57 protein-coding genes, 1 tRNA gene and 1 pseudogene (2 of these 59 cut by a window edge) are annotated in these 56,183 nt (G+C 65.3%); 31 read left to right on the plus strand and 28 right to left on the minus strand.

All coding sequences use genetic code 11. The features are described 5' to 3' along the window. The 6 genes from ACYVJS_RS14965 to ACYVJS_RS14990 form a co-directional block, all read left to right on the plus strand. Positions 1-10, plus strand: the 3' portion of a protein-coding gene (locus ACYVJS_RS14965) for a hypothetical protein (protein WP_460740656.1). The gene continues 209 nt to the left of window position 1, outside the view; 10 of the gene's 219 nt are visible here — the last part of the coding sequence; the start codon falls outside the window, past its left edge; it ends in the stop codon at positions 8-10. Further along, positions 10-1,986 carry an AAA family ATPase gene (locus ACYVJS_RS14970; protein WP_460740657.1) on the plus strand — a complete coding sequence of 659 codons (1,977 nt, stop codon included), beginning with the start codon at positions 10-12 and terminating at the stop codon, positions 1,984-1,986. Before ACYVJS_RS14965 ends, ACYVJS_RS14970 begins: the two co-directional genes overlap by 1 nt. A 5-nt stretch (positions 1,987-1,991) precedes the next feature. Beyond that, on the plus strand, positions 1,992-2,372 hold the full coding sequence (locus ACYVJS_RS14975; protein WP_460740658.1) for a hypothetical protein: 381 nt from the start codon (positions 1,992-1,994) through the stop codon (positions 2,370-2,372). 17 nt (positions 2,373-2,389) lie between these two features. Further along, positions 2,390-3,523 (plus strand): sigma-70 family RNA polymerase sigma factor, encoded by a 1,134-nt coding sequence (locus ACYVJS_RS14980; RefSeq protein ID WP_460740659.1) that lies wholly within the window; start codon positions 2,390-2,392, stop codon positions 3,521-3,523. Positions 3,524-4,231: 708 nt separating this feature from the next. Beyond that, on the plus strand, positions 4,232-5,221 hold the full coding sequence (locus tag ACYVJS_RS14985; protein WP_460740660.1) for a hypothetical protein: 990 nt from the start codon (positions 4,232-4,234) through the stop codon (positions 5,219-5,221). After that, positions 5,214-5,633: a hypothetical protein gene (locus ACYVJS_RS14990; protein WP_460740661.1), complete on the plus strand. Its 420-nt coding sequence runs from the start codon at positions 5,214-5,216 to the stop codon at positions 5,631-5,633. The genes ACYVJS_RS14985 and ACYVJS_RS14990 overlap by 8 nt, the downstream gene beginning before the upstream one ends. A 138-nt stretch (positions 5,634-5,771) precedes the next feature. Here ACYVJS_RS14990 and ACYVJS_RS14995 read toward each other — a convergent pair whose 3' ends face one another. From ACYVJS_RS14995 to ACYVJS_RS15055, 13 genes are all read right to left on the minus strand, one after another. Then, positions 5,772-6,242, minus strand: a complete 471-nt coding sequence (locus tag ACYVJS_RS14995; RefSeq protein WP_460740662.1) for a hypothetical protein — start codon at positions 6,240-6,242, stop codon at positions 5,772-5,774. Beyond that, positions 6,239-7,645: an endonuclease toxin domain-containing protein gene (locus tag ACYVJS_RS15000; RefSeq protein WP_460740663.1), complete on the minus strand. Its 1,407-nt coding sequence runs from the start codon at positions 7,643-7,645 to the stop codon at positions 6,239-6,241. The genes ACYVJS_RS14995 and ACYVJS_RS15000 overlap by 4 nt, the downstream gene beginning before the upstream one ends. 3 nt (positions 7,646-7,648) lie before the next feature. Beyond that, entirely contained in the window at positions 7,649-7,891 is a 243-nt protein-coding gene (locus ACYVJS_RS15005) for a WXG100 family type VII secretion target (protein WP_460740664.1), read from the minus strand. A gap of 7 nt (positions 7,892-7,898) precedes the next feature. Continuing rightward, positions 7,899-8,273: a WXG100 family type VII secretion target gene (locus ACYVJS_RS15010; protein ID WP_460740665.1), complete on the minus strand. Its 375-nt coding sequence runs from the start codon at positions 8,271-8,273 to the stop codon at positions 7,899-7,901. A 547-nt stretch (positions 8,274-8,820) separates the two neighbouring features. Further along, complete coding sequence (locus ACYVJS_RS15015) at positions 8,821-9,246, minus strand: hypothetical protein (protein WP_460740666.1); 426 nt, start codon at positions 9,244-9,246, stop codon at positions 8,821-8,823. 20 nt (positions 9,247-9,266) lie between these two features. Continuing rightward, the gene (locus tag ACYVJS_RS15020) at positions 9,267-10,049 is read right to left on the minus strand and encodes a hypothetical protein (protein WP_460740667.1); all 783 of its coding nucleotides are present in this window, start codon (positions 10,047-10,049) and stop codon (positions 9,267-9,269) included. Positions 10,050-10,358: 309 nt separating this feature from the next. After that, complete coding sequence (locus ACYVJS_RS15025) at positions 10,359-10,838, minus strand: DUF3846 domain-containing protein (RefSeq protein ID WP_460740668.1); 480 nt, start codon at positions 10,836-10,838, stop codon at positions 10,359-10,361. A gap of 158 nt (positions 10,839-10,996) precedes the next feature. Beyond that, the gene (locus tag ACYVJS_RS15030; RefSeq protein WP_460740669.1) at positions 10,997-11,323 is read right to left on the minus strand and encodes a hypothetical protein; all 327 of its coding nucleotides are present in this window, start codon (positions 11,321-11,323) and stop codon (positions 10,997-10,999) included. 140 nt (positions 11,324-11,463) lie between these two features. Further along, complete coding sequence (locus ACYVJS_RS15035) at positions 11,464-12,441, minus strand: hypothetical protein (protein ID WP_460740670.1); 978 nt, start codon at positions 12,439-12,441, stop codon at positions 11,464-11,466. A 17-nt stretch (positions 12,442-12,458) separates the two neighbouring features. Then, complete coding sequence (locus ACYVJS_RS15040) at positions 12,459-14,807, minus strand: hypothetical protein (RefSeq protein WP_460740671.1); 2,349 nt, start codon at positions 14,805-14,807, stop codon at positions 12,459-12,461. A 36-nt stretch (positions 14,808-14,843) separates the two neighbouring features. After that, a complete protein-coding gene (locus ACYVJS_RS15045; protein WP_460740672.1) occupies positions 14,844-15,209 on the minus strand; it encodes a hypothetical protein in 366 nt (121 codons plus the stop codon). A 134-nt stretch (positions 15,210-15,343) separates the two neighbouring features. After that, a complete protein-coding gene (locus ACYVJS_RS15050) occupies positions 15,344-15,682 on the minus strand; it encodes a histone-like nucleoid-structuring protein Lsr2 (protein WP_460740673.1) in 339 nt (112 codons plus the stop codon). A gap of 155 nt (positions 15,683-15,837) precedes the next feature. Further along, on the minus strand, positions 15,838-16,770 hold the full coding sequence (locus ACYVJS_RS15055) for a hypothetical protein (RefSeq protein WP_460740674.1): 933 nt from the start codon (positions 16,768-16,770) through the stop codon (positions 15,838-15,840). Between the two features lie 194 nt (positions 16,771-16,964). Between ACYVJS_RS15055 and ACYVJS_RS15060 the strand changes: the two genes are divergently transcribed. Then, the gene (locus ACYVJS_RS15060) at positions 16,965-17,195 is read left to right on the plus strand and encodes a helix-turn-helix domain-containing protein (RefSeq protein WP_460740675.1); all 231 of its coding nucleotides are present in this window, start codon (positions 16,965-16,967) and stop codon (positions 17,193-17,195) included. An 89-nt stretch (positions 17,196-17,284) separates the two neighbouring features. Here the strand turns inward: ACYVJS_RS15060 and ACYVJS_RS15065 are convergent, their stop codons facing one another. Beyond that, complete coding sequence (locus ACYVJS_RS15065) at positions 17,285-18,256, minus strand: hypothetical protein (protein ID WP_460740676.1); 972 nt, start codon at positions 18,254-18,256, stop codon at positions 17,285-17,287. 134 nt (positions 18,257-18,390) lie between these two features. Here ACYVJS_RS15065 and ACYVJS_RS15070 point away from each other — a divergent pair, with 134 nt between their 5' ends. The 10 genes from ACYVJS_RS15070 (at position 18,391) to ACYVJS_RS15115 (ending at position 26,779) form a co-directional block, all read left to right on the plus strand. Next, positions 18,391-18,690, plus strand: a complete 300-nt coding sequence (locus ACYVJS_RS15070) for a hypothetical protein (protein ID WP_460740677.1) — start codon at positions 18,391-18,393, stop codon at positions 18,688-18,690. 15 nt (positions 18,691-18,705) lie between these two features. Further along, on the plus strand, positions 18,706-18,990 hold the full coding sequence (locus ACYVJS_RS15075; protein ID WP_460740678.1) for a hypothetical protein: 285 nt from the start codon (positions 18,706-18,708) through the stop codon (positions 18,988-18,990). A 336-nt stretch (positions 18,991-19,326) separates the two neighbouring features. Further along, a complete protein-coding gene (locus ACYVJS_RS15080; protein ID WP_460740679.1) occupies positions 19,327-19,956 on the plus strand; it encodes an MT-A70 family methyltransferase in 630 nt (209 codons plus the stop codon). Between the two features lie 38 nt (positions 19,957-19,994). Next, positions 19,995-20,189 carry a hypothetical protein gene (locus ACYVJS_RS15085; protein ID WP_460740680.1) on the plus strand — a complete coding sequence of 65 codons (195 nt, stop codon included), beginning with the start codon at positions 19,995-19,997 and terminating at the stop codon, positions 20,187-20,189. A 10-nt stretch (positions 20,190-20,199) separates the two neighbouring features. Continuing rightward, the gene (locus ACYVJS_RS15090) at positions 20,200-20,397 is read left to right on the plus strand and encodes a hypothetical protein (protein WP_460740681.1); all 198 of its coding nucleotides are present in this window, start codon (positions 20,200-20,202) and stop codon (positions 20,395-20,397) included. Continuing rightward, positions 20,394-22,538, plus strand: a complete 2,145-nt coding sequence (locus ACYVJS_RS15095) for a type IV secretory system conjugative DNA transfer family protein (RefSeq protein WP_460740682.1) — start codon at positions 20,394-20,396, stop codon at positions 22,536-22,538. The genes ACYVJS_RS15090 and ACYVJS_RS15095 overlap by 4 nt, the downstream gene beginning before the upstream one ends. 154 nt (positions 22,539-22,692) lie before the next feature. Beyond that, the gene (locus ACYVJS_RS15100; RefSeq protein ID WP_460740683.1) at positions 22,693-23,517 is read left to right on the plus strand and encodes a replication-relaxation family protein; all 825 of its coding nucleotides are present in this window, start codon (positions 22,693-22,695) and stop codon (positions 23,515-23,517) included. Next, complete coding sequence (locus tag ACYVJS_RS15105; RefSeq protein WP_460740684.1) at positions 23,514-23,963, plus strand: hypothetical protein; 450 nt, start codon at positions 23,514-23,516, stop codon at positions 23,961-23,963. The genes ACYVJS_RS15100 and ACYVJS_RS15105 overlap by 4 nt, the downstream gene beginning before the upstream one ends. A 143-nt stretch (positions 23,964-24,106) precedes the next feature. Beyond that, complete coding sequence (locus ACYVJS_RS15110) at positions 24,107-24,502, plus strand: recombinase family protein (RefSeq protein WP_460740685.1); 396 nt, start codon at positions 24,107-24,109, stop codon at positions 24,500-24,502. 201 nt (positions 24,503-24,703) lie between these two features. After that, entirely contained in the window at positions 24,704-26,779 is a 2,076-nt protein-coding gene (locus ACYVJS_RS15115; protein ID WP_460740686.1) for a recombinase family protein, read from the plus strand. A gap of 894 nt (positions 26,780-27,673) precedes the next feature. On the opposite strand, the gene glpX is transcribed toward ACYVJS_RS15115, so the two are convergent. Beyond that, entirely contained in the window at positions 27,674-28,663 is a 990-nt protein-coding gene (gene glpX / locus ACYVJS_RS15120; RefSeq protein ID WP_460740687.1) for a class II fructose-bisphosphatase, read from the minus strand. 193 nt (positions 28,664-28,856) lie between these two features. On the opposite strand from glpX, the gene fbaA reads away from it, so the two are divergent. Further along, positions 28,857-29,888, plus strand: coding sequence for a class II fructose-bisphosphate aldolase (gene fbaA / locus ACYVJS_RS15125; RefSeq protein WP_243227418.1), 1,032 nt, complete (start codon positions 28,857-28,859; stop codon positions 29,886-29,888). Positions 29,889-29,955: 67 nt separating this feature from the next. On the opposite strand, the gene ACYVJS_RS15130 is transcribed toward fbaA, so the two are convergent. The 3 genes from ACYVJS_RS15130 to ACYVJS_RS15140 are packed head-to-tail and all read right to left on the minus strand — an operon-like array spanning position 29,956 to position 32,080. Then, positions 29,956-30,498 carry an MOSC domain-containing protein gene (locus ACYVJS_RS15130; protein ID WP_460740688.1) on the minus strand — a complete coding sequence of 181 codons (543 nt, stop codon included), beginning with the start codon at positions 30,496-30,498 and terminating at the stop codon, positions 29,956-29,958. Further along, positions 30,495-31,058: a DUF6264 family protein gene (locus tag ACYVJS_RS15135; protein WP_460740689.1), complete on the minus strand. Its 564-nt coding sequence runs from the start codon at positions 31,056-31,058 to the stop codon at positions 30,495-30,497. The genes ACYVJS_RS15130 and ACYVJS_RS15135 overlap by 4 nt, the downstream gene beginning before the upstream one ends. Next, positions 31,055-32,080 carry a 4-hydroxy-3-methylbut-2-enyl diphosphate reductase gene (locus ACYVJS_RS15140; protein ID WP_460740832.1) on the minus strand — a complete coding sequence of 342 codons (1,026 nt, stop codon included), beginning with the start codon at positions 32,078-32,080 and terminating at the stop codon, positions 31,055-31,057. The genes ACYVJS_RS15135 and ACYVJS_RS15140 overlap by 4 nt, the downstream gene beginning before the upstream one ends. 88 nt (positions 32,081-32,168) lie before the next feature. Between ACYVJS_RS15140 and xseA the strand changes: the two genes are divergently transcribed. From xseA to ACYVJS_RS15175, 7 genes are read left to right on the plus strand one after another with little or no spacing between them, the layout of a single operon-like run. Next, positions 32,169-33,461 carry an exodeoxyribonuclease VII large subunit gene (xseA, locus tag ACYVJS_RS15145; protein WP_460740690.1) on the plus strand — a complete coding sequence of 431 codons (1,293 nt, stop codon included), beginning with the start codon at positions 32,169-32,171 and terminating at the stop codon, positions 33,459-33,461. 10 nt (positions 33,462-33,471) lie between these two features. Then, complete coding sequence (locus ACYVJS_RS15150; RefSeq protein WP_373459535.1) at positions 33,472-33,702, plus strand: exodeoxyribonuclease VII small subunit; 231 nt, start codon at positions 33,472-33,474, stop codon at positions 33,700-33,702. Beyond that, positions 33,702-34,340 (plus strand): DUF4245 domain-containing protein, encoded by a 639-nt coding sequence (locus ACYVJS_RS15155; protein ID WP_460740691.1) that lies wholly within the window; start codon positions 33,702-33,704, stop codon positions 34,338-34,340. Before ACYVJS_RS15150 ends, ACYVJS_RS15155 begins: the two co-directional genes overlap by 1 nt. A 38-nt stretch (positions 34,341-34,378) precedes the next feature. Continuing rightward, positions 34,379-34,987, plus strand: coding sequence for a carbonic anhydrase (locus ACYVJS_RS15160; protein ID WP_243228182.1), 609 nt, complete (start codon positions 34,379-34,381; stop codon positions 34,985-34,987). A gap of 36 nt (positions 34,988-35,023) precedes the next feature. Then, positions 35,024-36,418, plus strand: coding sequence for a class II fumarate hydratase (locus ACYVJS_RS15165; protein ID WP_460740692.1), 1,395 nt, complete (start codon positions 35,024-35,026; stop codon positions 36,416-36,418). 38 nt (positions 36,419-36,456) lie between these two features. Then, positions 36,457-37,902: a sensor histidine kinase gene (locus ACYVJS_RS15170; RefSeq protein ID WP_460740693.1), complete on the plus strand. Its 1,446-nt coding sequence runs from the start codon at positions 36,457-36,459 to the stop codon at positions 37,900-37,902. Continuing rightward, complete coding sequence (locus ACYVJS_RS15175; RefSeq protein ID WP_243227410.1) at positions 37,899-38,555, plus strand: response regulator transcription factor; 657 nt, start codon at positions 37,899-37,901, stop codon at positions 38,553-38,555. Before ACYVJS_RS15170 ends, ACYVJS_RS15175 begins: the two co-directional genes overlap by 4 nt. A 300-nt stretch (positions 38,556-38,855) precedes the next feature. On the opposite strand, the gene ACYVJS_RS15180 is transcribed toward ACYVJS_RS15175, so the two are convergent. Together ACYVJS_RS15180 and ACYVJS_RS15185 are read right to left on the minus strand one after the other, a co-directional pair. Then, positions 38,856-40,211 carry a PhoH family protein gene (locus tag ACYVJS_RS15180; RefSeq protein WP_460740694.1) on the minus strand — a complete coding sequence of 452 codons (1,356 nt, stop codon included), beginning with the start codon at positions 40,209-40,211 and terminating at the stop codon, positions 38,856-38,858. Positions 40,212-40,397: 186 nt separating this feature from the next. Next, positions 40,398-41,183, minus strand: coding sequence for an isoprenyl transferase (locus tag ACYVJS_RS15185; protein ID WP_460740695.1), 786 nt, complete (start codon positions 41,181-41,183; stop codon positions 40,398-40,400). Positions 41,184-41,283: 100 nt separating this feature from the next. Here ACYVJS_RS15185 and trhA point away from each other — a divergent pair, with 100 nt between their 5' ends. Continuing rightward, the gene (trhA, locus tag ACYVJS_RS15190; protein ID WP_460740696.1) at positions 41,284-41,994 is read left to right on the plus strand and encodes a PAQR family membrane homeostasis protein TrhA; all 711 of its coding nucleotides are present in this window, start codon (positions 41,284-41,286) and stop codon (positions 41,992-41,994) included. 3 nt (positions 41,995-41,997) lie between these two features. Here the strand turns inward: trhA and ACYVJS_RS15195 are convergent, their stop codons facing one another. Next, positions 41,998-42,282, minus strand: coding sequence for a hypothetical protein (locus tag ACYVJS_RS15195; RefSeq protein ID WP_137417494.1), 285 nt, complete (start codon positions 42,280-42,282; stop codon positions 41,998-42,000). 66 nt (positions 42,283-42,348) lie between these two features. On the opposite strand from ACYVJS_RS15195, the gene ACYVJS_RS15200 reads away from it, so the two are divergent. Together ACYVJS_RS15200 and greA are read left to right on the plus strand one after the other, a co-directional pair. Beyond that, the gene (locus ACYVJS_RS15200; protein ID WP_460740697.1) at positions 42,349-42,744 is read left to right on the plus strand and encodes a DUF4307 domain-containing protein; all 396 of its coding nucleotides are present in this window, start codon (positions 42,349-42,351) and stop codon (positions 42,742-42,744) included. 96 nt (positions 42,745-42,840) lie between these two features. Next, complete coding sequence (gene greA / locus ACYVJS_RS15205; RefSeq protein ID WP_460740698.1) at positions 42,841-43,332, plus strand: transcription elongation factor GreA; 492 nt, start codon at positions 42,841-42,843, stop codon at positions 43,330-43,332. 15 nt (positions 43,333-43,347) lie between these two features. Here the strand turns inward: greA and ilvA are convergent, their stop codons facing one another. Both ilvA and ACYVJS_RS15215 read right to left on the minus strand, forming a co-directional pair. Then, entirely contained in the window at positions 43,348-44,574 is a 1,227-nt protein-coding gene (gene ilvA / locus ACYVJS_RS15210) for a threonine ammonia-lyase (protein ID WP_460740699.1), read from the minus strand. Further along, positions 44,571-45,761, minus strand: a complete 1,191-nt coding sequence (locus ACYVJS_RS15215) for an AI-2E family transporter (protein ID WP_460740700.1) — start codon at positions 45,759-45,761, stop codon at positions 44,571-44,573. Before ACYVJS_RS15215 ends, ilvA begins: the two co-directional genes overlap by 4 nt. Before the next feature lie 42 nt (positions 45,762-45,803). Between ACYVJS_RS15215 and ACYVJS_RS15220 the strand changes: the two genes are divergently transcribed. Next, positions 45,804-47,066, plus strand: a complete 1,263-nt coding sequence (locus tag ACYVJS_RS15220; protein ID WP_460740701.1) for a winged helix-turn-helix domain-containing protein — start codon at positions 45,804-45,806, stop codon at positions 47,064-47,066. Between the two features lie 3 nt (positions 47,067-47,069). Here the strand turns inward: ACYVJS_RS15220 and ACYVJS_RS15225 are convergent, their stop codons facing one another. Together ACYVJS_RS15225 and ACYVJS_RS15230 are read right to left on the minus strand one after the other, a co-directional pair. Next, positions 47,070-47,639 (minus strand): LemA family protein, encoded by a 570-nt coding sequence (locus ACYVJS_RS15225; RefSeq protein WP_137417500.1) that lies wholly within the window; start codon positions 47,637-47,639, stop codon positions 47,070-47,072. A gap of 96 nt (positions 47,640-47,735) precedes the next feature. Further along, positions 47,736-48,911 carry a low temperature requirement protein A gene (locus ACYVJS_RS15230; protein WP_460740702.1) on the minus strand — a complete coding sequence of 392 codons (1,176 nt, stop codon included), beginning with the start codon at positions 48,909-48,911 and terminating at the stop codon, positions 47,736-47,738. Positions 48,912-49,635: 724 nt separating this feature from the next. Here ACYVJS_RS15230 and ACYVJS_RS15235 point away from each other — a divergent pair. Further along, entirely contained in the window at positions 49,636-53,328 is a 3,693-nt protein-coding gene (locus ACYVJS_RS15235; RefSeq protein WP_460740703.1) for a YobI family P-loop NTPase, read from the plus strand. A 335-nt stretch (positions 53,329-53,663) separates the two neighbouring features. Further along, positions 53,664-53,843: pseudogene (locus tag ACYVJS_RS15240) on the plus strand (hypothetical protein); the annotation flags it as partial. A gap of 56 nt (positions 53,844-53,899) precedes the next feature. On the opposite strand, the gene ACYVJS_RS15245 reads toward ACYVJS_RS15240, so the two are convergent. The 3 genes from ACYVJS_RS15245 to ACYVJS_RS15255 form a co-directional block, all read right to left on the minus strand. Continuing rightward, a tRNA-Leu gene (locus ACYVJS_RS15245) sits at positions 53,900-53,972 on the minus strand. Between the two features lie 93 nt (positions 53,973-54,065). Continuing rightward, positions 54,066-55,514, minus strand: a complete 1,449-nt coding sequence (locus ACYVJS_RS15250; RefSeq protein ID WP_460740833.1) for an NAD(P)/FAD-dependent oxidoreductase — start codon at positions 55,512-55,514, stop codon at positions 54,066-54,068. Between the two features lie 35 nt (positions 55,515-55,549). Continuing rightward, positions 55,550-56,183 carry the final stretch of a S8 family serine peptidase gene (locus ACYVJS_RS15255; protein ID WP_460740704.1) on the minus strand. Its footprint extends 671 nt past the window's final position, so the window shows 634 of its 1,305 coding nt (coding positions 672-1,305); the start codon falls outside the window, past its right edge; it ends in the stop codon at positions 55,550-55,552.

The raw sequence follows: 56,183 nt of genomic DNA on the forward strand, positions 1-56,183 counted from the left end.
AGTTTCCTGATGCAGCTCACCGAGCTCGTCCTCGACAACTGGGGGCCCTTTTACGGCAGGCACGAGCTTCCACTCAGCGTAACCGCGCATGCGCCGGTCGTCCTTTTCCGAGGCGAGAACATGCGCGGCAAGACGAGTCTCCTGCGCGCCATTGTCTGGGCGCTGTATGGCGAGATCCGTGAACACGACGGACGCACACGGCTCGACGTCGGCCGGATGGTGAACCTGGATGCGCTCGAGGCCGGCGAGGCAGAGTTTGGCGTCACGCTCAAGTTCACGCACGCCGGAACCGAGTACACCCTCTATCGAAGCTCCTCGGCAGAGGTCGATCCGACAGGTCGTGCGATCATCAAGGAGCCCAAGGTGCACCTGCTGCCCACCGGCGCCCCTTCTCCTTATCCAGCGGCGCAAGTGGCAGATGTCATCAGCGGCATTCTCAGCCGTGACATCTCCGATTTCTTCCTCTTCGACGGTGAGATGCTCAACCGATTCGAAGAGCGACTCCGGGAAGAACGGGCGGCCCCACAAGGCTTCGTCCGCAAACAGGTCGAACGTGCCCTCGGGTTGCCGTTCTTGACCGATCTCGGTCGCGACCTCGATGCCGTGCTGGGGGACGTCACGTCCAGCATCGAGCAGGTCATCCGACGCGCCAAAGCGCACGATAAGGACAGCGACGCCTATCGCGCGAAGACCGAAGAACTCCAAGGCATCGACGACAACCTTGCTGAGCTTCGGCGCCATGACGAAGAAGTGTCGAAGAAGATCGAACAGGTGGAAGCCCAGCTTGCCAAGGTCGATGAGGTCAAGGACGCGTACTACGAACGTAAAAACCTGGAGAAGGCTTATGACGCGTCGCTGACCACGATCGACGACTACAAAGAGGCTATTGCCGAGAAGGCCGAGAACGTCTGGTGGCTGCCGCTCGGTGAGCGACTCTTCCAAGAGATCGAGGCTGTCGAAGAACAGATTATCGACGCCGAGATGCGCGCGTCCTCCCAGATGCGTACGAAGCTCAGGATAGAGCAAATTGAGCGTCAACTCTCTTCGGGCGTCTGCCCCACCTGCGGGCAGTCGGTTGCAACTCACAGCGACGCGGAGCTCGAAGGGGAACTCACTGAGCTCCGAGCCAGCTTGGTCGAAGCGACTGGTCCAAACGTGGATGACCTGCGCCTCCGTCGCACCCGCCTGCGCAAATTCGCGAATGCGCCCACGCAGCTGAGCTTCGTTCACAATCACGAGTTGGACATACGGAAGGAAGCGTTCCGCAACGATAGGCGACAGCAAGAGATACGTGCCATCACAGAGCAGTTGGCCGGCACGAACATTGAGATCGACGTACTTGAAAAGACCTATCTCGACCTGAAGACCACCAAGGCCCGCTACGCGAATGCCCTCACTGGGCTCGAAGCGAGACGCGGTGCCGTGAAGTCGGAGGTCAACAAGCTGGGAAGCAAACTGGCCGATCAACCAGAAGTAGAGCCGATCGACCGCGTGCTTCAGAAGATGGCTTCAGAGGGCGCCGAAACGGTGAACCGATCTTTCGACCGCTTCCGTACCGCGATGCGCGAACGCGTCGAAACGGCGACGAGCGAGCTCTTCAAGGAACTCACTACCGAGAAGGAGTACTCGGGCGTCGCGATCAGCGATGATTACCACCTCGCGGTCACTGACCACCAGGGCCGACCGCTGAGCATGATCTCAGCCGGCGCCAACCAGATCCTGACGATGGCATTCATCGGCGCGCTCGGAGAATGCTCCGTGGACGAGGCGCCGATGGTGATGGATACTCCCTTCGGCCGCCTTGATGTGGGGCATCGGCGGGCAATCCTTGAGTGGGTGAGCACCTTCGACCGCCAGGTGATTCTGTTCGTTCAGTCGGGCGAGTATGACCCGTCACGCGACGCAACCGTACTTGAAGGCAAAATCGGTAGGGAGTACACAATCGATCGCCTGGGCCCCACCCGATCGGAGGTATCACGCGCATGAGTGACGTGACAGACTACGTCGCGGCGGAAGATGATGATCGCCGCACGTTCGGCCCCTCAGCTTCTAACCGCGAGGTGCTCGATCTGCTCGTCAAGCAGGGCCATTTCAAGACCGCGATTGGCGCTTTTCAGGCCGCTGCAATGTTGGCGATTCGAAGAGGATTGGATCCCGAGCAGGCACCACCGTCGACCGGGACAATGTGGAACCGTGGGACAGTCAATCTCCAGATACTTGAGTTCCTCGGCTGGTACATCCCGACGCCAACACCGGTCCGTCTGTTCGCTCAGCTCGGCAACGCCGGTACGGACTATATCTCAAGCAAGGTGCGCACCGGTGGCTATACGCTGTCGGAGATCTTCGAGCTACCCGAATTCGACGTCGAGTAGTTGCGTGAACTACCACCATGACGGAGGAACCTGATTCGGGCGAGACTTCCTATGCCCACCCAGTGGACGCGCATTCAGATGCTCTTCGTTTCCTAGAGCATCTCCTTACGACCAATCCTGACCTCCAAGATGCAGCCCTCTCCGCTGAGCTCGACACGCTCCTGGGCAGGGCGCATCGAGCGGTGCCGAAGGTAGATCGACGCTGGGCCGCCAAGGTGGATGAAGTCCCCGTTGACGCTCCCGACTTCGGTTGGTATCAACAGCTTCTCGCGCTCTCTCCGGCAATGAATGATGACTACATCGGCGAGGCAGCTCGACGAGTCGAGGCCGGACTTCTCGCGGAAGAGCGACTTGCAAAAATGGAGACGCCGCTGGCCTCGCGACGGGAGTTGGCCGAACTGCACACCCTCGTGAGCGAAGGTCGTGACGCCTGGAGCTTCATGGTGCTCTCTAACCTGCGTCTTGTGTTCCATTGGTCTAAAGGCGTTGCCCGATCGGTTGACTCAGACTGGGCGCAGGATGCCTTCCAGGTCGGGTGCATCGGCCTAATGCGCGGCCTCCAGGGCTGGGACTATCGAATGGGCTACAAGCTCAGCACCTTCGTCTCATGGCACATACGTCAGGCCATACAGCGATGGCGCGCGAACGATGTCATGATCATTCGCGTTCCCGTGCATGTGTGGGAGGCACTCGGATACGAGGACGCCGACCTCACGGATAAGGTTCGAGAGTCGGCAAGGCGAGCCCAAGACCTCGCCTCGCTAGAAGCGATGCTCTTCGACCGCAACGAAGACGAAGCGTGGGACGGCGGAATCACTGCTCTCGAAGAGCAAATTGATCGCGAACGCATCATGAAGAGCCTGCTGGACGGACTCGACGAGCGGTCCCTCGACATCATCGAAAGACGGTTCGGTCTCCGCAACGATCTCGACGGTCCGATGACTCTGGACCAGATCGGCGACGTGTGGGGCGTCACCCGCGAGCGTATCCGTCAGCTGGAGAAGAGGATCCTCGAGGCGCTCCAGCGGAAGGCAAGGGGCGAGGAATTACGCTTTGCCCGCACCAAGCGAGTACGCCGAAAGAAGGGCGGGGGCGAGAGCCTCAACGCCACCGCCGACCAAGTGCCGGTGAGCGACCCTCTGCCATCGTGACGGATGGGTTGGACGATCACCATAGACCCACACGCGAGCGTCCAACGACTCCAGAGCGTGCCCCAGCCACTGTAGTTGCAGACGAAAACTGCGTCTTGCTTCGCCGCTCGGTTCTTGAACGCCGAAACCTAGCAGGACATCCGTGGTGTCTGACCGGCTGAGCTCTTTGCCGATCTCCTCGCGACCGCGCGCCCAGACATCATCATCTGACCTGCCAATCGCGTTGACGTTGGTGAGGCGGGCGGGATACAAGTTCGCCACGCTGGCGCTGGAACAGCTCAGGGCGCGTCGCGCGATCTCGATACGAGACCTCGTACGTTCTCCCGAGCCCGCCGGAAGACTATGCAGTACGGCGACAAGGTTTGCTGCGTCTCCCATTGCCTCAGTCTCTCAAGAACAACCAGCAATCCTGTTCAAGTCGGACCCTGCGACATCGTGGGCGCTCCGGGCATCGACGAGGCCTCCGCGAGACTGGAAAGGATTGCGACTCTCGCCTGCGTCACACAGCCCACCAGCGTCCTGCACCCACCATCAACGTTCCATGCACAGAAATGCGCGTCTGAAGCAGACAGCACTACTCGTGCTGTCAGAGAAGGGCGATCATCGAGGGATGCGACTGCCGGTCGGCGTGGCCGAACACAGAGTCCATGCCAGACTGGCTCCCTGTACAGCGTGAACGCCGTAGTATTGGCGAGCCAGGATGGGGCAATGGGAAACCGCAGCGTGCCAGTGGGCCTGTTCATGATCGGTGGCGCAACCGCCATCGGCGGCGCAATTGCAGGCATAGCTGGTGGCTTGCAGATCGGCAATGCGCGCAAGCGCATCCGCCGTCAGGGCGATCGCCATGATCAGCGCTACGCCACCCACCTCGAGATCGTGGGCTCAACCAATGAAGCCCTCCGGGAGCTCGGCGGCATTCAAGAACGTGCGCAGTCCGAGGTCATCTCCCGTATGAGGGACTTCCTCATACGCCACTCAAAGCTGGTACGGACTCACGAGCACTTCATCCTCGATGGCGTGGACGGCGGCGCCGTCCGCGTTGCGGGCCTCAGCAAGAATGCCCCAGACGTCGCTGGCTGGGTGCGCGGTGTGGTTTCCGCCGCGGGCACCGGCGTTACCGCGCCCCTGACGATCAATGCAGCGGTGTTGAAGTTCGCGAGCGCGAGCACCGGAACCCCGATCTCGGAGCTCAACGGTGCGGCAGCAGAAAAGGCGCGCCTTGCCTTTCTGGGCGGCGGCAGCTTGAAGAGCGGAGGCGGCGGCGTGAAGCTTGGCAAGACGGCGGGCGGGGCGGCGGCCGTTGGACCGGCTATCCTCGTAGCCGGGCTTGCGGTCAAGAACCAAGGCACCAAAGCCCGCACGGAAGCAGATCGTCACCTCAGCGAGGTCGAGGTCGCAATCGCGACATTCGACACCAGAGACGAGCTGCTTCGGGGAGTCCAAAAGCGCACACGCGAACTCGAACAACTGCTCGCTCGCATGATACTGCGCGCGATTGACGCACTCGATGTGCTGGATTCCCAACCGTTCGACATCGCTGTCCACGCCGAGCGCCTTCAGAATGCGCTCATCCTCGTACGTGGCGTCCGCGAGCTTGCCACCGCTCCCGTCGCGGACGAAGAAGGGAACATCGACATGAAGACCGAACAGCTGATCTTCACCTACCGGGACGCGTATGAAGAGCGAGCACATGGCTGACGAGCGGAAGCACGTAGTGAAGCGAATGGTGAGCGAGATCAGCGGGCCTGATGCTCTCCTTGCCCTGACGCAGCTCGTAAATGCCGCACGTCAGTCGATCGAGATTCACGAGACCGAGAGCACGAAACGCGAGAAGCTCAAGACTTATCGCGAAACCGAGGTACGGCGCATCAAGTCCTCTGAGAAGGTGCTGAAGGAGTACTTCGACCGTGTCTTTGCGGAACGCCAAGACACGCATGCTCGACTCTTCATGAGTCTCGATGTTGCGCTGGAAGCAGGCGACACTTCCGCGCTGCAGTCGATCGTGGGTGGCATCGTCGAAGTGGCGAAGTCGTCCCCGCTCTCGGGGGTCGGCAGCATCACCGAGCTGAGGAAGGCGATGGGAGATCCGGACGCGGTCTTCGATCTGTAGCGACCCCTACTCCACGGGACTCAGTTCGACGACGCTCGACCGCCGGCGGCGTGAGCTAACGCTTACGCTCGCGGTCGTTCGGGAGCCACCGAACGGGCTCCGTAATCTCCCATCTCGGCGATTCCCACTGTCTCGACATCACGAAGCTCGCGCGAGGTCCAGGGCCTGCATGAGTGCGTTTCCAATCGAGTACGCATCGAGTACCGCGACCTCCTGACGCCGTTCAACGTCCGGTGTGAAACCGTCACGCCCGTGGTTCGTCTCAGGCGTGACTAGCAGCCGGTTCAGGGCGCCGTTGTCGTCGTAGAAGGCGTGCACCTTCGCGGAACGCACTCCCCTCGCATACTGGGCGTACGTATTGACGCCCACCCAGGCGAGAAGCTGCTGGTCAGGTGGATTAGCGCGAAGGTCTCGCGCAGGCACAACACCCTCGGTGCTCGTCGCCAATGCTGCCAACGCTGCGGCCCCGAGCGTCTCCGGGTCGGTTGCGCCTCCGAGTACGACAGGGAGGCCATCGCTGACCCAGAACCCGGCCGTGTCTCGGGAGTAGGTAAACACGAACACACGGCCGTCTGGTTGCAGGTGGACGTCCACGATCGCTCTAGTCATCGGATCACCTCGACAATCAGTTCCACTCCTCGCTGCTGGGCATACTCTGCCATCATCGCGATGACAGCTTGTTGCTCGCTCGAGCCCTTCGTGGGGATGGCGATTTGGAGCTGTCGAGTCACGATATCGAACTCGTCGACCGTGACGTTGCTCAACGTGCCGCCGCGGTATGCCGCCATCTTGTCGATGTATCCAGTGAGGAGCTTCTGTAGGCGTGCGGGGCTTTGATAGGTCTTGGACGCGAGGTTGACACTCTTGATGCTTGTCGCGATACCTGCTGCTTGGTCCCAGCGGTCGATGGTGCGGAATCCGTAGGGCAGGTTGCCGCCGAGGCGCGCTTCGATCGTGAACCCGCGCGGCGAGGGCCCGAGTATCCACGGGGACTTCGCGAGCTTGTCCGCAAGTGCGGTGAGGGACGCCGCCGCTCCTGTGACGCTAGCAGTCGCGGCGGTCGCTGGCGTCTTGGCGATGACGACTCGGAGCGAAGCGCTGGTCGCGTCGAGGCTGTGCCAGGCCATGCTTGCGAGGACAGCCCGAGAGCCTTCCATGAAGCGCAGAGCGATCGCGGTCAGGCGTGTGCCGTACTTCGTGGCGTTGAGCGCTGCGAGTCCGGTTCCGGCGACGAAGCCAGCACCGTAGGTTGCGGCGCCGGCAGCCACGGCGACGGCCTCAATGAGAACAGTCTCGGCGAGCAGGATACTGATCTGCTCGCGCATCGCCGCCTGCACTTCGTCGACGTTGCCGGCATACTCATCCGCTGCGTCCGCGAGGGCTCGAGCTTGGGTCGCGGTGGCCGTGATCGCATCACCCACAGTGATGCAGACTCCTCGCGCAGCGTCGATCTCAGGCGACTGGATCTGATCAAGGAAGGTAAGCGCGTCCGTCACGGCCGGCCATGCGGACTCAAGTGTCGAGGCGACGGTGCGCCACGCGGACGCCACGGCACGTAGCTTGCCGGCGTCGCCGTCTGGCCACGTAATCGCGACCAGACTGATGAGCTGTTCCCAGCCATCGGGAGTGGGGATGGAACCACCCGCCACGCTCGGGATGCTCGCGCATACGCCAACCTCCGATGACCAACTCGCCACCGGTGACTGGAGGATCGCACCCAGTGGGTTCGAATCGGCATCGGCGGCCGCGTGGTTCACGCCCGACTGCTTCAGCAGCTCAGCAACCGTCAGGGCCGCCGCCTCGATGTCATTGATCGTCTGCGCAGTGAGCTGCGCCACCTGGTCGTACTGAGCCGCCCATTCGCCGCCGGCCGCGTCGCTTCCGGCGATACGCTCCGAGCCTGCCAGTGCGGACCCGAGCGCGCGCTCCGCGTCCGCCACAACGGAGGCGACACCGTTGCCGAAGCAGGTTGCTGCCTCGTAGTAGGCGTTGGGATCGACGGCGATAAGCATCGCTCAGCCCCACATCCGCGTGTTGGCTTCGACCGCGGCGGCATAGTTCGCCTGCGCACCCGCAAGCAGTCGACGCATAGCCACCAGGGCTTCATTCATCTCGCGAGCGTCAGCACTCCAGGCAGCGTGCGCCGTGGTGTGAGCCTGCGACGCTTCGCCTTCCCAGGTCGAATGGAGTCGCCGTGATGCGGCGTCCGCGTCGGCGTGGACCTCGGCGATCTCGTTCGCGATCCGTTCGAGTTCCACGACGACCTCAGTGAGCTGCGAGATATGTGCCCTGTACGCCATGGTTTCCCCCCATAAGCTGCTGCATCTCGACGCTGGGCGTCGCCCCTTCCAGTGCGCGTGCGGCGTCTTCATGCGACCGCTCCGCGGCAACCAGATCACCCGTCGCCGCGTGGAGCCCCTCGATGAGCGCATCGAGGCGCTGCACGCTCGATGTGGCAGCGCCCTGCCATGCCTCGAAGAGCGGCTGGAACTGAGTGGCGGCCTCCCCCGTCCACCCCTGTTCCAGCAGGTCGGCGACACGCGACCGCACCGAAGCGATCCGTCCGTCGAGATCTCCCACACCGGCGTCGAGCCGCGTTGTCTCAGCGACCAGCGCATCGAAGTCGGCCCGAACGATCATGATTCGAGGCTACGACTGAGGCTGGACACGCTCGCTGGATTATCCACAGGATGTCAACGGACGTTGCGACGGACGTCGTCCGCCTGTTCGGGGGTCAGGAGCCACGGGTCGCCGGGGCGGTGCTCCGGGTACCGCTGGCGGACATAGTGATAGATCCTCATCCCGAGCCGGTGTTCGGTGTGTCCCAGCTCAGCGGCGAGAGCAGAGAGCGTGACCGACTCCCCCGTGCCAACGTCGAGTACGTCGAGGTCGCAGCCACCGCAGTACAGCCCATACACCCGCGTGCGCAAAACCGTGCCGCACTCAGGGCACCGAGGCTGAGCCGCAGCGGCTAAGGCGTCACCCATGGCCGTTCAGCGTAGTCCTTGGCGCATCGCAGCAGCCGCCGCTGTCCACAAACGACAGGACCGTTTACGGGAGGCTCAGAGCGTCAGGAACGCGCACGCTCATCAGCCAATGCGCTAATCCGACCGTGCGTGATCCTCGCCGCCGGGATCCGCAAACGGCTTCTCCGGGCCACTCCGCCGACGGCACTCCGCGTGCGCGATCAGGTCATTGGGTGCCGGCTGACGATCTCTTTCCAGACGTCTCCAAGGGCAGTTCCGCCCGGGTGGGGCGCGTGCTCGTATGCGTCTGCCAGTGCCTGCGCTTGAGTTGGAGACGCGGCTCGCTGTTCGATGTAGCGCACGATGGCCGAGTTGCCGAGGTTGCCGATAGGCGCTTGGTCCTTCGCATCCGCTGGCGCGTTTGGGTTCTCTCTCGCGATGGCCCCCACGTGGTCGTCGCGTTCAGCGAGTCTTCCGAGCACCGCTTCGGGCGCGTCGAAGTTTCCGGCGAGGCCGGCGAGGACGTCTTCACTGCCCACTTCGATGATTGCCTCGCAGGCCTCGACGGTCAGGTCGGATCTGCCGCTGGCAGACCACAGCTCGTCCTGAGTCATTGATCTGATGCGCGCCAGTTCGTCGTCGCTCATGCGGTCCTCCTCTTGCAGTATCAGGGGAAGAGGCAGCGGTAGGCGCCTGGCGACGGCTCGCTGCAGGCGGATGTGCGTCCGGATTTGTACTCGTAACTGCCCGCGACGGCGCCGGGGCCGGCGAACTCGAGCCAGTAGTACATCTGGAACGTCTTGCCCTTGGTCGAGGAGTGTCCGCTGTTCCACTGATACATCCCGGACACGTTCGGCGACCACTTGTTGGTGACGTCCGAGACGTTGTACCCGGCGGAGAGCACGGTGGTGCGAAGCGTGACACCACGGATCTTTCCCTCACCGCCGCGGATGAACTGAACGTTCGTGCGCGTCGTCGTCTTGCCAGGGTCCGTCACCAGTCGGTAGTCGAGCCAGGACTTGGTGGTGCACGACCAGAGAGTGCACTCCCTCACGTAGGCCCGATTCTCGAACTTCCAGGAGAACCGGTTGTTCGTAGAGCTCCCGGCTACCGCAGCCGAGTTCATTGACGCACGGACCACGCCGGCCGCTCGAGGAGCCTGTGTGCGATGAGAGGCAAACGACGCAGGAGAGATGACGAGCCCAGTGGAGGCTGGTGCGCCATCCGCATCCTGCGTCGTGGCGATGTCCTCCGCTGTCGCAGCAGCGTCGGCGAGCACTTCTCGCGCTTCGTCCACGCTCGTATCAGCGAGCCCCAGATCCTCCGTGACAGGTTCCGCCGCCTCGGCTTGCGCATCGAGGAAGTCAGCGACATCCGCCGCATCGTTTGAGCTGATCATCGAGCTGAACACCTCATCGAAGCTCGCATCTTCGGTGGCAATGAACGTCACCACGGTCTCTTCCGCAGTTGGAGTGGAATCATCGGCCACGACACCAACCAACGAAGACCACACCAACACCCCGCTCGCAACAAATCCGAGCACGCCAGACACACTCATGGACACCCCCAGCAGACGAATCGAGCACCCCCAGACCGTGCCCGTGCGCCTCAACGTAGTGGGGCACAACTCCGACCCGCAAGCAGCAATCTCAAGCAGATCGAGCGGTCACTTCGTAGGACTGATCAGCATGACAAAAGGCGGTGACCGTCGAGCTCAACAGCATTGATGCTGGAGTCTCGACGATCACCGCCTGGGTTACTACTGGCGCCGCACGAGCCTCGTCTCGGCGTCCGAGACCTCGCTGACGAGAACACTCCACACGACGGCCTCGATGTAGCTCTGCCCGCCGCTGGGATCGCGGCTCCACGACTCGGTTGGCCCTTCGCGAAGCTCAAGGTCCCACAGCTCATCCGAAAGCAGCAACCGCAGAGCGTCGTCCGGAAGGTCGGTCATCTCCCCAGCCCCGTCCGGCAGTCCGACGAGCAGCGCATCGCCAGCAAGCCGAGCCTGGTTGCGCGCCCTCGGGACGTGGAACCACCAGAGGAAGGTCGCACGCCGGTTGAACGGCAAGCCGCGCAGCAGTCCTTCTTCGTTCACGAACAGCGTGCTGCCGAACGCGGGCAGATTTACCGCTTCAATCCAGCCGCCGACCGCTCGTTGATAGTCCTCGAGCTCCACCGCGTCGTAGGCGGTGAGGTCGTGGCTGTCTGCCGCCGGGACGAGAACGCCTCGCACCATGTCTTCTTCTCCTTTGTGTGAGCGACCGAGAACCGGATGGGTTCTCTGCAGATCGCAGAACACAAACGAGCGACGAGATGACTGGGTGTGAGGCGGCGGCCGGCCAGGAGAACGCGAGTGCGCTCGATCCTGGCCGGCCACCTTCGGATGGGTGCTAATCAGCCAGCGGCTGCGCGCGATCGGCTCGCCTTCGGCGGGGCGCCGGCGTCGAAGATCGCAGCGATGGCCTCGCGTTTGGTGCTGGCTTCGCGTTCGATCTCTTCGCGCGCGGCTTGGGCGCGCTGCTGCAGGGCCGGGTCGGCCTTTGCCTGCTCGATCCATGCGTCAATGGCGAGGCGCACCTCGTCGGTGACGTTGCGATCACGCAGCTGGGCGATGATGTCCAGCTGGGTGCGGGTGGACTCGTTGAGTCTGACCGCGAGGGGCTTGACCGGACCGTAGCCCAGGTTGTTGGCGGTGGCGGGTGGTGCTTCTGACTCGCTCATGCGGGTCACCTCCTTGACAGGTGCGGCCGAGAACTCGGTTGGTTCCCACGGAGACCGCAGACCGGCAAGGAGAGGCGCGACGCCTGGTCCAATTGAAAGACGAAGCGAGAAGAGGGGCAAGTGTCCGATCGATCGGACCCTCATGCGGAAAAATCCACCCGCCAGAACGAAGTCGTACCCACCCCGCGAGTCAACTTCGAACTGTATGTGGAAACGACAGGGTAACTGATCCACAAATCCGGGCTATCCCCGTCCAACATGGTCATAATCGACTGGACAATCAAGGGTTTAGGACCGAATGGCAACAGGATCTGTCGAGAGCCGACAGGCTCGCCATCCACGTAACTCTGGAGAGAGTCGCGAAGAGTAACCATATCTAGATCTGTCACATGACAAACCTTCCAGTTCGCGCTATTCAGATCAGACAGAAAGTCTTTGTTCTCGATCTCCGCCAGCCTTCGGGCGTCAGAAATCTCGGAACTCTCCGCCACGCAGTAGAATCCCTCATCGACATTAAGCGAAAATAATGCATAGCTGAGCCTCGCGCCTTCATGCCCTAAAAGAGCGACCGCACCACGCTTCGCACGCATGCTTGAATCAGGAACCCCCATAATCAATGGTATGTGTATCAGCTCACTGAACTGAGCTCCGAAACGGTGCTGACTGAGCTGCCAACCATACTGTTGCGGTGACGTGTACGCTATGAGGACATCAATGTCCGCCAATAGATGCTGATTCTCCCATACCCAGGTCGAAAGTCCGGCAATATGCAGCTTGGTAAGGCAACTTACGTCGAAAACTAAGGATTTGCACGAAAAGACTCGCTGGTCGTCCAAGAAGTTGTTTAAAAGACGGCGCAATGATGTCATCTGAATTGCATTTGCATCTCGGAGCATGACACGCGATCGCATACGGTCAAACCGATTAAGCAACCGGTTGCGATTAATCACGACGCCGGACTGCCCGTCCCTATCAACGTTTGACGAATACAGCAGTAAGCATGCCTCATGTACTCCACGTTCGCGAGACAGCACGTCGACCGAGCCTAAACACCTGTCCTCGAAACTAGCAGCACCGAACCATGCAACACTACCCGCCGAAATCTCAGTGGGCGTCATCGGCTCGAGGATTGTCATTATCTGTCTGCGTCCGGCCTGATGCGCTCAGAGAGAGCTCTCAGATTCTGATGGTATTGGTCTATCGCCTCGTCGACAGAGAGACTCCGACTATAACCAGACAGACCTCTCATCATTGAGCTCGGCTCACTGTTAAGACCCCAGTCTGACTCGGAATAGACCACAAACTGTCGCCGGAGCGAACGCTGACCTGCCACTCCTGGAATATGGCGAATCGTGTCGGTATCGCGAAATGAGAACGCACCCAGAGCGAGCCAAGTAAGTATGTCTTGGTCGCGATCCCCTGAGTGGACCGCGAGAAGCGTCGAGGCCCGCCTGGCCTTGGCGGCAATGGTAGATACAATACGCCCGCGGCCAGATATCGAAGTGTCAATTATGCTGGGCCGTTCTAAGCCATCATATGCTGCGCGATCGCCGGCCCGGTGTGCCAAATCCATAAATCTATCCCCGGAGCCAACAATCAGTGAGCCGTGCAACTCCCGTTGATAACTGCCGATGGTGGCAGTGCCATCACCCTCGCGCATGTACAAGGGTGCCTTGCGAGCACTCCAACCGACGATCTGTTCTTCCAGGAGGGAAACGAGTGCTTCGCGACCCTGTTCCGTGCCATTCTCGTGAAGCTCATCGATCTTAAGCCAATCGGGAATCTCCGCGAAGCCCTGACTTGACCCGTATGCCAGAACGACCGGGCGCCCGAACGACAGCGCCCAACCCAACTCCACGCCAATCGCCGGCCGCGGGTTATCCAGCTGAACCACGACGGCCGTCGCAATCTCGATGTTTTTGCGAATGTGATCGGCGATGTTCTGGTTACTGCGGAGAGCAACCTGTTTGCGGAGGTGCGGATGAGCGAACTCCGTCTTGCCGGTGGTTACATACGCATCTGGTGCCAGCCGCTCGGCAAGCTCCTTCAGAAAGCTCGATGAGATGAGATTAGTGTCACTCATCCAGTGCGAGTAGAAGATGGATGGCTCCACGCCCGTTTCCTCCACGACTTTTCTGCGCTTGAAGGTGGGGACAGACCAACTCATAAAGTCGGTTTCAGAAATAGAACAGCGCCGGTCAGAAACGACGAGCGCCCAGTCCTCGGCAGGAGAGCAAACGCCCTGAGGAATTACATGATACTCGTTCCCGACGTTGTCGACGCCGTACCGAGCCGCGTCGTGAGGCACGAGGAATCCCTCACGGACCAGCACGCGAATTCGTGCGATCGTTTCGTCACTCAAGATCAACCCATCAGACGCGCTTATGTCGATTCGAGTGAGACGCGCCGTAACATCATTGTCGTCCTTCACAAGGCGCGTATTTAGCTCCTGGACCAATCCGGAGAACGTGTCGACGCCGACGAGGCAGGACGCTAATCGTCCCTGATAGTCCGCGGTCTCCGTCCGAACAGCCTTATCCAGAGCAGTTTCTTGGTCGAGCGTGCCCCTCAGCAGATCTTTCAGACGGCGTGCAATCTCCATGAACTGACGCGTGGACGGGCCTACTAGTGCCGCGAGTTCTCGACGATGCCGCCGCAGGACGCTAATTGTCTCGTTGTCAAACAGAGAAGTCGCCGCGTCAACTAGGAAACGCGACCAGTCATCATTGTCCCATCCTGCGCCTAGCCAAACTTGACGGTTATTCCCCACGCGAGCATCAAAGGTTGTGGCTTCGGGCGCACAGACGCTGGGGCGACTCGCAAGACAAATTGTGTACGACGTTGACCGCACAAAGGCAGAACCCAGTACCTCGAAATACGCCGGTCCAACTCGATCAAGTTGGTCAACAAAAAGTGCAAGTCTGCGCCCGAGAATACGGAGAGTCTGACGACCTATGTAGTTCAGTACGTCGGGCAGGCTAGTGAAGCTAGCGTACTCTTCCCGCCACTTCTTCGACTGCGAAGGTAGCGACTTGACGTCTATCCACGTATCGTTAAGCCACTCTCTCAGAGTTAGTTCACTGTCGTCATCCGGACGCTCAGGGAACCATTCCGAGGCAGCCGCCGCAACACGGCACTGGTCAAGTGAGATCAGCCGCTCTATAATCGCGAGAGCAAACAGAATGACGCACTTTATCCTAATCCCGTCGAAGCGTGAAGTCTCATACTCGTTGCGACGCGCGTGTTCAGCAAGTGTCTCAGACAGCCACTCTTCGGCATGAATGTATAACGGGTAAATTCGGTCAGAGTTCTCGTACTCCGCAACGAGCTGCCTCATCACCATGCTCTTGCCAGTGCCCGCGGTGCCGAGCAGCAGCATGTTCCCGTCTACGACGGTCGGCGCTTCTGGGTGACGAAAGGTGAAACGTTCAATGTCCCGGTGCGAGTAGTACTCGGCCTGCGCGTAGAAGGGGATCGCGTCCATCGCGGAGTGCTCTACGAAGCGCGCCGAAGAATTTGCTCAGTAGCCCTGGTCGCGAAACCTCGTTTCGACATACTCGACCTCTCTTCCCAGAATGCTGTAAGTATCACCGGGGGCGTCAACGATTTCTGATGAAATGCGATCAAAGGCAGCATTAAGAGGAAGTAACCCAAAAACTTCCAGCCTTGGGCGAACTGCCGCCAGAACCGCGGCACCTCTAATTCGAATCTGAAAAGCTGGCGGACCGTGGATTCGAATCTCGTCGTCAAACTGCACCTGGAGAGCCTGAGTGTAACCCTTGTCAAGGCTCTCAAGCGCTTCGGTTCCAGTCGACAGATCGCCTACGTTGTCGGGCGTAGTTTCAGTCAGGCGAAAGTAGTGTTCAATATTGTAGCTCCGTGACATGCTATGCGTTTGTTATACACACAGCTGCCTAGTTAGTCAATACCTCACCTTCTTGCGCCAAGGCATCTCAGGCTCGGAGCGAACCGCTCTGAAGACGCGCTGCCCGGCATGACGCAGTTGAGGTGTGGTGCGAGTCAGTGCGCCGTGTCGTAGGCTGCAAGGACGGCAGCAGGTACCCGCCCACGAGCGCTCACCTCGTAGCCGTTGACTGCAGCCCACTCGCGCACTGCCCCGAGGTCACGACTGTCCTTCTTTGTGGCGCGTCCGCGCGTTGACGTGCTGCGGGAAGCGCTTCCAATGGAGCGTCCCGCCTTAATGAACGGCGCGAATGCCTCGCGGAGCTTCTCGACGTTCTCGTCGGAGAGGTCGATTTCGTAGGCGCGACCTTCGAGAGAGAAGTGGATGGTCTTGCCGGCTTCGAGAACTTCGCCGTCGAGGTCGTCAATAAGTCGGGTGATCTGCTGCTTAGCCATAGCAAGGGAGTATGACACACCAAACCAATGGATTCCCGCCGCTTGCGCGAAATGCGATCCGCACTCCTTCATGCACGCGCAAGCAAATAGGGCGCCCGCGATGCGGACGCCCTATTTGCCGGGTCGATATGACACCCTATTTGCCGGGTGTGTATTTAGGCAGCTTCTCGACGGCGGTGCTTCGCGAGAAGCAGGACGGCCGCGCCGCCGAGCAGTAGCGTGGCCGCACCGATACCGACGCCCGCGCCAGCACTTCCGTCTACGCCTGTCGCGGCAAGTTCAGCGCCACGGACTGTGAGGTTCAGCCAGAGCGAACCGCTCGTAGCACCGCGGACCTCGATCTGGTGGGCACCTGGCGGGATGTCTGCGGGGATGGTGATGGCCTGCGTCAGGGCTCCGGATGCATCGGCCGTGCCAGCCCAGAGATGGATCGGCGTGCTGTGGATCCAGATCTGGACGGGCTCGTTGATCGCCAGCCCGGTTGCCGTGACCGTCACGCCACTTCCAGCAAGAACGCTGGTCGCGGAGAGCGAGGCTGCTGGCATAACAGGCGCGGACGTCTCCGAAGGCTGAGGCGCCGGCGTTGTGGGCTCCGGCGTCGGCTCGGGTGTGGGCGTGGTCGGCGTGGGCTCGGGGGTCGGCGTGACGGCTGTGACCGTGAACGGCACCGTGGTGATCACGGTCGGTTCCGGCCCACCACAGTCGATGCAGTTCAGGATCGGGTAGGCCCCGACCGACGCGTTGTAGCTGCCGGGGGCGAGGGGGAACGTCTTGCTGTAGGAGCCGGCCGACGAGATGGTGAAGTAGTCGATGGTGTCGGTCTCCCAGTAGTTCACGTTCGACGGGGAGATGTAGACGCGCAACCTGTAGGGCGGCTCACGGAGCTCAGCGCTGTCGTTGGGTGCGTAGTCGAAGGTGAGGGTCGCCGACTCGGGAGTGGCCGTGTTGACGGCGACGTTGCTCACGATCACCTCAGGCACGTCGTCGGCGGCGCTGGCCGCTTGGGGCATTATCGCGAGTGCGGCGACAGTCAGTGCCACGGCGGCGACGGATGAAGTGCGCCGGAGGCGGCGCCAGGGTCGGGTCATTGTAAGTTCCCCCAAGGGCGGTAAACGGTGAGCCGGGCGTGCGGCGAGCCGCCTCGGGAGCGTCGGGGCAGCCTAGTTCCGGACTTTACCAATTTCTATTGGTTCTCACCAACTCTTCTTGGTTTCAGGCTGAAGCGGTGAACCCGAGCCCAGCCGCGTCCCCAGAATGGGCGCAGTTTGCTCGGGAACTCGGGATGAACCTGCGCCGAGCGCGCGACGCGAAGGGGCTCACGCAGGAGCAGATGGCAGAGCGCGCCAGTATCTCGCTCTACGCCTACCAGCAGTACGAGCGCGGAGCCGTGACGCGCGGCGGTGCTGCAACGAACCCACGTCTCGCGACTGTGCTGACTCTTTGCCAGGTGCTGGACGTCCGCCTTGGCGATCTATTGCCCGACGTTCCGCGCCTGACGTTCACTGCGAGCTGACTCGGCACAGAGTCGTGGTCGACTCCCCCACGATCACGCTGCGCATCGCTCAACGTAGCGGTGCGCCACGCCAACGAACCAGATGCCTCTTAGCCCTGATCCCACGTCCAGGCAATGCCGCTGAACAGCCCGCCGTGTAGATCGCGTGCGCGGAGGGTCACGATGCCGTTTTGGTCTGCGGTAGCGCTGTTGTACTCGTTCGCTTCGGTGGGGCGGGCGAAGGGACTGAGCTGTGAGTACTTCCAGATGGAGTCCGGGATCTCGCCGATGAACTGTACTTCGATGATGGCCAGCAGTGCACGCTCGTGAAAGGCCCTGCTTGCCAGAGTGAGCGAATCGTTCGTGTTGCTCGCCGGTGGGCGGATGGCGAACCGGAGGTCGTAGGTTTCGCCTCGTCGCATGGGCTCTGTTGCGGTGCGGGCGGCGTTGAGGTGCCAGAAGTAGTCGTTCCATCCGGCGCCGTTAATCGGACGCGTGTTGACCTTGAACGCACCGCCTGGGTCGGGGAAGACGGTGCCGTCGTAGGACCGCACGATGTTGACCCAGTCCAGTTCGTCGATCGTGAGGACGAAGCGGTAGTGCTCGTAGGTCTTCGTCCAGATTCGGTTCTCGATGACGATGCGGGTGCTGATGGTCTCGTAGATGATCCCGTTGTGCATTTCTGGCACATCGAGTCGTAGCGGCGACTGCGGGTAGGTGCCACGGATAAGCCGCGAGGCGAGCTGGTTCAGGGCGGCTGGCTCCCGATCGGCGACGGTGTCGATGCGTCGCCCAATTCGTGCGCCGTAGATTCGACGGCGCTCTTGCAGCCGCGGGATTCCCTCGGTCTCTGGGCTGAGCGCGAAGATGTCGAGCAGCAGCTCCGCATCAGCAGACGGGAGCGCGTGGATCGCTGAGATGAAGCGGTGTCGGAGCCTGTCGAACGCGTCGGTGGTGTCGCTTTGGAGGAGTTCGGCGACGGTGTCGACGCGGTCGAGCCGGTGGGCGACGAAGCCTTCGTTCTTGCGCAACAACGCGAGATCGAAGAAGAGATCTGCTGCGGTCGGTTGTTGTTGCGTCATCGGTTACTCCCCAAAGTAGCCAGGCGTCTTGTTCCGACTTTATTCCTACTTTCCGTCCGGTGATTTCTGCGGACCTACCGTCGTTTCTGCGGCTGAACCAGCCGCAGAAACCAACAGACGAAAGGTTCCAACCAATGTCGGATCTCGTGCCCTTCGGCGGTAGCCCCCACATCACGCAGACCGGCCACAAACTCACTGGGGCGACGGCGCGTCAGACGAAGCGTGAACTCGACGAGCTCGCCGCGCGAAGCGAAATCGCGGCGGTCACCGAACACATCGCGATGGTCCACGTGGCGCTCGGCGTGAACAACGCCATCTCGCTTTACCGCATGACGCAGGCGCAGCTGCACGACGTCCCCGAAGCCGCTCCGCTGGTCGCGCCGCTGCTCATGGGCTACGTGCAGGGCGCCTCGCGCCGCTCGCAGCAGTACTGAGCGAAGGGATCTGTGATGGACTTCACCCGGGTGTTCGACCTTTTCGGCATGGGCATCGCCTTTGGGCTGATGTGCGTCCTTGCGGCTCTGGTCATGCGGGCGGTAGTGGAGCAGGTGCGGCGAGCCCGCGCGGCTCGTCGAGCGCGGATGGAGCGTGAGCTCGATCGGCGTCAGCGCCAGCTGCGCGCCACGATCTTCTCGCTCGCCTCCGCGCTGGCGGACGAGTCCATCGCCGCTGACGACACGAAGCGCAAGATCGCCCGCGCTGTATACATCGCACGCGGCGACCTTCCCAAGTAGCCAGACCGCGACGCGCCACGCAGGTTCATCCTCGCCATCGAAGGAAGAACCGCGAAGCACCCCGCCTCCCAGTCACCGCCACAACGCACATCCCCGCAGCCACTGTTGGGAGGACGTCAACGTGGGGGCGATGAGCCCACGGCTCTAGCCCCCACGTTGATTTCTTCAACCGCACTTAACGACCCCGAACTTGCACGATCGGACGGTTTACGTCCCGTCCCGCGTCCGTCATAACTCAGGGCAGCAGTCCCGGGCTCCGTTCGCGCCATGACGTCTTCGCCATGGATTGACGTTCGTCGTGCCCGCATAAGAAACGGCTGCCGAAAGGAGGACTCAATGACCAACACCACCAACACCGCGGCGGACCACAACCCGCCGACCAGCCTGCCGCGCAAGAGGTACCAAGCGATCATCGTGGACCCGCCCTGGCCCACAGGCCAGTCAGGGAAGTACGGCGCCGCAAACAAGTACCCGCTCATGACGCTCGACGCCATCGCGGCAATGCCCATCGGCGACCTCGCGGACGATAACGCGCACCTCTACTTGTGGTGCTATCCGGCCACGCGCCACGTCGCCGAAGACATCATGCGCGGCTGGGGCTTCCGCTTCGTCGACGAGTTCGTTTGGGGCAAGGACCAGATGGGGCTCGGCCAGTATTTTCGCCACGCGCACGAGACCCTGCTGCTGGGCGTGAAGGGGAAGCTGCCCGTCCGGTTCAAGGGCCAGCGCAGCTTCGCAATGCTGCCTCGCCAAAGTCACTCGCACAAGCCCGAAGAAGTGCACCAGATGGTGATGCGCATGAGCCCCGGCCCCTACCTCGAGCTCTTCGCTCGGCGCCCGTTCCCCGGCTGGGACATCTGGGGCAACCAGGTGGAGAGCGACATCCGCATCCCGGGCTACCCAGTGCCGAGCGACCTCCTGCCACCGCTCGAATTCGACCCGCGAACGGAGTCCGCCGATGCCTGAGCGCCCGACCCACGTTCCACTGTTCAAGGAGAAGCACCGTGTCCGAGAAGTCGCTCCTGCGCCGCATCGTCGGCGCCAGCGCCCTGCTCCTGTTCACCGCGCTCATGATCTGGACGGCCGTCTGGCTGATTCAGCAGATCTGGGTCTGGCTCGTCGCCGGGATCGCGGCCGTCGTGATCGTCTGGCTCGCCGTCATCATCGTGCGGTGGCGTCGCAGCCGCTGGCTGCGGTAGGAGGCCAGCGATGAGCCGTCGTCCTGGTCGTCCGCGCCGCGAGTACCAGATCCGCGTCCGTGCGGAGCGTCGCGAGAAGCCCGACTACGAAAAACTCGCCCGCGCCCTCCTCGAGCACGCTGCCATGCAGGAGCGAGCCCGCCGCGAGGCCGAGGCCACGAAGCCTGAGCCCGTCCCGCCCTCCGATCCCAAGGAGGAGAGCGAATGACCACGTGGCGCGAGATCCACTGGCAGCCCCCGATCGACGAGATCCACGCCCTCGGCTTCCTTCGAGCGATGGCCGCAGACGGCGCGCGTGGAGCGCTGGTCTGGGAGGTTCGGACGGAGGCCGGAAGAGTGCGCTACTTCCTCGGCGGCTCGAGCGCCGATCTCAGTAGCGCCAGCTCGCAGCTTCGCCGGCTTGTACCCGGCGCGGTTCTCACTAAGCCAGAAGCAGAGCGCACCGAGGTCGAACGAGCCGGTCGCATCCAGATCCGTCAACGCAACCTCAACCTGACGCTCCTGAGCGGTTTCGAGACCCTGCGGGCCATCCTCGCAGCGCTGTCAGGGGCGAAAGACGAGGGCGATGTGCTCGTGCTTCAGATCGTGACGGGACGGGCGCTCGCTCCGGAAATGCTGCCGGCTGCGGCGCCGGACCCGACCACACCCATGACGTCGCTGCTCCTCGGCGGCGCCCGGGCAGCATCCAGCACAACCCGAGCGCGGCTTCAAGACAAGCTGTCCGAGTATCGATTCCGGGCGGTCATCCGGATAGGCGTCTCCTCGCCGTCACCGGTCCGGCGCCGCCTGCTCATCCACGAACTACTCGCCGCCATCCGCACCCTGCAGAGCGCGGGCACGACGATCTCCATCACCAGCAAGAACCCGGCCCGACTCGACGAAGGACGCGTCCCGCTACGTCAGCCCCTGCGGCTCACTGCCACCGAACTGCTGCCGCTGCTCGGCTGGCCAGTCACCGATCAAGACCTCCCGGGCCTGCCGTCGCCGCACCCCATCCGGCTCGCGCCGCCCGAGACCTACCAGTCGCCGCGCGAGCGCATCTTCGCCGCATCGACGGCGCCGGGATCGAACCGCTCGATCGGCATCGGCATCAACGACGCACTGCGCCACACGCACGTCTACGGGCCGACGGGAGCGGGGAAGAGCACGCTGCTACTCCACCTGATCGCCGAGGACATTCGCGCCGGCAGATCTGTCGTCGTCATCGACCCGAAGCGGGATCTGGCAATGGACACACTCAGTCTGATCCCAGAGAAGCGACTTGGACACGTGGCGCTCATCGACCCCTCGATCGACCGCCCCGCCGGCATCAACCCGTTCGCCGGCTTCGACGGCCACGGCGATGAGGACCGCCGGTCACTCGTGGCAGAAACGATGCTCGATCTGTTCCGTGGGCTCTTCCCGAACGCCTTCGGCCCGCTCACCGCCGACACCCTCCACGCGTCGTTTCTCACCCTGACCTACGCACCGGATGCATCGCTCGCGAGGCTGCCCCGTCTGTTGACAGATTCGCCGTACCGGAAGAGAGTGCTGGCAAAGATCGCGGACCCGGAGCTCCTCAACTTCTGGGCCCAGTACGACGCAAAGTCCGCCGGGCAGCAGGCGGCCGCCGTCGGCCCCGTCATGACCCGCCTGCGCCAGTTTCTACTTCGTCCCGGCGTGCGTGCGGTGCTCGAACAGAGCGCGCCGGCCTTTCGGATCGAGGACCTCTTCACCGCGCCGCGGGTGCTCGTCGTCAGTCTCAACAAGGGCCTCCTCGGAACCCAGACTGCATCGCTGCTGGGCTCGCTCGTCGTCGCCCAGCTCTGGCAGCAGATCCTCAGCCGAGCATCCCTGCCAGCCGCGAAGCGCCGCCCGATCAGCATCTACATCGACGAAGCCCAGAATTTCCTCCACCTCGGAGACCTCGCCGAAGCCCTCGAACAGTCCCGCTCCCTCGGCGCCGCCTGGCACCTCGCACACCAGCACCGAGCCCAGATGCCCGACAAGCTGCTGCGCGCCATCGACGCCAACGCCCGCAACAAGATCATCTTCGGTCTCGAGGACGACGAAGCAAAGACCGCCGCCCGCATCACCGGCCTCGACACCGAAGACTTCAGTCGCCTGCCTCCCTACGAGATCTACACCAGCCTCCAGAACGACGGGCGGCGGACCGGCTGGCTCTCCGCACGGGTACTCCCGCCGCCCGCTGCGATCTCCGATCCCGACGCCGTCATCACCGAAAGCCAGCTCCGCTACGGCGCACCCGAGCCCACTGCCGACGAGCCTCTCCACACCCATGCGGCGCACCTCACCGACACAGATCTCGACGACGAACCCGTCGGACGAACGAAACGGAGGGCGAAATGAGACGACGCGAAGCGGAAGCGAGATGTCCGGTCGCCTGTCGGGTCGCGTTGCCGACGAGCGTTCCTCTTCCGCGGAATCTGGCGCAGCTTCGCCCTTCCTCGCTGCCGACTGTCCCGCCCCTGGCGGGATCCACCAGCCACCAAGGAGGCCGCCAATGAAGAACATCAGCCCCAGCGAGCTCGACCGCATCGCACGCACCCTCAGCAGCCGCGACTGGCGCATCCTGAAATTCCTCTCCGCCCAGAAGTTCGCCAGCACCACGCACCTCCGGCGCCTCTGCTTCACCCAGCACGCCACCACCGGAGCCGCCACCCGAGCCTGCCTGCGCGCCATGGAACGACTCCTCGAGCGACGCCTCGTCAGCCGGCTGGAACGCCGCGTCGGAGGTGTGCGCCGTGGCTCCGCTGGATTCATCTGGCACCTCGACGTCGCCGGAGAACGACTCACCAGACCAGCCGGCGCGCCCAAACGCCACGTCCGCGAACCATCGATCGTGTTCCTGGAGCACACTCTCGCGGTGACCGACACCGTCGTGGCACTGCAGGAGCTCGCAGATAGCGGCGGACCCGCCCTCGCCAAGCTCGAAGTCGAAACGGCTGCCTGGCGCCGCTTCCTGGGGCCACACGGTGTACCCGTCGTCCTCAAACCCGACCTCTACGCCCAGCTCTCCAGCGAGGAGTACGACGACCACTGGTACATCGAAGTAGACCGAGGAACCGAGAGCCTGCCCGTCCTCCTCACCAAGAGCCGCATGTACGCCACCTACCGCGGCACACACGCCGCACAGGCCGAACACGGCGTGTTCCCCCGGGTGGTCTGGATCGTGCCCACACAACGGCGCGTAGCGCGGCTGGAGGCCGCCATCCACGCCGACCCAAATCTCCCTGACCGGATCTTCACGTGCATCACCCCCGAAGAACTTCCGGCAACCCTGCGCGGAGAACCGTCATCACCTGAACAACGAAAGGAGGAACCATGACCCCAGAAACACCACCCCCAGCCGACCGCGGCGAAGCCCAACCGCCGAGCAGGGAGCCGCCGTTCGGTCCCGAAGCACAAACGTCCGTCGAACGCTCCCTCGCACTACTCAAGGACCCTGATGACGCGCTTCGCATCCTGTCGCTGGTCAAGGAGAACGGCGCCGCGTTCGCCGCCTACCTGCTGCTGCCCGACACCAACGTCGCCGCAGCGACCATCGAGGACAGCTTTTACGACACATACGCCGCCACCTGGGAGCGCTTCGACCAGCTTCGACACGACGTCCTCGACGGCCTCGGCTGGCTCCAGGCGCTCCGCAAGTTCATGGACGAACAAGGGCTTCCCGAAGACCACCTCACCTGGAACCACGACGTGATCGACCAACGAATCGTCGAGACCTACGACATCGTCCACCTCGACGGCTGGTGGCACGTCTTCCACAAGTAGCCCACTCATGCCCGTCGACCACACGCAATCGGCCGACGCCAAGGCTTCGCCCTAACGGGTGGAGAACTACAACCAAACAGACCGGGGACGTTCCTGTGACGGACAGGACCGGGCTCGGAGCTTCAACCGAAAGGAGGCGCACCATGCACATCAAGTCAATCTACGAAGAGCACTACCTCGGAGAGACCTACCGGACAGGGGTCGCCTACCTGAGGGCACGCAAAGAGGGAGACGACCGCGCACCCAGACGCGTCGGCACGTACTCGATCGATCGGCAACGAGAGTTCATCGCCAAAGCCGCCAGAGCCAAGGGTGTGATCATCGTCGCCGAGTACATCGAGTACGGCGACCACGAGGGGTACCGGCCCGCCTTCACCAGTGCCGTGTCATTCATGTCGGAAACCGGAGTCCCAGACCTCTTCGTCGCCCGCGAAGAGTACCTGGCCAGGCGGCGGAGCGACTTCCGGCTGTTCATGACGCTGCTCATCGACAGTCAGATCACGCTCATCACCGCTACCGACCGGAGGAAGCAACACTGACCGTCACCCGTGGGGCCAGACGCGCAGCCAGCCGCCTGGCCCCACGCACACACATCGACCCGAAGGAGTGAAGTCATACTTCACTTTTCCCCAGATCAGCGATGTGAATTGCACGTCATCAATCATCTCGACTTCTCAGACGAAGTGAGCGTAAATCAAGGAGCGAAGTCCGCCTTCTGGCGGAGAGAGGAGGGTCTTCTTATGCACGACCAAACCATCGCGGCGCCACCCGCGACACCAACAAACATCACCCCCATCGACGGCCTCGAACACCTGGAACACCGAGGAACGAGCCACGCATCGGCCGGCGAGAGCCACACGAGGCCAGCGAGGGCTGTGCTGTACCTACGGGTATCGACGCCCCGTCAGATGCAAACGGCTGCGGACCTTGACGATGATGGCAACAGCATCGCAACCCAGCGTGAGTGGGCGAGAGGCAAGGCTGCCGAGCTCGGCGCGAGCATCATCGCTGAGTTCGTCGAGCCCGGACACTCAGCACAAACGATCAAGAAGCGCCCGGAGTTCCGCCGACTACTTGAGTTCGTCGACGAGCATCCGGATGTCACGCACGTCATCATCTATATGCGCTCTCGGGTGTTCAGGAACTACACCGATGCCGCGATCACCAAGCGCGATCTGGGAGAGAAGGGTGTCCGTCTCGTCTCCGCGAAGGAGCAGTTCGGTGACGGCTACATGGGTGACGCCATGGAAGCCATCACCGACATCATGAACGAGGTGCAGGTACGCCAGAGCGGTGAAGACATCGCAGTGAAGATGGCACACAAAGTGGCACATGGCGGCAGCGTCAGTAGGGCGAAGATCGGCTACCTGAATGTCCGTAAAGACATCGGCGGCGCGTTGGTGAACACGATTGATGTTGATCCAGAACGTGCACCGCTCGTCTCATGGGCTTTCGAACAGTACGCCACCGGCCGCCATTCCATCGCGCAGCTCTGCGCACTGCTGGAAGACCACGGCCTCGTGACCAGAGCATCTCGGAAATGGCCCGCGGGACCACTGTCCAAGAGTCGGCTCGCGCAGATGCTCCGGGACCCGTACTACACCGGCGTCATACGGTACAAAGGAAAACTCCACAGCGGTCGCCACCAACCACTTGTCAGCAAGGAGACTTTCCTGGCGGTGCAGGATGTACTCGACCAGCGCAACCGTAAAGGAGACCGCGATCGCGTGCACTTTCACTTCCTGCGCGGACTTCTGTACTGCAACAGATGCCACGCGGCGGGCCGCACCAGCCGCCTTGTGTACACGCAGCACACTGGGAATGGCGGCAGCTACGAGTACTTCGTATGTACCGGTAAGCAAAGAGGCGTCTGCGACATGAGAGCCATCCGCATCGAGGACCTAGAAGCGGAGGTCGCCCGCTTGGTGGCAGGAGAGCGCATACCCGGAGAAGACGCCGACACGCTCCAGACGCTCATCGCCAGCACCGTCGACAAACTGCTGGCCGAGGAGCACACAGCAAAAGCCCGACTGCGCGAACAGCTCACAAAGCTCGATGCACAGGAAGAGCGCCTGGTCGACCTCGTCGCAGCTGGCAATGCCAGCGTCGCAGTGGTCAGTAAGAGACTGGAGACTACCCGTCTGCAGCGGGGGGCGATCGCCGAGAAGCTGGAGCGCACCGAGCAACGCTTGACCTACGGGGCGGAGAAGGCGACCGCCTTCCTTGACCTCCTGCGACAGCCGGGGACGTTCTACCGTGAAGCACCCAACAACGCTCGCCGCGACCTCATTCTGACGTTTTTCGACCGGCTCCTGGTCGACGTCGAAGACAAGCTTGACTTGGAAGGTGAACGCAACGAGGCCAACGCGGCCATTCGTCAGGCTCTCCCCCGGGCAGCCACTTTTGAAACTAAAACCTCCTCCGGCGTAAGCGCCGAAGGAGGTGAGCAGGCTCCCAAGCAGTTCGCTTGTTCACCCGGTTCGAATAAGAACTATGTGGCTGAACAGCTGAGACACGAACCCGGAACAACCGAACCAAAGGGGTGCTGCGCACGCCTGCACCGGGCATGTCCCACTTGTTGCAGTTCCCAGGCCCCGTTGTTGCCGAAACTGGGACATGCCGCCGCACCGCGGCGGAGATCAGTCGGGCCGCAGGGCCTGCTCCGCGCGACGCACCGCCTCGACACCTCCGGCATCGAGAGCGTCGCGGTGTTCCGGATGCTGCCGGTAGAACTCCACGAGCGCTGCCACGAGGTTCGGGTCGGAACCCAGGCTGAGGGAGGGGGCCGTGATCAGTGGCGCGCCGCCCGCGCGTAGCAGCGAGAGTTTGGCTGCGGGGGCCGCAACGACCGACACCTGTGCCAGTTCTTCCCATGACCAGTCGAGCGCGCCGCATCCGCGGATGCCCGTCACGCCGCGCGACGTGAGCGTCAGTCCCGCGGGGACGCGCAGTCGCACGATCCGCACCACGAGCGTGGCGATCCCGATGATGCCGAGGATGTAGGGCCCGCTGCGTGTCAGGCGCGGCCCCCACGGCATCGGCAGTCCGGTCAGATCGATGAAGAGTTGCGCACCAGCCGGAAGCAGCAGCGACCCGGCGATGAAGAGCATCGGGACCGATCCCGCCCGCAGGGGGACGAAGCGCAGGCATCCCGGTCGATCGTCGACGGTCAGCGCCCGCGATACGACGCCCCGGAACGTGACGAGCAGCGCGATCCCGATCACCATCAGCATGACCGCCAAGGCGCCGAAGAGAATGCGCCGGCTCAGCTCGTCACTGACCGCGGCGATGAGACCGACGACGACGGACGCCCCCACCACGCCCCACGCGAGCGGTCGCGGGTTGCGCCCATGCGGAAACACCGACACCTCCCTACCGCCGAGGAGCGGGAGCCGAGGGGTCATCCTCCGAGCAGTCATCGACCCATCATCCTGTCGCCGGCCGACATGTCATCCCGTCGCCGGCCGACATGTCATCCCGTCGCCGGCCAGCATGTCCCAGTTTCTGCAGCATTCGGACCCCAAACTTGCAGCAAATGGGACATGCGCTGCAGCAAGTGGGACATGCCGACCTGAATCGGCCCGAAGCGCTCAGCCCGGAGGCACAAGCCCGAAAGGCTCAGCAGCCCGAAGCGCTCAGCCCGGAGGCTCACAAGCCCGAAAGGCTCAGCAGCCCGAATGGGGCAGCGCCGCAGGCTCAGCCCTCGGCGGTCAGAGCCACTTCGAGGTGAGGTGCTCGCTCGAGATGCGGCGGAGGGTGCCGGAGGCGCCGCGCAGCACGACGCTCTCGGTGTAGATGTGCTCGCCCTCGCGGCGCACGCCGGCGACCAGCTGGCCGTCGGTCACACCTGTGGCCACGAAGATCGTGTTCTTGCCCTTGACGAGATCCTCGGCCTCGTAGACGGTGCCGTCTACCTTGAGCCCCGCGTCGATGCCGCGCTGCTTCTCCTCGTCGTTGCGCGGCGCGAGACGACCCTGGATGTGGCCGCCGAGCGCCTTGATCGCGCAGGCGGTGACGATGCCCTCGGGGCTTCCGCCGATCCCGACGCACATGTCGGTGCGGGCGTTGTGGCGGGCAGCGTTGATGCCGCCGGCGACGTCGCCGTCGCTCATGAGTCGGGTGCCGGCACCGGCCTCGCGGATCTCCTCGATGAGCTGGTCGTGGCGGGGGCGGTGCAGCACCGAGACGACGATCTCGTCGACGGGCTTTCCGAGCGCCTTGGCCAGCAGACGGATGTTCTCGCCGATGGGGAGCCGGATGTCGACGACGCCCACGCCGGCGGGGCCGGTGACGAGCTTGTCCATGTAGAAGACGCTGGATGCGTCGAGCATGGCGCCGTGGTCGGCGACCGCAATGACCGACAGCGCGTTGTTGCGGCCGGCCGCGGTCAGCGAGGTGCCGTCGATCGGATCGACCGCGATGTCGCACTGCGGGCCGCGCCCCGTGCCGACGTGCTCGCCGTTGAAGAGCATGGGCGCGTTGTCCTTCTCGCCCTCGCCGATCACGATCACGCCGTCGAAGTTGACGGTGGTGAGGAAGGCGCGCATGGCGTCGACCGCCGCGCCGTCGGCCATCTCCTTCTGGCCGCGCCCGATGAAGGGAACGGAGCGGATGGCCGCCGCCTCCGTCGCACGCACGAGCTCGAGCGCGAGGTTCCGGTCGGGATGCAGCGGGCTCATGTCCGCGGTAAGACTCACCATGCGGCCCAGCTTAAGCAGGATCCCGCAGACCGGACGCGACTTTCGACTCTGAAGACGCGAAGAATTCGACGTTCTTTCAGCAGGAGGAAATCCACCGCCCCCGCGGCGATATTCCTGGCGCCCCGACCACGCGGGCGCCCGCATCCCCTTCGATAGAGTGACGGGTAACCACTGCACACAGCAAGGAGCGGACATGCCCGTCGCAACACCCGATCAGTATGCCGAGATGCTCGACCGCGCGAAGGCGGGCGGCTTCGCGTACCCGGCCATCAACGCGGCGAGCTCGCAGTCGATCAACGCGATCCTGCAGGGCCTCACGGAAGCCGGTTCCGACGGCATCATCCAGGTCACCACCGGCGGCGCCGACTACTTCGCCGGCCACACGGTCAAGGGTCGCGCGACCGGCGCGATCGCCTTCGCGAAGTTCGCCACCGAGGTCGCCAAGAACTACCCGATCACGGTCGCTCTTCACACCGACCACTGCCCCAAGCCCGCCCTCGAGGACTTCGTACTGCCGCTGATCGCCGCATCCGAAGAAGAGGTCAAGGCAGGCCGCAACCCGCTCTTCCAGTCGCACATGTGGGATGGCTCGGCCGTTCCCCTCGACGAGAACATCGCGATCGCCAAGGAGCTGCTGCCCCGCATCAAGGCGATCAACGCGATCCTCGAGGTCGAGATCGGCGTCGTCGGCGGCGAAGAGGACGGCGTGAAGCACGAGGGCTCGAACGAGGCGCTCTACACGACCACGGCGGATGTGGCCAAGGCCGTCGAGGCCCTCGGTCTCGGCGACGCCGGCCGCTGGATCGCGGCGCTGACCTTCGGCAACGTGCACGGCGTGTACAAGCCCGGCAACGTGAAGCTGCGTCCGGAACTCCTCGGTGAGATCCAGGAGGGCATCGCCGCACAGTTCGGCACCGGCCCGAAGCCCCTCGACCTCGTGTTCCACGGCGGCAGCGGCTCGACCCCCGAAGAGATCGCCCTCGCGGTCGCGAACGGCGTCGTGAAGATGAACATCGACACCGACACCCAGTACGCGTTCACGCGTTCGGTCGCCGGCTTCATGTTCTCGAACTACGACGGCGTCCTGAAGGTCGACGGCGAGGTGGGCAACAAGAAGGCCTACGACCCGCGCGCCTGGGGCAAGGTCGCAGAGACCGCCATGGCCGCCCGCGTCGTCGAGGCGACGCAGCAGCTCGGCTCTGCCGGCAAGTCGCTCGGCGCCTGACCCGACGCAATCACCGCGAATGCCCCGGCTCCGGCCGGGGCATTCCGCGTTTCAGGATGCGGCGCGCTCAGACGCCGTCGAGCAGCCCCGGGGCGCCTTCGGGGCGCGAGAGCACCACGATCTCATCGCCGGCGGAGATCGCGCCCGACTTGACCACCCGGAAGTAGGGGCCGAGCCTGCGCTCGTCGGCGAAGCGCTTGACCCAGCCGCGCGCCTCGGGTCCGCCGAGCCGGCGGGCGAAGGTCTGGCAGGGATTGCGGTGGCGGGTGACCTCGAGCTCGAGCGTGTCGCCGATGCGCCACCGCTCCCCGATCACGACCGCATTGACGTCGATGCCCTCGGTGCGCAGGTTCTCGCCGAACCATCCGGGGGCCAGCTCGCGGCCCAGCTCGCTCTCCCAGAACGCCGCGTCCTCCTGCGCGTAGGCGTAGACGGCCTGCTCGAGCCCGCCGTGGTGCTTGCGGTTGGCCTGCACGTCGCCGCGCACGCCGTAGGGACCGACGCGCACGGCGCCGTCGAGCGGGCGCTTATCGATCGCGGTGACGCCGATCGTGCCCGCATCCGGGATCAGTGCGTGCACCGCGCAGACCGCCACGACGCGCGCGGTCATGTGGCGCTCGGGGTCGGGACGGGCGTGATGCTGCCGAGCTGCTGCATGAGGCCGGGATCGGACATCAGCGGCACGACCAGGAGCACGCTCGCGAGCAGCGTGAAGACCACGCCGCCCACGAGCGGGATCCAGAAGCTCAGTCGCCCGGCGCGCAGATTCCACACCGACACGGCCGCCGTCGCGAACCAGCCGACCGCGAGGAGGATGGCGGCGGCCGCTCCCCAGGCGCGGGCGCCGGCCGCATCCGACAGCCCGCCCTCGACGCCGAACTGGGTCAGCAGCTGGGTGAGCAGCTCGTTCGGGTCGACGAAACCGGGGATCGAGCGCAGCACTTCGAACAGGCCGAGGGCGAGCAGCGCGATCGTGGCGACGCGGTCCATGGCCCGGGGATTGCGCGCCACGGGGCCCGCGGCAGGAGTCGGGGCCGGTGCGGGCGGCGCCGCATCCGGAGCCTTGCCCGCGTCGAGGTCGAATGTCGCGTCGGGCTGGCGGATGCGGGCACGCTGCTCTTCGGGCGTCGCGTATTCGCCGTACTGGGGGCGGGGGCGCTCGTCACTCATGCGCGCCCCCGTCCGCCGCGAGCGCGGGCGTCGGTGGCGCCGGATGCGTCGCGACGCAGTTCCTTGGGAAGCGAGAAGATGAGGTCCTCCTCGGCCGTGCGCACCTCGGCGACGTCGGCGTAGCCGGCACCGGCGAGCACGTCGAGCACCTCCTGCACGAGAACCTCGGGCACCGAGGCGCCGCTGGTCACACCGACCGTGGCGACACCGTCGAGCCACTCCTGGCGAACCTCTTCCGCGTAGTCGACCCGGTGGGCGGCCTTGGCGCCGTGCTCGAGGGCCACCTCGACGAGGCGCACGCTGTTCGACGAGTTCGCGGAGCCGACCACGATCACCAGGTCCGCGTCGCGCGCGACCTTCTTGATCGCGACCTGACGGTTCTGCGTGGCGTAGCAGATGTCGTCGGAGGGCGGATCCTGCAGGTTCGGAAACCGCTCGCGCAGGCGCCGCACGGTCTCCATGGTCTCGTCGACCGAGAGCGTGGTCTGGGAAAGCCAGACGACCTTGTCGGGGTCGCGCACCTCGACGGTGTCGGCGTCGGCGGGCGAGTTCACGATCGTGACGTGCTCGGGCGCTTCACCGGCGGTCCCCTCGACCTCTTCGTGCCCGAGGTGGCCGATGAGCAGGATCTCGAAGTCATCGCGGGCGAAGCGCACGGCCTCGCGATGCACCTTCGTCACGAGGGGGCAGGTCGCATCGATCGCCTGCAGGCCGCGGTCGGCGGCGGCCGAGACCACGGCGGGCGAGACGCCGTGCGCGCTGAAGACGACGTGCGCGCCGGTCGGCACCTCGTCGACCTCCTCGACGAAGATCGCCCCCTTGGCCTCGAGCTCGGTCACGACGTGCACGTTGTGCACGATCTGCTTGCGCACGTAGACGGGTGCGCCGTAGCGCTCGAGCGCCTTCTCGACGGCGATGACGGCACGGTCGACCCCGGCGCAGTATCCGCGGGGGGCTGCCAGCAGCACCCTCTTGCGTCCGACGACCGGGATATCCTGAAGCCGGCCGCTGCGCGCCGGCATCCGGGGGGTGGGAAGGTGCACGGCGGGTGAGCTCACGCCCGTGATTCTACGGGCGCGTGCTGGGCAGAGGCCGAGCGACGGAGGATGCATGACGAGGTTCGCACCGGATGCGGCGGCACAGGCCCCGCACGGTGATGACGTCCATCCCCGCGACGCCACGCGCGACGCGCCCACATCCGTCGCCCGGTTCAACGAGACGATCCGGGCGTTCGTCTCCTCCTGGGGCTCGGTGTGGGTCGAGGGCGAGATCACGTCGTGGAACGTGCGCGGCGGCAACGTCTACGGCCGACTGAAAGACCTCACGGGCGACGCCAGCGTGTCGTTCCGCATCTGGTCGTCGACGCTGCAGCGCCTGCCCGACGATCTAAAGGTGGGCGATCGGGTCGTCGCGAGTGTCAAGTCCGACTACTTCGTGCGCACGGGCGACTTCAGCGTGCTGGTCTCCGCGATGCGACACACCGGCATCGGAGATCAGCTCGCCGCGATCGAGCAGCTGCGCGCGAAGCTGCGCACCGAGGGGCTGTTCTCGGCCGAGCGCAAGCGTCCGCTCCCGTTCCTGCCGCATCTCGTCGGGCTCATCACGGGTGAGCGATCGGATGCGGAGAAAGACGTGCACCGCAACGCGGAGCTGCGCTGGCCGCAGGTGAGCTTTCGCACCGAGTACGCCGCGGTTCAAGGCGATCGCTGCGTGCCCGAGACGATCGCCGCGCTACAGAAGTTGGATGCCGACCCCGACGTCGACGTGATCATCATCGCCCGCGGCGGCGGCGACCCGCAGCACCTGCTGGGCTTCAGCGACGAACGGCTGCTGCGCGCGGTTGCCGCAGCCACCACGCCCGTCGTCTCGGCGATCGGCCACGAGAACGACCACCCCCTGCTCGACGACGTCGCCGACCTCCGCGCCTCGACGCCGACGGACGCCGCCAAGCGCGTCGTGCCGGATGTGGGCGAGCAGCGCACCCTCGTGCGCCAGCTGCGCGCACGGCTGGGCTCGCGACTCAGCATGCGCGTCGCGCACGACATCGCGCAGCTCGAGCAGCTGCGCTCGCGCCCGGTGCTCCGAGACCCCGACGCGCTTCTCGAGCGGCGCGCCCACGAGGTCGAGCTGCTCGCGGCTCGCGGACGCGACACGATCGACCGCTCGCACACCCATGCGGCACGCCAGACGGCCGAACTGCGGGCGTCGCTGCGCGCGCTCTCTCCCGGGGCCACGCTCGCCCGCGGCTACGCGATCGCCCACATCGACGGCGGCGTGATCGTGCGGGATGCGGCGCAGGCCCCCGAGGGCACCGAGCTGACTGTCACCGTCGCACGCGGCTCCTTCGCCGCGACCTCCGGCGGCGAGGTGCCCGAGACGTCTGCGACGACGGCGGACGCCTAGGATGGAAGCCATGTCCGCGCCCGAGGAGACCGCTCCCGAGATCGCGTCGTTGTCGTTCGAGCAGGCGCGTGACGAGCTCGTGCGCGTCGTCGCCGAACTCGAGCAGGGCTCCCCCACGCTCGAGCAGTCACTCTCCCTGTGGGAGCGCGGCGAGGCGCTCGCAGCCCGGTGCGAGGAGTGGCTGCTGGGCGCCAAGCGTCGACTGGATGCGGCGCGCTCCGGCGCCGAGGGCGAACTCTGATGGCTCGCGGTCCCCGCGTCGTCGCCGAGCTCGGCCGCCCCGAGACCCCCGACGAGACCGCCGCCCGCAAGGCGGAGTCCTCGCGCATCTACCGCTCGAGCCAGACGTTCCGCAACCTGATCGCTGCACTGCTCGCGACCCTCGGCGTCGTGATCGTGATCGTCTTCGCGGTGCCGCGCGGCAACCCGGCGCCAGCGCCCGCCGTGAACGTGGCCGAGATCGCCGACGGCTTCGCCGAGGCCTACGGCCGCGCGGTGATCGCACCCGATGTGCCGGAGAACTGGCGCGTCAACCAGGCGCAGCTCGAGGGCAACAGCGTTCCCGCCTTCACGATCGTCTACGTGCCCGACGCCGAGAGCTACGTCAACATCGCTCAGGCCTTCGACGCGGATGCCGGGTGGGTCGCTCGAACCCTCAACGGCGCCGCCCCGACGGGCACCGAGACGATCGACGGCATCGAGTGGCAGCGCTACGAGATCTCCGACGCCCGCGCCGCCGGCGGCGTCTCCTACGCCCTCGCCACCCCGGCAGGGCCCGACCAGATCCTCGTGTACGGCACGGCCAAGCCCGACACCGCGGCGCAGCTGGCCACAACCGTCACCGACACCATCCTTCAGCTGCGCAAGGAGACACCGTGACCGAGACCCACCCCACCCCCGCCCAGGTCTGGGCCGAGATGCTCGAGGGCAACGCCCGTTTCGTCGCCGGCACGCCGCGCCACCCGCGGCAGGATGTCGAGCGTCGTCACGAACTCGCCGGCGGCCAGCGCCCGCGCGCTGCGCTGTTCGGCTGCTCCGACTCGCGTCTGGCCGCCGAGATCATCTTCGACGAGGGTCTGGGCGACCTGTTCGTCGTGCGCAACGCCGGTCAGGTCATCTCCGACTCGGTCGTCGGCAGCCTCGAGTACGCGGTCGAGGTGCTCGGCACGCCGCTCATCGTCGTGCTCGGCCACGACGAGTGCGGTGCCGTTCGCGCCGCCATCGACAGCACCTCGCCCGATGCGCCCGCTCTCCCGCCGCGCATCTGGCGTCAGGTCGCGCCCATCGTGCCGGCCGTGCGCCGTGTGCAGGTCGCCGAGGGCACGAACGCCGCCACGGTCGATGCCGAGCACGTCGGCCGCGAGCACCTGCGCGACACCGTGACCGAGCTACTGCACTCGTCGGAGCTCATCAGCGCCGCCGTGGCCGACGGCTCGCTCGCGATCGTCGGCGTGAACTACCGCCTCGCGAAGGGCGTCGCCGAGCCCGACTTCATCGTCGGTGCGGCGACCGAATCCGCCGCCTGATCATCTACCGCCCGCACACCGTCAGAGGAGACACCCGTGGCTGAGACCGAATACCGCATCGAGCACGACACGATGGGCGAGGTCCGCGTTCCCGCATCCGCTCTCTACAGCGCGCAGACGCAGCGCGCCGTGGAGAACTTCCCGATCTCGGGCGACGCACTGGCGCCGGCTCAGATCGTGGCGCTCGCGCGGATCAAGAAGGCCGCCGCCCTCGCGAACAAGCAGCTCGGCACCCTCGACGCGCAGATCGCCGACGCGATCGCCCGTGCCGCCGATCAGATCATCGCCGGCCAGCACGCCGACCAGTTCCCGATCGACGTCTATCAGACCGGCAGCGGCACGTCGTCGAACATGAACATGAACGAGGTGCTGGCCACCCTCGCGACGCGCGACCTCGGTTCGACGGTTCACCCCAACGACCACGTCAACGCTTCGCAGTCGTCGAACGACGTGTTCCCCACCTCGGTGCACATCGCGGTGACGCAGGAGATCATCGACGCCCTGATCCCGGCCCTCGACCACCTCGCCGTGTCTCTGGAGGAGAAGGCGGAGGCCTGGAGCGACGTGGTCAAGTCGGGCCGCACGCACCTCATGGATGCGACGCCCGTCACGCTCGGCCAGGAGTTCGGCGGCTACGCCCGCCAGATCCGCCTCGGCATCGAGCGCGTGCAGGCCACGATCCCCCGCGTCGCCGAGGTTCCCCTGGGCGGGACCGCGGTCGGCACCGGCATCAACACCCCGCTCGGGTTCCCGCAGAAGGTCATCGAGCTGATCGTCGCCGAGACCGAACTGCCCATCACCGAAGCCAAGGACCACTTCGAGGCACAGGCGAACCGCGACGGTCTCGTGGAGGCATCCGGAGCCCTCCGCACGATCGCGGTGTCGCTCACCAAGATCAACAACGACCTGCGCTGGATGGGCTCGGGCCCGAACACGGGTCTCGGAGAGCTGCACATCCCCGACCTGCAGCCCGGTTCCTCGATCATGCCCGGCAAGGTCAACCCGGTCGTTCCCGAGGCCACGCTCATGGTGTGCGCCCGGGTCATCGGCAACGACGCCACGATCGCGTGGGCGGGCGCGTCCGGTTCGTTCGAGCTCAACGTCGCGATCCCCGTCATGGGCACGGCCCTGCTCGAGTCGATCCGTCTGCTCGCCAACTCGGTGCGCGTGCTAGCCGACAAGACGATCCGCGGCCTCGAGGTCAACCGCGAGCGCGCGGCGGCGTACGCCGGCATGTCGCCCTCGATCGTCACGCCGCTGAACAAGCTCATCGGCTACGAGGCCGCGGCCAAGATCGCCAAGCACGCGGTCGCCGAAGGCATCACGGTCCGCGAAGCCGTCATCGCCCTCGGGTACGTCCAGCGGGGCGAGCTCACCGAGGCGCAGCTCGACGAGAAGCTCGATCTGCTCTCGATGACGCACCCGGGCTGAGCTACACGCGAGACCGCCCGACGAGACATAATCGGAAGGTGAAGCAGACGCCGAGAATGCTCTCGGCGCGCGTGAAGACTCTGGGGGCGATCCTCCTTGTGGCGTGCGTCGGGTTGATCGTCGCGGGCGGGGTCTCCTTCTGGATCCAGCGGGCGCGTCTCGTCGACGACGTGGACGATCGTCTGATCGAGAAGGTGCAGGCCCTGCGGCCCGTGGGCGATGCCCCGACCCCCGGCATCTACCTCACGCGCACCGTGACCGGCTTCCTGCCCTCGCAGACCGAAGGCGTCGTCGGGGTCTTCGACGGCGAGATCGTTGTGTCCCCCTCAGCCGGCAACCTCTTCCACGCGATCGAGGACCCCACGGTGGTCGCCGCGGCGACAAACGCGGTCACCGGCAGCGACCTCGTGCTGGGCACGGTCTCCACCGACCAGGGCGAAGTGCGCTACGTGGCACTGCCGGTGCAGATCGGCGGCGAGACGGGCATCTACCTGCGCGGCGTCGACATGGAAGCCGAGATGGCGCCGTTCCAGGCGTCGATCATGACGTACGTCATCGCCGCGGTGGTCGTCATGGCCGCGCTCGGCTTCGCGAGCTGGTTCTTCACCGGCAGGCTGCTCTCGCCTCTGCGGCAGTTGCGCGAGGCGGCGGATGCGGTGACCCTCGACGATCTCGGCACGCGTGTCCCCGAGGAGGGCGACCACGAGATCGCCGACCTCTCGCGCACCATGAACTCGATGCTCGACCGCCTCGAGGCCTCGGTCAGCAGTCAGCGACAGCTGCTCGATGACATCCGGCACGAGCTGAAGACGCCCATCACGATCGTGCGCGGGCACCTCGAGATGATGAACGTCGACGATCGCGAGGACGTCATCAGCATCCGCGACATGGGGATCTCCGAGCTCGACCGGATGACGCGCCTCGTCGACGACATCGACCTGCTGTCGTCGGCACAGGGCGATCAATTCGAAATGCGTCCCGTCGACCTCGGGATGCTGACCGAACGTGTCGGCGAGCTCGTCTCCGCCATCTCCGGCCACCCCTTCTCCCTCGCCCGGAGCGCCCGTGGCGTGGTGGTGGCGGACGCCGACCGGCTCACCCAGGCCTGGCTGCAGCTCGCCGACAACGCCGCGAAGTACACGCCGGCCGACAGCCCCATCGAAGTCGGCAGCGACGTCGTGGACGGCGAGGCGCGGCTGTGGGTCCGGGACCACGGTGCGGGAATCCCGCCGGCGGCCAGGCGCCGGATCTTCCAGCGGTTCGCGCGCGTCGACGCGAACCGCTCCGTCGAGGGCTCGGGCCTGGGTCTTGCCATCGTCGAGGCGATCGCGCAGGCCCACGGCGGCTCCGTCGATGTCACCGACACTCCCGGCGGCGGCGCCACCTTCACGGTGCGTGTGCCGACCAGCGGCCATCCGTCCACTCTGGTCCCGACGCCTGTGCGCGCCGGCGACGTCGTTCTGCAGCGAGAGGCAACCACATGACCTTGATCCTGATCGCGGAGGATGAATCCCGCATCTCAGCTTTCGTGAAGCGCGGACTGGAGTCGGCGGGATTCGCCACCGAGGTGGTCGAGGACGGTAACGACGCTCTGGAGCGTGCACTCTCGGGCGAGGTCGACCTTCTCCTGCTCGATGTGGGCCTGCCGGGCATGGACGGCTTCGAGGTTCTCCGCCACGTGCGCGGCCAGGGCTCGCACCTGCCGGTCATCATGCTGACCGCCCGCAGCAGCACGCGCGACACGGTCGACGGCCTCAACGCCGGTGCGAACGACTACGTGCCGAAGCCGTTCAAGTTCGACGAGCTCCTCGCCCGCGTTCGCTCGCGCCTGCGGGAGAACGTCGCCACCGGCAGCATCGCGATCGTCCACGGCGATGTCATCCTCGACGTGCTCTCGCGGCGCGCGAGCGTCGAGGGCCGCGAGATCGATCTGTCGGCGCGGGAGTTCGCCCTCGCCGAGCAGTTCCTGCGCCACCCCGGTCAGGTGCTCAGCCGGGAGCAGCTGCTGAGCCGGGTCTGGGGACTCGACTTCGACCCGGGTTCCAATGTGGTCGACGTCTACGTGCGCTATCTGCGCGCCAAGTTCGGTCATGAGCGCATCGTCACGGTGCGCGGCGCCGGCTACCGCTGGGAGTGAGCGTCCCGCATCCGCACCGGCCTGACGGCCGGTGGTCTCGCGCGCCCGGACACGGAGAAGGCCCCCGGCGCTGGGGGACGCCGGGGGCCACAGAGAGATCACGGGACCCGAACCCGTGATGCCCGCCACCTCACCGGGGGGAATCGGTGGCGGATTGCTTCTCCAGTTTTTCTTCGCTGTCAGAGTCTGGGGGAACTCATTCCAGCGGTGAATGACAGTGTCGCGTCATCCGTGTTCTCCATCATCCGCGGCTGCCGTGAGAGCACAAGGAGGATCGGGTGAGAAAGCTCTCATACGACCTCATGAAAGCTCCCCTGCCTCCAGCAGGTCGGTCACCAGGGCCGCGATCGCGGAGCGCTCCGACCGCGTCAGGGTGACGTGCCCGAACAGCGAGTGCCCCTTGAGGGTCTCGATCACCGAGGCGATGCCGTCGTGGCGTCCCACCCGCAGGTTGTCGCGCTGGGCGACGTCGTGAGTGAGCACCACGCGGGAGTTCTGACCGATACGGCTGAGCACGGTCAGCAGCACGTTGCGCTCGAGCGACTGCGCTTCGTCCACGATCACGAACGCATCGTGCAGCGAGCGGCCTCGGATGTGGGTCAGCGGCAGCACCTCGAGGATGCCGCGCGCGACGACCTCTTCCAGCACGTTCGAGCTGACGACAGAGCCGAGCGTGTCGAAGACCGCCTGACCCCAGGGGTTCATCTTCTCCTGCGCATCGCCGGGCAGGTAGCCGAGCTCCTGGCCGCCGACGGCGAACAACGGGCGGAACACGATGATCTTCCGCTGCTGCTGGCGCTCCAGCACCGCCTCCAGCGCCGCGCACAGGGCGAGCGCCGACTTACCGGTGCCGGCGCGCCCGCCGAGCGAGACGATTCCCACATCCGGGTCCGACAGCAGATCGATCGCGATGCGCTGCTCCGCCGAGCGGCCGTGGAGTCCGAACACGTCGCGGTCGCCGCGCACGAGCCGGAACTCTCCGTCGCCCGTGACGCGGCCGAGGGCGGAGCCGCGCTCGGAGTGGACGATGAGACCCGTGTTGATGGGAAGGCCCCGCACGTCGTCGCTGACGGCGACGTCGCTCTCGTACAAGTCGCTCATCTCGTCGCCCGAGACATCGATGTCGGCGATGCCGGTCCAGCCCGAGTCGGCGGCCTGCTCGGCCAGGTACTCCTCCGCGACAATGCCGAGGGAGGCGGCCTTGACGCGCATCGGGAGGTCCTTGGAGACGACCGTGACGTCGTGGCCCTCCTGTTGCAGGTGCATGGCGACGGCGAGGATACGGGTGTCGTTGTCGCCGAGCCGCATCCCGCTCGGGAGTACCGAGGGGTCGGTGTTCGTCAGTTCGACGCGGAGCGATCCGCCGGCGCCGACGGGGACGGGGAAGTCGAGGCGACCGTGCTCGACACGAAGCTCGTCGAGGTGTCGCAGCGCCTGGCGCGCGAAGTAACCCAGCTCCGGATCGTGTCTCTTGGCCTCCAGTTCGGTGATGACGACGACGGGGATCACGACCGAGTGCTCCGCGAAGCGGAAGAACGCTCGGGGATCGCTCAGAAGCACCGAGGTGTCCAAAACATAAGAGCGCAGGTCAGTTTCCTGATCTGCGCTCTGCTGGACGATCGCCCGCTGCTGCTGGTGTGGTGCTCGTGTGGTCACAACCCACTCCCCTTCCGGGCCCGTGGCCCGGGGTCTCTCGAGTCGACCGGTGGGTAGCGAGTCGCTTCCTGGGGCCGACTCGAACGGGCGCCGTGCCCGTTGTGATGACCGTACGACCTCCGCGGGATCCGTGGGGCCGAAATCCGCGCGTGTCGCGTTAAGAGTTCGTGAACGACACCGCGGCGCTCACTTGCCGAAGCGGCGGTCGCGGCGCGCGTAGTCACGGATGGCGCGTAGCAGGTCGACCTCGCGGAGGTCGGGGCCGAGAGCCTCCACGAAGTAGAACTCGCTGTGGGCGGACTGCCAGAGCAGGAAGTCGCTGAGGCGCTGCTCACCCGACGTGCGGATGACGAGGTCGGGGTCGGGCTGACCGCCCGTGTAGAGGTGCTCGCCGATCTGCTCGGGCGTGAGGCTCTCGGCGAGCTCTTCCAGCGAGCCGCCCGTCTGGTCGTACTGCGTGATGATGCTGCGCACCGCATCCACGATCTCGCCCCGGCCTCCGTAGCCGACGGCGAGGTTGACGTGCATGCCGGTGTTGCCCGCCGTGCGTTCCTGCACGTCGGCCAGCACGCGAGCGAGCTCCTGGGGCAGCGGAGCCGCGCGGCCCACGTGCTGCACGCGCCAATCGCGCTCGTGCGACAGCTCGTCGGCGAGCTCGGCGATGATCTCGATGAGATCGGCCAGCTCCTTCGAGTCGCGCTTGGTGAGGTTGTCGATCGAGAGCAGGTAGAGCGAGACGACCTTCACCCCGAGCTCGTCGCACCAGCGCAAGAACTCGCGCATCTTCGCGGCCCCCGCGCGGTGCCCGTGCGCCGCGGAGTCGTACCCCAGCTGACGCGCCCAGCGCCGGTTGCCGTCGATCATCATCGCGACGTGTCGAGGAACGGATGCGGGAGGAATCTGCCGCCGCAGACGGTTGCTGTAGAGACGGTAGAGGGGGCCACGCCCCTCACTCTCCCGACCGCTGGTCACTCCCCTACGCTACCGCTCGCGGGACAGGAGACACGCGCATTCAGCGAACGCTATGGCTACGTGCGGGACGCGGCATATCCCGCCGATTAACCTTGGCCTCATGACCCCCGGCGTTCCCGACGTGCCCTCGCTGCCGCTGATCGACGCCGCCGAGAAGGATGCGAACACCGAGATCCGTCCCACCTGGCGCGGCTGGATCCACGCGGGCACCTTCCCGGTCGCGATCGCCGCCGGCATCGTCCTGATCGTGCTTGCGCACGGCCCCGCCGCCAAGTGGTCGGCGGCCGTATTCATGACCACTTCGCTGCTGCTGTTCGGCAACTCGGCGCTGTATCACCGCTTCGACTGGAAGCCGCGCACGAAGGTCATCCTCAAGCGCATCGACCACGCCAACATCCTGCTGCTGATCGCCGGCACCTATACGCCGCTCGCGGTCCTGGCCCTCCCGCCCGAGAAGTCGGTGCTGCTGCTGAGCCTCGTCTGGAGCGGAGCGATCCTCGGCATCCTCTTCCGGGTGTTCTGGATCCACGCACCGCGTTGGCTGTACGTCGCGCTGTACATCCTGCTCGGCTGGGCGGCGGTCATGTACATCGTCGACCTGCTCGACGCGAACGTCGCGATGATGGTGCTCGTCATCGTCGGCGGGCTGCTCTACACCGGCGGCGCCGTCGTCTACGCGCTCAAGCGCCCCAACCCGTGGCCCGGTAGGTTCGGCTTCCACGAGATCTTCCACGTCTGCACCGTGCTGGCATTCCTCTGCCACTGGACGGCAAGCCTGCTCATCTGCCTCTCGCCCGCCTACAACGGCTGAGCGTCAGCGCTGCGCCGGGTCGATGTCCTCGTCGTCGGTCTCCGAGTCGCGCTCGGCGGCGTCGCCCTGCTTCGCCGCCAACTCCTCGGCATCCAGCTGCTCACGGATCTCCGAACGGTAGCGGCCGCGACGGATGCGGCGCAGCATGTCCCACACCAGGAGGATCACCGCGACACCCACGAGCGCGATGGCCGCGAAGCCCCACGGCCCGGGCGTCACGAGCAGCGGGTCGACATCGGTCGGCGTCGGGGTCGGGGTCACCTCGGCGAGCCACACGGCCAGGTGCATGGATGTCTCCGTTCCGCGCGCGAGCGCTTAGCCTGGACTCAAGCCTAATTCCCGATCCGAGGGTCCATGACGACGCAACAGCTGCTCGACGAGCGTTACGGCCGCACCCGCGGTGCGCGTTCCGGCCGTTTCTGGGCCGTGTTCGCGTCGGTCGGTATCGCCGCTGCGGTGATCGTCGCCGGATGGTACGCGTTCTCGGCGAGCTCGTCGTCGGTGGATGCGGTCACGACGGGCTACCAACTGGTCGACGAGCACACGACGAGCGTGTCGTTCCAGGTGACCGTGCCGCCGAACACGGCGGTCGCGTGCGTGCTCGAGGCGCAGGACGAGGAGCACGGCGTCGTCGGCTGGCGGGTCGTCGAATACCCGCCCTCCCCCGAGCACACGCGGGCCTTCGTCGAGCAGATTCCCATCACCGCTGAGGCGACCACGGGATTGGTCAACGGATGCTGGGTGCCGTAGGCTGACGGAAACTGATCGACGACGCCCTGGCAACCGCCAGGGCGTCTTGGCATAGTTGCGGCGCCTTGCGCCGCGACTCACGACGAAGGAGAGACCGTGTCTTCTGACGCAACGGTGAGCTTCCTCACTCAGGACGCCTACGACCGGCTGGTCGCCGAGCTCGAGCACCTGTCCACGACCGGTCGCGAGGAGATCGCGAAGCGGATCGAAGCTGCTCGCGAAGAGGGCGATCTCAAGGAGAACGGCGGTTACCACGCCGCGAAGGACGAGCAGGGCAAGCAGGAGGCGCGCATCCGCACGCTGCAGGCGATGCTGAAGAACGCCAAGGTGGGCGAGGCTCCCGAGTCGACCGGTGTGGTCGAGTCCGGCACCGTGGTGACCGCGATCGTCGCCGGGGGCGAAGAGGTGTTCCTGCTGGGCAACCGCGAGATCGCAGCGGGCAGCGAGCTCGATGTCTACAGCGAGGCGTCGCCGCTGGGCGCTGCCATCCTGGGCCTGCGCGAAGGCGAGAAGACGTCGTACACCGCCCCCAACGGCCGCGACATCGCGGTCGAGGTTGTGAAGGTCGAGACCTACACGGGTCAGTGAGCGCGGACGCGCCGGTCAGTCGGCGACGACGACCGGCGCGAACCCCGCGGCCTCCAGCGCCGCGATCACTTCGGCGCGGTGCTCGACGCCCCGCGTCTCGACGCTCACCTGCAGGATCACCTGGCTGATCTGCAGCCCCTGCCCGTGGCGGGTGTGCAGCACCTCGGTGACGTTCGCACCGACGCGCGCGATGACCTCTGACACCTGCACGAGCTGGCCGGGGCGATCGGGCAGCGGGATGCGCATCGTCATGTAGCGGCCGGCGGCGCTCAGTCCGTTCGAGATCACGCGCTGCAGCAGCAGGGGATCGATGTTGCCGCCGGAGAGCACGGTGACGAGCGGCCCGCAGGCCGTGATCTTGCCGGTCATGAGGGCGGCGACGCCCACCGCGCCCGCGGGCTCCACGACGAGCTTCGCGCGCTCGAGCAGCATGAGAATGGCGCGGGCGATGTCGTCCTCACCGACTGTGACGACCTCGTCGACGAGCTCGCGGATGATCTCGAACGGCACATCGCCGGGGCGGGCGACAGCGATGCCGTCGGCGATCGTCGGCGTCGTGGCCACCTCCAGCGGAACACCCGCGGCGAGGGATGACGGGTACGCGGCCGAGTTGGCCGCCTGCACGCCGATGATGCGCACGGTGCGCCCCTCGGCGGAGGCGCGAGCCTTGATGGCGGCGGCGACGCCCGCGGTGAGACCGCCTCCCCCGATGCCGAGCACGACGGTGTCGACCGTGGGAAGGTCGTCGTAGACCTCGAGCCCGAGCGTGCCCTGCCCGATCACGATGTCGCGGTGGTCGAACGGGTGGATGAGCACGGCGCCGGTGCGCTCGGCGAACTCCGCAGCCAGGCGCAGCGGGGTCTCGACGGTGTCGCCCTCGAGGATGACCTCGGCGCCGTAGCCGCGGGTCGCAAGCAGCTTCGGCACGGGAACGCCGAGCGGCATGAAGATCGTCGCGGGGATGCCGAGGCGCTGCGCCGCGAGCGCGACGCCCTGCGCGTGGTTGCCGGCGGATGCGGCGACGACACCGCGGGCGCGCTCTTCCTCGGTGAGGCGGGAGAGCCGGTAGATCGCGCCGCGGATCTTGAACGAGCCGGTGCGCTGGAGGTTCTCCATCTTGAGGATCACCGGGGCGCCCACGATCTCGCTGAGCACCTGCGACTCGTCCATGGGCGTGCGGGTGATCAGGCCGGTGAGGGTGCGGGCCGCATCCTCGAAGTCGGCCAGTGTGGGAAGAGTCACCGGGTGGTTCTCCTTCGTTCGCGGGGCACAGTGCTCCAGATGAGTTCGTCCGGTTCGGGTGGCCTACCGGTCTCCCACGCGCGGCGGGAGAGGTAGAGGACGAAGACGTTGACGAAGGCGGCCAGCGGCACCGCGAACAGGGCGCCGGGGATGCCGGCGATCATGGCGCCGCCGGCGACCACGAGCACGACGGCAAGCGGATGCACCTTGACGGCGGTGCCCATGAGGATGGGCTGCAGGATATGCCCCTCGATCTGCTGCACGCCCAGCACGATGACGAGCATCCACAGGGCGATCCACGGTCCGTTGTAGACGAGGGCGAGGAAGACCGCGAGCGCACCCGTGACGACCGCACCCACGAACGGGACGAAGGCGCCGAGGAAGACGAGCACACCGACCGGGATGGCGAGGGGAACTCCCAGCAGGAAGGCGCCCAGGCCGATGCCGATCGCGTCGATCGTGGCGACGAGCAGCTGCGTCCGGGCGTACGTGACGACCGTCAACCACCCGGTCTTGCCGGCGCCGTCGATCGCGGGACGCGCGGCCTTGGGAAACAGGCGGATGACCCACTTCCAGATGCCGCCGCCGTCGGCGAGCACACAGAGCAGGATGAAAACCGTCAGCAGCAGACCGGTGGCGACGTGCCCGACGGTCGAGCCGACGGCCAGCGCGCCAGACCAGAGCAGCGACGCCTGCTGTTCGAGCATGCCGAGACCCTGGCGCAGCATCCCGTCGATCTGGTCGGCGGTGAGGTGCAGCGGGCCGTCGATGAGGTAGGTGCGGAGGTCTTCGATCGCCCCGACGGTGCGGTCGCGTACGGAGCCCCATTCGCGGGTGATCTGCCAGATCGCAAGCCACAGCAGCCCGCCCACGACGGCGACGGTTCCGAGCACCGAGGCGACGATCGCGAGCCAGCGCGGCCAGCGGTGACGCAGCATCCACGTGAACGCCGGCCACACGAGGGCGGCGATGAGGATGGCGATGAGGAGCGGGATGACCAGCAGCTTCAGCTGGATGATGATCCAGATCGCGACGCCCACGGCGGCGGCGATCAGCAGGAAGCGCCACGAGTACGCGGCGGCCACGCGAACCCCGCGCGGCACGCTGTGCGTGGTGTCGGAGCTGACGGTGCGCTGACGCAGGGCATCGAAGAACGATCCGCGAGGCTTCTCGTCCGGCTCGGTCATCACGCCAGTCTAGTTGTCGGAGGCTGACGCTACGCTGACGCGGTGCGTGCCAGATTGAGCCGGTCCGAAGCCCGACGTATCGCCCTGCGCGCGCAGGGTCTGGGGGCGCCGCGGCCCGCCGAGGTCACGGGAGTGCACCTGCGGCGCGAGATCCGCCGGATGTCGGTGCTGCAGATCGACTCGGTCAATGTGTTCGCCCGCTCGCACTACATGCCGCTGTTCTCGCGGCTCGGGCCCTACGACACGGCGAAGCTCGACCGGCTGCTGTTCCAGCGACGCGCGCCGTTCGTGGAGTACTGGGCGCACCAGGCGTCCTTCATCGACGCGGCGGACTGGCCGCTGTTCGCCTTCCGGATGCAGCACTATCGCGCACGGCACGAGACCAAGGGCTGGCGCGGCATCGACGCCGCCACCCTCGATTGGGTGCGCGGCGAGCTGGCGGCGCGGGGTCCGCTGCGTCCGGCCCAGATCGAAGACGACGCGTCGCGCGCGCCGCGGGGTCCGTGGTGGGACTGGAGCGCCGTGAAGAGCGCGCTCGAGCTGCTGTGGTTCACCGGCGAGGTGGCCATCGCGGGCCGGCGCGGCTTCGAGCGCGTGTACGGGCTGGCGGAGCAGGTGCTGCCCGCATCCGTCGCCGGGGTCGAGACGCCGAAAGACGATGCGGTGCGCGAGCTGGTGCGTCGTGCGGCGCGGGCGTACGGCGTCGCGACGGCGCGTGACCTCGACGACTACTGGCGGCTGGGCGATCAGCGCGCGACGCTGCAGGCGATCGGCGAGCTGGTGGATACGGGTGAGCTGCAGCCGGTGCAGGTCGAGGGGTGGACGCGGGCGGGGCGCCCGTCGCCGGCGTGGGTGCATCGCGAGGCGACACTCCCCCGCACGATGGATGCGGCCGCGCTGCTCACGCCGTTCGATCCGGTGGTGTGGTTCCGCGATCGCGCGGAGCGGCTGTTCGACTTCTCGTACCGGATCGAGATCTACACACCCGCACCGCAGCGGCGGTTCGGCTACTACTCCCTGCCGCTGGTGATCGGCGACCGCGTGGCGGCGCGGATCGACCTGAAGGCGGATCGTGCCGCATCCGTGCTGCGGGTGCAGTCGGCGTGGTGGGAGCCGTCGCGACTGCCGAGCGATGTGGAGCGGATCGCCGGGCTGCTGCGGGATGCCGCGATGTGGCAGCAGCTGGAGGCGATCAGCGTGTCGCGGTGGGGCGATGCGACGGACGAGATCGCGTGGGTGCTGGGTGCCGAGCGGCACGAGTCACGGCCCGAACCCGTCGCCCTTGCGGGCGACGAACCGGGCTGAGTCTCAGAACTGGATGCGGGGAGGTTCGGCGATGGCGGCGCCGTCGACGACCTCGAAGAATTCGCGCTCGTGGAAGCCGAGGTTGCGGGCGAAGAGGTTGTTGGGGAACACCTTGATCTTGGTGTTCAGTTCGCGCACTCCCCCGTTGTAGAACCGGCGCGAGGCCTGGATCTTGTCTTCGGTGTCGACGATGGACTGCTGCAGGTGTAGGAAGTTCTGGCTGGCCTGGAGCTGCGGGTAGGCCTCGGCGACGGCGAAGAGCGACTTGAGCGCCTGCTGCAGGTGGCCTTCGGCGATTCCCGCTTCGGCGGGACCCTGTGCGTTGATGGTCTCGGCGCGCGCCTGGGTGACGTTCTCGAAGACCGCCTTCTCGTGGGCGGCGTATCCCTTGACGGTCTCGATGAGGCTCGGGAGCAGGTCGGCGCGGCGCTTGAGCTGCACCGTGATGTCGCTCCAGGCTTCGTCGACGCGGACGTTGAGCTGGACGAGCGAGTTGTACGTCGCCCACAGATAGATTCCGACGACCAGGACGATCAGTACGACGACCGCGACAGGGATCAGCCATTCCCACATATGACGAGCGCTCCGTTCTCTCCGGGTCATCCTACTGCCGCGGCCCGCGCTGATGACGGGCGGTTGCGGACTCTCAGCCCATGCCCACCCCCGGCATCAGTGGGGCCGGGCAGCGGCTTGTCGAGGGGCGTCGATCTCCAGGAGGATGACGACGCCGATCATCACCGCTGCGGCGACGATGTACTCGCCGACCGGCAGGAGTCCGGATGCGGCGACGAGCGCGACGCCGACGAAGATCACCCACCACACGGTGCGCCGCACGGTTCCGCGCAGCAGCACGGCCCAGGTGGCGAGGAGGAAGAGCGCGAGCGGCAGGGTGAGGGCGAGACCGGCAGCGGACCCCGAGATCTCGGTGGCGCCGGTGACGTGGTCGATCTCGACCTCGACGCCGGACGAGACAGCGCCGACGGCGGCGAAGAGGAAGTAGTGCAGGTAGCCGAAGACGAAGCCGTCGGAGGTGCTGCGCAGGCGGGCGGCCTGTTCGCGGGCGAAGTAGATCCACCAGATGGATGCGGTGATGATCACGCCGGATGCGGCCAGGCCGATGAGCTGGGCCGTGTGCTCCCCCGTGCTGAGCGCGTCGATCATCGCGTTGGCGCTCGCGAGCAGGCTCTCGCCGAGGAGGATGAGGGTGAACAGGCCGTAGCGTTCCGCGATGTGGTGCGGGTGCCATTGCGTGCGCCCGTGGCGCTCCGCCCACACCGGTACGGCGAGCTCGACGGCCATGAGCACGAAGAACCCGATGAGCTGGGGCGCCCCTTCGGGCAGGGCCAGGCGGGCGACCCAGAGCACCTGCACACCGGTGACCCCGATGGCGAAGCGGAGCGCGGTGGGGCGGGATGCCGCATCCGAGATCGCGGCGCGCAGCCACTGCGCGACCATCGACAGGCGCATGATGACGTAGCCGATGGTCACGATGAGGAAGTCGTCGTGGAGCATCGCCTGTTGCACACCCGCGGCGAGCACGAGCACACCGCCCATCTGCGCGATGGTCATGACGCGGTAGAGCCAGTCGTCGGTGTCGAACGCGGAGGCGAACCAGGTGAAGTTCATCCACGCCCACCACACGGCGAAGAACACCATCGCGTACGAGAGGAGCCCGTGGGCGGCCTCTCCCTCGCTGATCAGGTGATGCAGCGTGCTGGATGCCTGCGACACCGCCACCACGAATACGAGGTCGAACAGCAGTTCGAGCGGACTCGCCACCCGATGGGGCGAGCGCGGATCGAGCGCCCGCATCCGGCGCAGCCCCGCGCGGGTCGTTGCGATCATGAGTCGATTGTGGCTGATGTGGCCTCGTCGGGCGCCATGGGAGCAACACGGTAGCAAGGTATGGCGCACATGCGACCTGCCTGACAAGATGCGACAGGCGGTCACATAACACCGTCGCCACGAGCGCCAATCCTCTCGATTTCTCTGGCAGGGCGCGACGCCTACGCCGACTGGCATCTGCGGCAGCTTCGCTACCGGTCTGCGCCCCGGCGCCGATAGGCTCGACTCGTACGCCCACTGTCGGATCGTGAGCTCCGTGAGGCAAAGGAGCGAGCAGGATCACGACATCAGCCCGAGCCCAAGAAGCCGCTCGCCTAGCAGTGCTGGCCCGCTTGCCGCGCTGGATCTCCGACGCGGGGCCACAGTCGTTGGCGCGATTCTGCGGCTGGGTTCTGGAACTTGTTGAAGAGAACGACTGGATCTGGCGAGTCCAGTCTGTCGAAGATGCTACCGGCGAAGAGCCTCATCTGGTCACCGCACAGCGCCTCAGTTCAGCGAGCACACTCCAGACTGAGGCGCTCTATCCACGTCTGCGAATGAGACCGAACAGGCATCGACGTGGGGCCGGCGTGGCATCAGGGCTCAGAACACGCATCTACCGACCACCAGCTGCGGTAGTTTCGGTCGAAGCGTCACCAACGCCAAGGGGCGAGAAGCTGCGTTCTTCCTCGATGGAACGGCAGAGCGGTCAGTTTCAGTGCACTGAACTACTGGGGGATATCAAATGCGGTGGAACCGGCGTTCTCGAAATGCGAGCGTTGAAGTCGAACTCGACCTGAGCGCCCCCAAGTTGAGCAGCTTGGCGCCGCAGTACTCCTTCAATCTGCACGGCGTCTACTTCACAATGCTGAAGACGACCCTCGACACAGCGCCCGATATTCGCAACATCGCGCTGGCGGGAACATACGGTACCGGCAAGAGCAGCATCCTGCGCCAGATAGCGCAAGTCTTCGCCGGCCGGGTCGTCGAGCTGTCCTTGCTGACGCTGGGGGTACAGCCAGAATCGAGCACTGCGGGCGACGCAAACCTTGCGGCGAACTCCACGACCAACAGAATCCAGAAGGAGATCGTCAAGCAACTCCTTTACCAGCAGAGGCCCACGGACGCACCCGAGTCTCGGTTCCACCGCATCGCTCGGTTTCAATGGAGAACTGAGCTGCGTATTGCTGCCATTGTCGCAGCATTCGCGGTTGCATTGGCGCTGGCGGCGGGGCTCGACATCGTGACAACACCTACGCTGGGGCTGACGATCTCGGGTCGGACTCACGTCGTCTCGCTGATCTTTCTGTTCGCAGCGATTGCCGTTCTGGTGGGCGCGGCAGCCTTCACGCTACGCGCCGTCGCGCGCGGAAAAGTGGGTATCGAACGCGTCAGCGCGGGCCCAGCCGCGATCTCACTATCCGCGCGCTCAACCAGCTACTTCGATGAGTACCTCGATGAAATCATCTACTTCTTTGAGACGAACCCACAGCGCGACATCGTCATCATTGAGGACCTGGACCGATTCAACGATCCGAACATCTTCGAGTCGCTACGTTCGCTGAACGGTATCCTCAACGCCGCGAAGCAGCTGAGTCCACGTCGAATCCGCTTCATTTACGCCGTCCGCGACAGCGTGTTTGAGAAGCTCGGACGAGACGCCAGCGAGGTTCACAACGATGAGGCACGGGCTGAGCTCGCTCGCGCCAATCGGACCAAGTTTTTCGAGCTCGTCATCCCTGTAGTTCCATTCATCACGCACAAGAACGCACGCGACCTGATGAAGGATGAACTCAATAAGCGAGGCCACAGCATCTCGGAGGAACTTGTCAAGGTCGCTGCACAGCATGTCGCTGACATGCGACTACTCCACAACGTAATCAACGAGTACGAGGTCTTCAAGCACCGACTGCTCGATGTCGACAACGCAGTACCCGAACTCGACCCAGACCGTCTCTTCGCGATGATCCTGTTCAAGAACGCGCACATGGGCGACTTCGAGAGTATCCGACTCGCAGAGAGCAGCTTAGACATACTGTGGAACCTGTGGCGAGAAGTCATCCAGTTCAACACAGACGAGCTTCGAGCCACGAATCGTAAGCTGAGCAATCGCCTGCGCGAGACGGAAACAGCGACGAAGCACGCAAAACGAGTGGGCGAGCGACTCAGAGGCGCTATCGACGCTTTCGCCGCGGCACCGGGTAGTCCGCTGATCTCTAGCGAGCTTCTCTTCCGAGGCACGAAAGTCGACGATTCACGGTTACAGACGGTGGAGTTCTGGGAGGAGTTCTGCGCTGCAGATGAACCGCTCAACAGCCGGGCGTACCAAGCTGGCTACGGCAGTCGCGAACTCGCACTCAGCGCCTCGACGATTCGGGCGCTCGTGGGTCTCCCCCTTACCCCCGAGCGCCTTACCCGCGGCGAGCACGAGCGAGCGCTCGAGGAGATTGCGGCGAACGAGGAGAGCATCGCGTTTCTCCAGCGGCACACTTGGGCCAAGCTCGCAGCGCGCCCTGAGTTCACTTACACCCCCTCGAACGCAGACGGCCCCCGCAGCTTCCGAGAGCTGGTGCGGGAAACGTTGCCTTCGCCGTTGGCCTCGGAACTCGTCATCAACGGTTTCATCACGTCGTATTTCACATTGCACGTATCGACCTTCTACGGCGCGGCCATACGTAAAGACGCGCAGACGTACGTGATGCGATTCATCGATGAGGGCCGACCAGGAATCGACTATCCGCTGGATGACCAGGACGTAGCCGCCATCCTCGGTGATCAGCCAGGCTCTGTCATCGCCGAGCAGAGCATGCTCAACATCGGCGTCATGAACTACCTCCTGGTCAACCGCCCAGCGGACGCCAGCACAGTTGCTAGAACCGCCGTGAATGGTGGCGAAACAGGCCTGCAGTTCATCGACCAGTACCTTGGAGGCGGGCTCCACAAACTGCTCTTCGTGCGCACTCTCGCCCCCCATATGAGTGAAATCTTCGACCGTCTCGCCACCGCGAGCATTCTAGAAACATCTGAACGAGTGGCGCTCATTGACGCCGCTATCCTCTGCCGAGATGCCAAGGTTAACTACCTCCTCACCAACGCACTCCGGGAACTCCTGACGACCGAATTCAGCGATCTGCCGTCCTTCGGGCCCGGCGGCGAGGAGGTTGCCGCGCAAACGGTCGCGTATTTCCTTGATGAAGCGGACGTCACCGTCGACTCATTGGAGCAGCTGCCAGCGCCCGCGGCGCGAGCCTTCCGACCGACTCAGGCTTATGCGTTGACGAGGGAAAACCTCGAGCGGGTCACCGGATCAGCAGACATCTCGCTCGATGCGCTGTACACCACACATGAGGAGGTCTTTACATACGCCGCATCGACCCCGTCCGATTACGCCAAAGCCCTGGAGCACTCGGAGACCACGCCGATCACAGTCCACTCCAGCAAGCTGCTGCAGGAGTACCTCAAATTGGCAGCCGGCTCGACTCCCGAATCAGTGCTAGCCGGCGCCGCCCCTCAAGCTCAACTACCGGCGCTCGCCGCGATTTCTCCCACAACCTGGCCGCTCGTCGCGCGTCATCGGATGGTAGCTGCGAGCTACGCGAACGTGTCCGCATACGTCCAACACTTCGGCGAAATCGACAACAACCTCGCGGAAACGCTGTCGGCAGTTACTCAGATCACTGATGTGGGTGACATCGAGCAGCCAGCGCGAACCGAGCTCGCGCTGGAGATTCTCAACTCCGCCGCGACGAATCTCGGCGGCGCACAGCGTGTTCGCCTCGCACGTTCGCTGAGCCCCACGCCGTTCTCGGCATCGCAGATCGATCCACTCGCGGGGTCGAAGGTTGGCGATCTCATAGCAGCAGGTCTCCTTGCCGACGATGCAGAAGCATTCTCTGAGCGGCTCATGGTGGACTGGCCAACACAACGGCATGCGATAGTGAAGTCTGCGAACTTTAGCTCCTTCGTTTCGCCAGATACGCTTCGCGCGGAATTCGTGGACTCGTTGCTTCGTGACGACAGCCTCGCTCCTACGCACCTTCCCGTCGCGAAGATCCTCTCCACCTACGACCGGCTGCCGATTGCCGCGTACGAGGTATACGCAGAGCGAGCGATGAAGGGCGCGTATGACCTGAACGCGCCTGGGATCCGAATGGTTCACAATGGTGGCGCAAGCCCAGAGACGACGTTGAAACTCCTTGGCCGATTCATCAGCCGTCTGAGCCACGACGAATTGCGCGAGATTCTTCGTTCGCTCGACTCCCCGTGGTCGAAGATCGCCGATCCCGGGTACGGCGTGAAGCATGTCACCGATGTTGAAGGCGCCCGCAAGATTCTGACTGCGCTGAGCTCGGCAGCCGTTGTGTCCACGTTTTCCGAGAAGGGCAGCGAGTGGAGAGTCACGCTCCACCAGCCGCCGAAGAAGCAGCCGCCGAGCTGACCTCACCGTGCCAATCACTGCCCGGTCGCGCGAATGGCACGCTGTTCGCAGCGTTCCACCCCTAGCCGAACTGCCGTGCGGGCGCAGGTTCGTTTCGCACACGCTTGCCCGACGACGTCGACCGGGTGCGCTCGCGGAACCAAGCGCAACACAACGCGCCCCGCGTCGGCGGGGCCGGCGATCGGCATGCCTAGGTGCGCTCGATGCCGCTGCCGGACTCGTGCACATCACGCGCGTGGGCGCGACGCATGGCCATCACGTACGAGCCGACCTTGCACATCGCCACGGACGGCGGCACGAGACCCTCACCAAACACATCCTCGATCTAGTTGGCAGCGAACGTCAAAGCCGTCCAACGGATGCTCGGACACTCTTCCACGGCGATGAATCCGGATACCGACGCAGACATGTTCGGTGACGATCTAGCGGCCATCGCAGCGTCTAAGCAACGCTCACCGACACGGACTATCAAAAGGACAGTGAGCAGAATGAATGCGAGCGAAGCTGAATTCTGAGAGCTCGTCGCGCCCCGAGAACGACGACGCGGCGCACCACCCAACGGGCTCACTTGTGCCCCCACTGGGACTCGAACCCAGACTGAAGCGATTTTAAGTCGCCTGCCTCTGCCATTGGGCTATGGGGGCCCGCTTCCACGCTAGCGCGCCGGTGGGCTCCGGCCGCGCATGACGATGCCCCCGTCACCGAAGCGACGGGGGCATCATCCAAGCGAAAGAGCGTCAGCTCTTGGCGCCGACCTTGTTGTCCTTCTCGGCGGGGGCCACGGCGGCGGCACCCTCATCCTTCGCGACGCTCTTCGGGTCGATCGCCGGGGTGGCCGGCTTCTCGGCCGGAGCCTCGGCGACCGCCGGGCGCGGACGCGCAGCGAACTCCTCGAACGTCTCACGCGGCTTCTGCACCGCGATGAGCGTGACGTTGTCGCGACCCAGGAAGAAGTTGTGCAGCCAGTCGCCGATCACGCGCCACTTGCGCTCCCACGACGGCATCGCCAGGCCGTGGTAGCCGCGGTGCGCGAGCCAGGCGAAGAAGCCCTTCATCGCGAACTTGCCCGACTGGAAAACGCCGTTGTACAGCCCCAGGCCCGCGACGGCGCCAAGGTTCTTGTGCACGTACTCGCGCGGCAGCTCGCCACGGATCACGGCGGTGATGTTCTTGGCCATGAGCTTGGCCTGACGCACGGCGTGCTGCGCGTTCGGAACGCAGTAGCCGCCCACGCCGCCACCCGACAGGTCGGGAACGGCCGCGACGTCACCGGCGGCCCAAGCGCCCTCGACGATCTCTTCGGGCGTACCCACGCGGAGGTCGGCGCGCGCACGGATGCGGCCGCGCTCTTCGACGGGCAGGTCTCCCCCGCGCACGACGGTGGGGTTGGCCATGACACCGGCGGTCCACACGATCAGGTCGGTGGGGATGACCTCACCGGTCGAGAGCTCGACGTTGCCGTCGACGGCGCCCTTGACCTGCGTGTCGAGGTGCACGAACGCACCACGCTCGGCGAGGCTCTTCAGCACCCACTCGCTCGTCTTCTGCGACACCTCGGGCATGATGCGCCCCATCGCCTCGATGAGGTGGAAGTGCGTGTCGTCGAACGTCAGCGTCGGGTAGTCCTTGACGAGCGACGACGCCAGGGCGCGCAGCTCGGCGAACACCTCGATACCCGCGAAGCCGCCGCCGACGACGACGACGCTCAGCAGGCGGTCGCGCTCGGGGCCGGCCGGCAGGTTCGACGCCAGCTCGAAGTTCTTGATCAGGCGGTCGCGGATCGCGACGGCCTCCTCGATCGTCTTCAGGCCGATCGCGTTCTCGGCGATGCCCGGAATCGGGAACGTGCGCGAGACGGCACCGGCGGTCACGACGATCTGGTCGTACTCCTCCTGCCACGGCTCACCCATCTCGGGCGTGATCGTGGCGACCTTGTTCGCGTGGTCGATGCCGGTCACCTTCGCGGCCACGACGCGCGTGGTCTTCAGGTGACGACGGTGACCCACCACCGCGTGCCGCGGCTCGATCTCGCCGGCGGCGACCTCGGGCAGGAACGGCTGGTAGGTCATGTAGGGAAGCGGGTCGACCATGGTGACCTCGGCTTCACCCTTGCGCAGATGCTTCTCAAGCTTCCAGGCGGTGTAGAAGCCGGCGTAGCCGCCGCCGACAATGAGGATCCTGGGCACGGTGCTGGTCACGGTGGAACGAACTCCTAGACGATTCAACGGCTGCGCGCGCGTTCGACACGCGCCAATCGGATGCGACGGACAGCAGCACTGACGCCGAGCGCTATCAGTATAGCGGCCACCGAGAACACCAATAACGGTATCGATCCGTACAAAAGCGTATCCATGCTAGGAAGCAGCGGAGACGCCGGCCGGGAACCCGCTTCGGCGGGCGGCAGCGGAGGCACCGACACCTCCCCCACCGTCGGCAACGGCGCCGGTGACTCCTCCGCCCGACGGTGCACCCGGATCCACTCCGACAGGTCTCCCATCGGGTTCGCCGACACCTGCGGAACGGATGCGGACACCGCCGCGGCCGCATCCACCAGGCCATACCCGTACTGGTCGTCCGGCAGCGAACCCACCCCGGCGGGCGCCTTCGCCGTCGCGATCAGCCGCTCGATCACGTTCGCCGCATCCAGCTCCGGATGCGCGGCCCGCACGAGCGCGGCGATCCCCGCCACGATCGGCGCCGCGCCGCTCGTGCCCTTCCACACGACCACCTGGCCGTCGGCCGAGACCCCGAGCAGCTGCTCGCTGGGCGCCGAGACGCCCAGCGTGATGCCCTGCGTCGACGCCTCCACGCTCGCCTTGCCCTGCGGATCCACCCCCGCGACCGGCAGCACACCG

Source organism: Microbacterium neimengense, assembly GCF_054782995.1.

Bases quoted from the DNA above. Each gene is read 5' to 3' on its own strand.
- ACYVJS_RS14970 (WP_460740657.1), top strand. From the start codon at position 10: ATGCAGCTCACCGAGCTCGTCCTCGACAACTGGGGGCCCTTTTACGGC.
- ACYVJS_RS14980 (WP_460740659.1), top strand. From the start codon at position 2,390: ATGACGGAGGAACCTGATTCGGGCGAGACTTCCTATGCCCACCCAGTG.
- ACYVJS_RS14985 (WP_460740660.1), top strand. From the start codon at position 4,232: ATGGGAAACCGCAGCGTGCCAGTGGGCCTGTTCATGATCGGTGGCGCA.
- ACYVJS_RS14990 (WP_460740661.1), top strand. From the start codon at position 5,214: ATGGCTGACGAGCGGAAGCACGTAGTGAAGCGAATGGTGAGCGAGATC.
- ACYVJS_RS14995 (WP_460740662.1), bottom strand. From the start codon at position 6,242: ATGACTAGAGCGATCGTGGACGTCCACCTGCAACCAGACGGCCGTGTG.
- ACYVJS_RS15000 (WP_460740663.1), bottom strand. From the start codon at position 7,645: ATGCTTATCGCCGTCGATCCCAACGCCTACTACGAGGCAGCAACCTGC.
- ACYVJS_RS15010 (WP_460740665.1), bottom strand. From the start codon at position 8,273: ATGATCGTTCGGGCCGACTTCGATGCGCTGGTCGCTGAGACAACGCGG.
- ACYVJS_RS15015 (WP_460740666.1), bottom strand. From the start codon at position 9,246: ATGAGCGACGACGAACTGGCGCGCATCAGATCAATGACTCAGGACGAG.
- ACYVJS_RS15025 (WP_460740668.1), bottom strand. From the start codon at position 10,838: ATGGTGCGAGGCGTTCTCGTCCCGGCGGCAGACAGCCACGACCTCACC.
- ACYVJS_RS15030 (WP_460740669.1), bottom strand. From the start codon at position 11,323: ATGAGCGAGTCAGAAGCACCACCCGCCACCGCCAACAACCTGGGCTAC.
- ACYVJS_RS15035 (WP_460740670.1), bottom strand. From the start codon at position 12,441: ATGACGCCCACTGAGATTTCGGCGGGTAGTGTTGCATGGTTCGGTGCT.
- ACYVJS_RS15040 (WP_460740671.1), bottom strand. From the start codon at position 14,807: ATGGACGCGATCCCCTTCTACGCGCAGGCCGAGTACTACTCGCACCGG.
- ACYVJS_RS15045 (WP_460740672.1), bottom strand. From the start codon at position 15,209: ATGTCACGGAGCTACAATATTGAACACTACTTTCGCCTGACTGAAACT.
- ACYVJS_RS15050 (WP_460740673.1), bottom strand. From the start codon at position 15,682: ATGGCTAAGCAGCAGATCACCCGACTTATTGACGACCTCGACGGCGAA.
- ACYVJS_RS15055 (WP_460740674.1), bottom strand. From the start codon at position 16,770: ATGACCCGACCCTGGCGCCGCCTCCGGCGCACTTCATCCGTCGCCGCC.
- ACYVJS_RS15060 (WP_460740675.1), top strand. From the start codon at position 16,965: ATGAACCTGCGCCGAGCGCGCGACGCGAAGGGGCTCACGCAGGAGCAG.
- ACYVJS_RS15065 (WP_460740676.1), bottom strand. From the start codon at position 18,256: ATGACGCAACAACAACCGACCGCAGCAGATCTCTTCTTCGATCTCGCG.
- ACYVJS_RS15070 (WP_460740677.1), top strand. From the start codon at position 18,391: ATGTCGGATCTCGTGCCCTTCGGCGGTAGCCCCCACATCACGCAGACC.
- ACYVJS_RS15075 (WP_460740678.1), top strand. From the start codon at position 18,706: ATGGACTTCACCCGGGTGTTCGACCTTTTCGGCATGGGCATCGCCTTT.
- ACYVJS_RS15080 (WP_460740679.1), top strand. From the start codon at position 19,327: ATGACCAACACCACCAACACCGCGGCGGACCACAACCCGCCGACCAGC.
- ACYVJS_RS15090 (WP_460740681.1), top strand. From the start codon at position 20,200: ATGAGCCGTCGTCCTGGTCGTCCGCGCCGCGAGTACCAGATCCGCGTC.
- ACYVJS_RS15095 (WP_460740682.1), top strand. From the start codon at position 20,394: ATGACCACGTGGCGCGAGATCCACTGGCAGCCCCCGATCGACGAGATC.
- ACYVJS_RS15100 (WP_460740683.1), top strand. From the start codon at position 22,693: ATGAAGAACATCAGCCCCAGCGAGCTCGACCGCATCGCACGCACCCTC.
- ACYVJS_RS15105 (WP_460740684.1), top strand. From the start codon at position 23,514: ATGACCCCAGAAACACCACCCCCAGCCGACCGCGGCGAAGCCCAACCG.
- ACYVJS_RS15110 (WP_460740685.1), top strand. From the start codon at position 24,107: ATGCACATCAAGTCAATCTACGAAGAGCACTACCTCGGAGAGACCTAC.
- ACYVJS_RS15115 (WP_460740686.1), top strand. From the start codon at position 24,704: ATGCACGACCAAACCATCGCGGCGCCACCCGCGACACCAACAAACATC.
- glpX (WP_460740687.1), bottom strand. From the start codon at position 28,663: ATGGTGAGTCTTACCGCGGACATGAGCCCGCTGCATCCCGACCGGAAC.
- fbaA (WP_243227418.1), top strand. From the start codon at position 28,857: ATGCCCGTCGCAACACCCGATCAGTATGCCGAGATGCTCGACCGCGCG.
- ACYVJS_RS15130 (WP_460740688.1), bottom strand. From the start codon at position 30,498: ATGACCGCGCGCGTCGTGGCGGTCTGCGCGGTGCACGCACTGATCCCG.
- ACYVJS_RS15135 (WP_460740689.1), bottom strand. From the start codon at position 31,058: ATGAGTGACGAGCGCCCCCGCCCCCAGTACGGCGAATACGCGACGCCC.
- ACYVJS_RS15140 (WP_460740832.1), bottom strand. From the start codon at position 32,080: ATGCCGGCGCGCAGCGGCCGGCTTCAGGATATCCCGGTCGTCGGACGC.
- xseA (WP_460740690.1), top strand. From the start codon at position 32,169: ATGACGAGGTTCGCACCGGATGCGGCGGCACAGGCCCCGCACGGTGAT.
- ACYVJS_RS15150 (WP_373459535.1), top strand. From the start codon at position 33,472: ATGTCCGCGCCCGAGGAGACCGCTCCCGAGATCGCGTCGTTGTCGTTC.
- ACYVJS_RS15155 (WP_460740691.1), top strand. From the start codon at position 33,702: ATGGCTCGCGGTCCCCGCGTCGTCGCCGAGCTCGGCCGCCCCGAGACC.
- ACYVJS_RS15160 (WP_243228182.1), top strand. From the start codon at position 34,379: ATGCTCGAGGGCAACGCCCGTTTCGTCGCCGGCACGCCGCGCCACCCG.
- ACYVJS_RS15175 (WP_243227410.1), top strand. From the start codon at position 37,899: ATGACCTTGATCCTGATCGCGGAGGATGAATCCCGCATCTCAGCTTTC.
- trhA (WP_460740696.1), top strand. From the start codon at position 41,284: ATGACCCCCGGCGTTCCCGACGTGCCCTCGCTGCCGCTGATCGACGCC.
- ACYVJS_RS15195 (WP_137417494.1), bottom strand. From the start codon at position 42,282: ATGCACCTGGCCGTGTGGCTCGCCGAGGTGACCCCGACCCCGACGCCG.
- ACYVJS_RS15200 (WP_460740697.1), top strand. From the start codon at position 42,349: ATGACGACGCAACAGCTGCTCGACGAGCGTTACGGCCGCACCCGCGGT.
- ACYVJS_RS15215 (WP_460740700.1), bottom strand. From the start codon at position 45,761: ATGACCGAGCCGGACGAGAAGCCTCGCGGATCGTTCTTCGATGCCCTG.
- ACYVJS_RS15225 (WP_137417500.1), bottom strand. From the start codon at position 47,639: ATGTGGGAATGGCTGATCCCTGTCGCGGTCGTCGTACTGATCGTCCTG.
- ACYVJS_RS15230 (WP_460740702.1), bottom strand. From the start codon at position 48,911: ATGATCGCAACGACCCGCGCGGGGCTGCGCCGGATGCGGGCGCTCGAT.
- ACYVJS_RS15235 (WP_460740703.1), top strand. From the start codon at position 49,636: ATGCGGTGGAACCGGCGTTCTCGAAATGCGAGCGTTGAAGTCGAACTC.